The sequence below is a fragment of the Mesorhizobium sp. M0227 genome (assembly GCF_040321855.1).
Classification (GTDB): Bacteria; Pseudomonadota; Alphaproteobacteria; order Rhizobiales; family Rhizobiaceae; genus Mesorhizobium.
Genome location: NZ_JAMYSJ010000002.1, coordinates 281614 through 335829, shown reverse-complemented (window position 1 = coordinate 335829; position 54216 = coordinate 281614). Strand labels below are relative to the sequence as shown.

The 54216-nt window shown below is 63.6% G+C and carries 58 protein-coding genes (2 of these 58 cut by a window edge); 35 read left to right on the top strand and 23 right to left on the bottom strand.

What is annotated here, in order from left to right; translation table 11 throughout:
• From NKJ00_RS05200 to NKJ00_RS05180, 5 genes are all read left to right on the top strand, one after another.
• Window positions 1-516, top strand: the 3' end of a protein-coding gene (locus NKJ00_RS05200) for an ABC transporter substrate-binding protein (RefSeq protein ID WP_352610972.1). The gene continues 789 nt to the left of window position 1, outside the view; only the last 516 of its 1305 coding nucleotides appear in the window; the start codon falls outside the window, past its left edge; it ends in the stop codon at window positions 514-516.
• Between the two features lie 215 nt (window positions 517-731).
• Window positions 732-1613, top strand: coding sequence for a branched-chain amino acid ABC transporter permease (locus tag NKJ00_RS05195; protein ID WP_128304206.1), 882 nt, complete (start codon window positions 732-734; stop codon window positions 1611-1613).
• On the top strand, window positions 1610-2572 hold the full coding sequence (locus NKJ00_RS05190; protein WP_128304205.1) for a branched-chain amino acid ABC transporter permease: 963 nt from the start codon (window positions 1610-1612) through the stop codon (window positions 2570-2572). Before NKJ00_RS05195 ends, NKJ00_RS05190 begins: the two co-directional genes overlap by 4 nt.
• Window positions 2569-3294 (top strand): ABC transporter ATP-binding protein, encoded by a 726-nt coding sequence (locus NKJ00_RS05185; RefSeq protein WP_128304204.1) that lies wholly within the window; start codon window positions 2569-2571, stop codon window positions 3292-3294. The genes NKJ00_RS05190 and NKJ00_RS05185 overlap by 4 nt, the downstream gene beginning before the upstream one ends.
• The gene (locus NKJ00_RS05180; RefSeq protein ID WP_128304203.1) at window positions 3291-4025 is read left to right on the top strand and encodes an ABC transporter ATP-binding protein; all 735 of its coding nucleotides are present in this window, start codon (window positions 3291-3293) and stop codon (window positions 4023-4025) included. Before NKJ00_RS05185 ends, NKJ00_RS05180 begins: the two co-directional genes overlap by 4 nt.
• Here the strand turns inward: NKJ00_RS05180 and NKJ00_RS05175 are convergent, their stop codons facing one another.
• A complete protein-coding gene (locus NKJ00_RS05175) occupies window positions 4026-5471 on the bottom strand; it encodes a sodium:proton antiporter (RefSeq protein WP_128304202.1) in 1446 nt (481 codons plus the stop codon).
• 205 nt (window positions 5472-5676) lie between these two features.
• Complete coding sequence (pncA, locus tag NKJ00_RS05170; protein WP_023810735.1) at window positions 5677-6291, bottom strand: bifunctional nicotinamidase/pyrazinamidase; 615 nt, start codon at window positions 6289-6291, stop codon at window positions 5677-5679.
• A 304-nt stretch (window positions 6292-6595) separates the two neighbouring features.
• On the opposite strand from pncA, the gene NKJ00_RS05165 reads away from it, so the two are divergent.
• The 6 genes from NKJ00_RS05165 to NKJ00_RS05140 are packed head-to-tail and all read left to right on the top strand — an operon-like array spanning window position 6596 to window position 13744.
• Window positions 6596-7456, top strand: coding sequence for an FAD binding domain-containing protein (locus NKJ00_RS05165; RefSeq protein ID WP_352629021.1), 861 nt, complete (start codon window positions 6596-6598; stop codon window positions 7454-7456).
• Entirely contained in the window at window positions 7453-10287 is a 2835-nt protein-coding gene (locus NKJ00_RS05160) for a molybdopterin-dependent oxidoreductase (RefSeq protein WP_352553135.1), read from the top strand. Before NKJ00_RS05165 ends, NKJ00_RS05160 begins: the two co-directional genes overlap by 4 nt.
• Window positions 10284-11825, top strand: coding sequence for a 6-hydroxynicotinate reductase (locus NKJ00_RS05155; RefSeq protein WP_352440582.1), 1542 nt, complete (start codon window positions 10284-10286; stop codon window positions 11823-11825). Before NKJ00_RS05160 ends, NKJ00_RS05155 begins: the two co-directional genes overlap by 4 nt.
• Entirely contained in the window at window positions 11825-12709 is an 885-nt protein-coding gene (locus tag NKJ00_RS05150) for a UPF0280 family protein (RefSeq protein ID WP_352553137.1), read from the top strand. The genes NKJ00_RS05155 and NKJ00_RS05150 overlap by 1 nt, the downstream gene beginning before the upstream one ends.
• Window positions 12702-13286, top strand: coding sequence for an amino acid synthesis family protein (locus NKJ00_RS05145; RefSeq protein WP_352629019.1), 585 nt, complete (start codon window positions 12702-12704; stop codon window positions 13284-13286). Before NKJ00_RS05150 ends, NKJ00_RS05145 begins: the two co-directional genes overlap by 8 nt.
• Window positions 13283-13744, top strand: a complete 462-nt coding sequence (locus NKJ00_RS05140; RefSeq protein ID WP_352629017.1) for a MarR family winged helix-turn-helix transcriptional regulator — start codon at window positions 13283-13285, stop codon at window positions 13742-13744. The genes NKJ00_RS05145 and NKJ00_RS05140 overlap by 4 nt, the downstream gene beginning before the upstream one ends.
• Before the next feature lie 40 nt (window positions 13745-13784).
• Here the strand turns inward: NKJ00_RS05140 and NKJ00_RS05135 are convergent, their stop codons facing one another.
• Genes NKJ00_RS05135 through NKJ00_RS05125 form a run of 3 tightly spaced genes read right to left on the bottom strand, consistent with a single transcriptional unit; the run spans window position 13785 to window position 17646 of the window.
• On the bottom strand, window positions 13785-14753 hold the full coding sequence (locus NKJ00_RS05135) for a substrate-binding domain-containing protein (protein WP_023810744.1): 969 nt from the start codon (window positions 14751-14753) through the stop codon (window positions 13785-13787).
• Complete coding sequence (locus NKJ00_RS05130; protein WP_352610963.1) at window positions 14750-16066, bottom strand: ABC transporter permease; 1317 nt, start codon at window positions 16064-16066, stop codon at window positions 14750-14752. The genes NKJ00_RS05135 and NKJ00_RS05130 overlap by 4 nt, the downstream gene beginning before the upstream one ends.
• Window positions 16063-17646, bottom strand: coding sequence for a sugar ABC transporter ATP-binding protein (locus NKJ00_RS05125; protein WP_352629015.1), 1584 nt, complete (start codon window positions 17644-17646; stop codon window positions 16063-16065). Before NKJ00_RS05125 ends, NKJ00_RS05130 begins: the two co-directional genes overlap by 4 nt.
• 221 nt (window positions 17647-17867) lie before the next feature.
• Here NKJ00_RS05125 and NKJ00_RS05120 point away from each other — a divergent pair, with 221 nt between their 5' ends.
• Entirely contained in the window at window positions 17868-18887 is a 1020-nt protein-coding gene (locus NKJ00_RS05120) for a LacI family DNA-binding transcriptional regulator (RefSeq protein WP_023810747.1), read from the top strand.
• 32 nt (window positions 18888-18919) lie between these two features.
• Here NKJ00_RS05120 and NKJ00_RS05115 read toward each other — a convergent pair whose 3' ends face one another.
• The 3 genes from NKJ00_RS05115 to NKJ00_RS05105 all read right to left on the bottom strand — a co-directional run bounded on the left by NKJ00_RS05115 (window position 18920) and on the right by NKJ00_RS05105 (window position 22338).
• Entirely contained in the window at window positions 18920-19921 is a 1002-nt protein-coding gene (locus NKJ00_RS05115) for an LLM class flavin-dependent oxidoreductase (RefSeq protein ID WP_352629013.1), read from the bottom strand.
• A 68-nt stretch (window positions 19922-19989) separates the two neighbouring features.
• On the bottom strand, window positions 19990-21159 hold the full coding sequence (locus NKJ00_RS05110; protein WP_023810749.1) for an AI-2E family transporter: 1170 nt from the start codon (window positions 21157-21159) through the stop codon (window positions 19990-19992).
• A 117-nt stretch (window positions 21160-21276) separates the two neighbouring features.
• Complete coding sequence (locus tag NKJ00_RS05105) at window positions 21277-22338, bottom strand: LLM class flavin-dependent oxidoreductase (protein ID WP_352629010.1); 1062 nt, start codon at window positions 22336-22338, stop codon at window positions 21277-21279.
• A 301-nt stretch (window positions 22339-22639) separates the two neighbouring features.
• On the opposite strand from NKJ00_RS05105, the gene NKJ00_RS05100 reads away from it, so the two are divergent.
• Complete coding sequence (locus NKJ00_RS05100) at window positions 22640-23068, top strand: DUF6481 family protein (protein WP_023761392.1); 429 nt, start codon at window positions 22640-22642, stop codon at window positions 23066-23068.
• A 139-nt stretch (window positions 23069-23207) separates the two neighbouring features.
• On the opposite strand, the gene sugE is transcribed toward NKJ00_RS05100, so the two are convergent.
• Both sugE and NKJ00_RS05090 read right to left on the bottom strand, forming a co-directional pair.
• Window positions 23208-23522 (bottom strand): quaternary ammonium compound efflux SMR transporter SugE, encoded by a 315-nt coding sequence (gene sugE, locus NKJ00_RS05095; protein WP_013528463.1) that lies wholly within the window; start codon window positions 23520-23522, stop codon window positions 23208-23210.
• A 207-nt stretch (window positions 23523-23729) separates the two neighbouring features.
• Complete coding sequence (locus tag NKJ00_RS05090; RefSeq protein WP_013528464.1) at window positions 23730-23855, bottom strand: hypothetical protein; 126 nt, start codon at window positions 23853-23855, stop codon at window positions 23730-23732.
• A gap of 211 nt (window positions 23856-24066) precedes the next feature.
• Here NKJ00_RS05090 and NKJ00_RS05085 point away from each other — a divergent pair, with 211 nt between their 5' ends.
• The 3 genes from NKJ00_RS05085 (at window position 24067) to NKJ00_RS05075 (ending at window position 26452) form a co-directional block, all read left to right on the top strand.
• A complete protein-coding gene (locus tag NKJ00_RS05085) occupies window positions 24067-24876 on the top strand; it encodes a transglutaminase-like domain-containing protein (RefSeq protein ID WP_023810752.1) in 810 nt (269 codons plus the stop codon).
• Window positions 24877-25019: 143 nt separating this feature from the next.
• Window positions 25020-25985, top strand: a complete 966-nt coding sequence (locus NKJ00_RS05080; protein WP_352629008.1) for a cation diffusion facilitator family transporter — start codon at window positions 25020-25022, stop codon at window positions 25983-25985.
• Window positions 25986-26047: 62 nt separating this feature from the next.
• Window positions 26048-26452: a GFA family protein gene (locus tag NKJ00_RS05075; RefSeq protein ID WP_023810754.1), complete on the top strand. Its 405-nt coding sequence runs from the start codon at window positions 26048-26050 to the stop codon at window positions 26450-26452.
• A 20-nt stretch (window positions 26453-26472) separates the two neighbouring features.
• On the opposite strand, the gene NKJ00_RS05070 is transcribed toward NKJ00_RS05075, so the two are convergent.
• The gene (locus NKJ00_RS05070; protein ID WP_128304190.1) at window positions 26473-27744 is read right to left on the bottom strand and encodes a DNA recombination protein RmuC; all 1272 of its coding nucleotides are present in this window, start codon (window positions 27742-27744) and stop codon (window positions 26473-26475) included.
• Between the two features lie 103 nt (window positions 27745-27847).
• Between NKJ00_RS05070 and def the strand changes: the two genes are divergently transcribed.
• The 6 genes from def (at window position 27848) to truA (ending at window position 31569) form a co-directional block, all read left to right on the top strand.
• Entirely contained in the window at window positions 27848-28378 is a 531-nt protein-coding gene (gene def, locus NKJ00_RS05065) for a peptide deformylase (protein ID WP_023810756.1), read from the top strand.
• A gap of 116 nt (window positions 28379-28494) precedes the next feature.
• Window positions 28495-28755 carry a hypothetical protein gene (locus tag NKJ00_RS05060; protein ID WP_023810757.1) on the top strand — a complete coding sequence of 87 codons (261 nt, stop codon included), beginning with the start codon at window positions 28495-28497 and terminating at the stop codon, window positions 28753-28755.
• A gap of 5 nt (window positions 28756-28760) precedes the next feature.
• Window positions 28761-29177, top strand: a complete 417-nt coding sequence (locus NKJ00_RS05055; RefSeq protein ID WP_023810758.1) for a type II toxin-antitoxin system VapC family toxin — start codon at window positions 28761-28763, stop codon at window positions 29175-29177.
• Window positions 29178-29220: 43 nt separating this feature from the next.
• Window positions 29221-30174 (top strand): methionyl-tRNA formyltransferase, encoded by a 954-nt coding sequence (gene fmt, locus NKJ00_RS05050; protein WP_023810759.1) that lies wholly within the window; start codon window positions 29221-29223, stop codon window positions 30172-30174.
• A complete protein-coding gene (locus NKJ00_RS05045; RefSeq protein ID WP_023810760.1) occupies window positions 30171-30677 on the top strand; it encodes a GNAT family N-acetyltransferase in 507 nt (168 codons plus the stop codon). Before fmt ends, NKJ00_RS05045 begins: the two co-directional genes overlap by 4 nt.
• A 121-nt stretch (window positions 30678-30798) precedes the next feature.
• On the top strand, window positions 30799-31569 hold the full coding sequence (gene truA, locus NKJ00_RS05040; RefSeq protein ID WP_023810761.1) for a tRNA pseudouridine(38-40) synthase TruA: 771 nt from the start codon (window positions 30799-30801) through the stop codon (window positions 31567-31569).
• Here truA and NKJ00_RS05035 read toward each other — a convergent pair.
• Both NKJ00_RS05035 and dapE read right to left on the bottom strand, forming a co-directional pair.
• Complete coding sequence (locus NKJ00_RS05035) at window positions 31536-32171, bottom strand: transporter (RefSeq protein ID WP_352440611.1); 636 nt, start codon at window positions 32169-32171, stop codon at window positions 31536-31538. The genes truA and NKJ00_RS05035 overlap by 34 nt on opposite strands.
• A 5-nt stretch (window positions 32172-32176) precedes the next feature.
• Window positions 32177-33370, bottom strand: a complete 1194-nt coding sequence (gene dapE, locus NKJ00_RS05030; protein WP_352440610.1) for a succinyl-diaminopimelate desuccinylase — start codon at window positions 33368-33370, stop codon at window positions 32177-32179.
• A gap of 127 nt (window positions 33371-33497) precedes the next feature.
• Here dapE and NKJ00_RS05025 point away from each other — a divergent pair, with 127 nt between their 5' ends.
• Window positions 33498-34538, top strand: a complete 1041-nt coding sequence (locus NKJ00_RS05025) for a 2-dehydropantoate 2-reductase (RefSeq protein WP_352440609.1) — start codon at window positions 33498-33500, stop codon at window positions 34536-34538.
• On the opposite strand, the gene NKJ00_RS05020 is transcribed toward NKJ00_RS05025, so the two are convergent.
• The 4 genes from NKJ00_RS05020 to dapD all read right to left on the bottom strand — a co-directional run bounded on the left by NKJ00_RS05020 (window position 34441) and on the right by dapD (window position 36887).
• On the bottom strand, window positions 34441-35214 hold the full coding sequence (locus NKJ00_RS05020; RefSeq protein ID WP_352553150.1) for a hypothetical protein: 774 nt from the start codon (window positions 35212-35214) through the stop codon (window positions 34441-34443). The two genes, NKJ00_RS05025 and NKJ00_RS05020, sit on opposite strands and share 98 nt — an antisense overlap.
• 13 nt (window positions 35215-35227) lie before the next feature.
• Complete coding sequence (locus NKJ00_RS05015) at window positions 35228-35605, bottom strand: DUF805 domain-containing protein (protein WP_023810766.1); 378 nt, start codon at window positions 35603-35605, stop codon at window positions 35228-35230.
• Window positions 35598-35960, bottom strand: a complete 363-nt coding sequence (locus tag NKJ00_RS05010; RefSeq protein WP_128304182.1) for a DUF805 domain-containing protein — start codon at window positions 35958-35960, stop codon at window positions 35598-35600. The genes NKJ00_RS05015 and NKJ00_RS05010 overlap by 8 nt, the downstream gene beginning before the upstream one ends.
• A 72-nt stretch (window positions 35961-36032) precedes the next feature.
• On the bottom strand, window positions 36033-36887 hold the full coding sequence (dapD, locus tag NKJ00_RS05005; protein ID WP_023810768.1) for a 2,3,4,5-tetrahydropyridine-2,6-dicarboxylate N-succinyltransferase: 855 nt from the start codon (window positions 36885-36887) through the stop codon (window positions 36033-36035).
• A gap of 226 nt (window positions 36888-37113) precedes the next feature.
• Between dapD and NKJ00_RS05000 the strand changes: the two genes are divergently transcribed.
• Window positions 37114-37959: an LOG family protein gene (locus tag NKJ00_RS05000; protein ID WP_013528481.1), complete on the top strand. Its 846-nt coding sequence runs from the start codon at window positions 37114-37116 to the stop codon at window positions 37957-37959.
• An 81-nt stretch (window positions 37960-38040) separates the two neighbouring features.
• On the opposite strand, the gene NKJ00_RS04995 is transcribed toward NKJ00_RS05000, so the two are convergent.
• Entirely contained in the window at window positions 38041-38766 is a 726-nt protein-coding gene (locus NKJ00_RS04995; RefSeq protein ID WP_127272323.1) for a pyrimidine 5'-nucleotidase, read from the bottom strand.
• A gap of 160 nt (window positions 38767-38926) precedes the next feature.
• Between NKJ00_RS04995 and NKJ00_RS04990 the strand changes: the two genes are divergently transcribed.
• The 3 genes from NKJ00_RS04990 to NKJ00_RS04980 all read left to right on the top strand — a co-directional run bounded on the left by NKJ00_RS04990 (window position 38927) and on the right by NKJ00_RS04980 (window position 41496).
• Window positions 38927-39688, top strand: a complete 762-nt coding sequence (locus tag NKJ00_RS04990) for a GGDEF domain-containing protein (RefSeq protein WP_023810771.1) — start codon at window positions 38927-38929, stop codon at window positions 39686-39688.
• Window positions 39689-39883: 195 nt separating this feature from the next.
• Window positions 39884-40060: a hypothetical protein gene (locus tag NKJ00_RS04985; RefSeq protein WP_023810772.1), complete on the top strand. Its 177-nt coding sequence runs from the start codon at window positions 39884-39886 to the stop codon at window positions 40058-40060.
• On the top strand, window positions 40057-41496 hold the full coding sequence (locus NKJ00_RS04980) for a GMC oxidoreductase (RefSeq protein WP_352610956.1): 1440 nt from the start codon (window positions 40057-40059) through the stop codon (window positions 41494-41496). Before NKJ00_RS04985 ends, NKJ00_RS04980 begins: the two co-directional genes overlap by 4 nt.
• 22 nt (window positions 41497-41518) lie before the next feature.
• On the opposite strand, the gene phhA is transcribed toward NKJ00_RS04980, so the two are convergent.
• A complete protein-coding gene (phhA, locus tag NKJ00_RS04975; RefSeq protein ID WP_352610955.1) occupies window positions 41519-42355 on the bottom strand; it encodes a phenylalanine 4-monooxygenase in 837 nt (278 codons plus the stop codon).
• A 138-nt stretch (window positions 42356-42493) separates the two neighbouring features.
• On the opposite strand from phhA, the gene NKJ00_RS04970 reads away from it, so the two are divergent.
• Together NKJ00_RS04970 and bchE are read left to right on the top strand one after the other, a co-directional pair.
• On the top strand, window positions 42494-42970 hold the full coding sequence (locus NKJ00_RS04970; protein WP_128304179.1) for an Lrp/AsnC family transcriptional regulator: 477 nt from the start codon (window positions 42494-42496) through the stop codon (window positions 42968-42970).
• A 116-nt stretch (window positions 42971-43086) separates the two neighbouring features.
• Complete coding sequence (gene bchE / locus NKJ00_RS04965; RefSeq protein ID WP_352610953.1) at window positions 43087-44655, top strand: magnesium-protoporphyrin IX monomethyl ester anaerobic oxidative cyclase; 1569 nt, start codon at window positions 43087-43089, stop codon at window positions 44653-44655.
• An 8-nt stretch (window positions 44656-44663) separates the two neighbouring features.
• On the opposite strand, the gene argB is transcribed toward bchE, so the two are convergent.
• Window positions 44664-45557, bottom strand: a complete 894-nt coding sequence (gene argB / locus NKJ00_RS04960; RefSeq protein ID WP_013528489.1) for an acetylglutamate kinase — start codon at window positions 45555-45557, stop codon at window positions 44664-44666.
• 159 nt (window positions 45558-45716) lie between these two features.
• Window positions 45717-47216 carry an amidase gene (locus tag NKJ00_RS04955; protein ID WP_352629006.1) on the bottom strand — a complete coding sequence of 500 codons (1500 nt, stop codon included), beginning with the start codon at window positions 47214-47216 and terminating at the stop codon, window positions 45717-45719.
• 152 nt (window positions 47217-47368) lie between these two features.
• Here NKJ00_RS04955 and NKJ00_RS04950 point away from each other — a divergent pair, with 152 nt between their 5' ends.
• From NKJ00_RS04950 to msrB, 4 genes are all read left to right on the top strand, one after another.
• The gene (locus tag NKJ00_RS04950) at window positions 47369-47908 is read left to right on the top strand and encodes a sigma-70 family RNA polymerase sigma factor (protein ID WP_013528490.1); all 540 of its coding nucleotides are present in this window, start codon (window positions 47369-47371) and stop codon (window positions 47906-47908) included.
• On the top strand, window positions 47905-48633 hold the full coding sequence (locus tag NKJ00_RS04945; RefSeq protein ID WP_023810778.1) for an anti-sigma factor: 729 nt from the start codon (window positions 47905-47907) through the stop codon (window positions 48631-48633). The genes NKJ00_RS04950 and NKJ00_RS04945 overlap by 4 nt, the downstream gene beginning before the upstream one ends.
• A 223-nt stretch (window positions 48634-48856) precedes the next feature.
• On the top strand, window positions 48857-49414 hold the full coding sequence (locus NKJ00_RS04940) for a fasciclin domain-containing protein (protein ID WP_352440603.1): 558 nt from the start codon (window positions 48857-48859) through the stop codon (window positions 49412-49414).
• A gap of 210 nt (window positions 49415-49624) precedes the next feature.
• A complete protein-coding gene (gene msrB / locus NKJ00_RS04935; RefSeq protein WP_352553164.1) occupies window positions 49625-50128 on the top strand; it encodes a peptide-methionine (R)-S-oxide reductase MsrB in 504 nt (167 codons plus the stop codon).
• 111 nt (window positions 50129-50239) lie between these two features.
• On the opposite strand, the gene NKJ00_RS04930 is transcribed toward msrB, so the two are convergent.
• Window positions 50240-51835 (bottom strand): DHA2 family efflux MFS transporter permease subunit, encoded by a 1596-nt coding sequence (locus NKJ00_RS04930; RefSeq protein ID WP_023810781.1) that lies wholly within the window; start codon window positions 51833-51835, stop codon window positions 50240-50242.
• A 22-nt stretch (window positions 51836-51857) separates the two neighbouring features.
• Complete coding sequence (locus NKJ00_RS04925; protein ID WP_352629004.1) at window positions 51858-53057, bottom strand: HlyD family secretion protein; 1200 nt, start codon at window positions 53055-53057, stop codon at window positions 51858-51860.
• A 132-nt stretch (window positions 53058-53189) separates the two neighbouring features.
• Between NKJ00_RS04925 and NKJ00_RS04920 the strand changes: the two genes are divergently transcribed.
• Together NKJ00_RS04920 and NKJ00_RS04915 are read left to right on the top strand one after the other, a co-directional pair.
• Window positions 53190-53924 carry a TetR/AcrR family transcriptional regulator gene (locus NKJ00_RS04920; protein WP_352629002.1) on the top strand — a complete coding sequence of 245 codons (735 nt, stop codon included), beginning with the start codon at window positions 53190-53192 and terminating at the stop codon, window positions 53922-53924.
• Between the two features lie 101 nt (window positions 53925-54025).
• The gene (locus tag NKJ00_RS04915) for an IS630 family transposase (protein ID WP_352629000.1) occupies window positions 54026-54216 on the top strand; it runs 758 nt beyond the window's last position. Within the gene, window positions 54026-54216 belong to an annotated coding region that runs on past the window's edge; the region does not span the whole gene.

The following is a 54216-nucleotide window of genomic DNA, read 5'->3' as shown; positions in this document are numbered from 1 at the left end:
TCCAACCGGCCGCAACTGTTCGGCTTCATCGATTCGCTCGAGGCCACCGACATCAACAGCCCCGGCCTCGAATTCCTCGACGGCAGCCATTTCTGGGAAGGCTCGCCGCGCTATGCGCAGGCCGATGATTCCGAGGCGCAAAAGGCCTATCGCACCGCCGTCGGCATCGACGACGATGGTGCGGCCGTCGGCGACCCCAAGGACGTCTCCACCGCAGCCCACATGTTCGGCTGCTGGGAGACGCTCTACGTCGTCAAGAAGGCGATGGAAGATGCCGGCTACAAGGGACCGGAAGACCGCGCCAAGCTGGTCGAGGCGACCGAAGCCCTGACCGAATTCGCCGAAGGTGCCGAGCATCCGCAGGGGCCGAAAACCTTCAACGGCAAGATCCACCAGTGCTTCGGCATCCAGAACATCTCCAAGGTCGAAGGCGGCAAGCTCAAGGTCGTGCACAAGACCAAGATCGAAGACGGGCTTTACGAGGCCGAGGGGGATTACACGACGCAGGCGCTGTGAGGCTTAGCTTCAGCAGCGTGAGCGCCAAGGCACCCCCCTCTGTCCTGCCGGACATCTCCCCCGCATGGGGGGAGATCGGCAGTTCGTGCGGCGGCGCCCATCTGCGAGCGTTGATGGTTGGCGAAACCAGTGAGGACATCCAATCTCCCCCCTTGCGGGGGAGATGTCCGGCAGGACAGAGGGGGGTGCCTCGCGCATCCGCCGGTGCGTAGCCGATGCACTTCGGTCCCCACCTTCTCCTCGCCGCCCTCGAAGGCCTCGTCACATCCGCGGTGCTGGCGCTGACCGCGCTCGGGCTGTCCCTGGTGTTCGGCGTCATGCGGGTGGTCAATGTCGCGCATGGCGAGTTCTTCATGCTGGGCGCGGTGCTCGCCTGGGCGATCACCACGGCCATCGGCGGTCACCCTGTGCTCGGCTTCCTGGCGGCGCTGGTGATTGCGCCGCTGATCGTCGGCGCCATTGCGTTGGTCGCCGAACGGCTGGTGCTGCGCCGGCTCAATTACAATCCGGAAGCCACCATCGTCGCCACCATCGGCATGCTCTACATCATCCAGCAATTGGCGCTGACTTTTTACGGCCCGGAGGCGCGGCCGGTGGAGCCGCCGTTCAGCTACCGCATCCTTTTGCCTTGGTTCGGTTACTCCGGCTACAAACTGTCTGTTATCGCCGCTTCCGCGCTGCTGCTCACCGCGACATGGCTGGTGCTGACGCGCACCAGGATCGGCCTCGTCATGCGCGCCACGCAGTATGACAGCGAAACGGCGCAAGCCTTCGGCATCCCTGTCGGCCGTGTCTATGGCGGCGTCTTCGCGCTTGGGGCCATGCTGGCGGCCATTGCCGCGGTGCTGATCGTGCCGATCAGCCAGGCGCATTATCTGATGGGACAGGATCCGCTGCTGCTCTCCTTTATCGTCGTCATCATCGGCGGCCTCGGCTCGCTGCGCGGCACGGTCGTCGCCGCCGTGCTGATCGGCCTCTCCGACGGCATCATCTCGATGTTCTTCTCGCCGACTTTGGCCAAGATCATCGCAACGCTGCTGGTCGCCATGGTGCTGGTGTTCCGCCCGCAAGGCCTGTTCGGGACGGCATCGCGATGAGCGAAGCTTCGCCGGCAAAAGCCTATGCCCTGCATCTCGGCGTCATCGCGCTGCTCTTCGTGCTGAGCTTCCTGCTGCCGGAGTACTATCACGGACTGCTTGCCCGCATCATGGTGCTGGCGGTCTTTGCCATGGGCTACAACATGCTGTTCGGCTATGTCGGCCTGCTCAGCCTCGGCCACGCCATGTTCTTTGCCGCCGGTCTCTATGGCGCCGGCCTTGCTGTCATCCAGCTTGGCTGGGGCGTACCAGCGGCTTTCCTCAGCGGAATTGCCTGCGGCGCTGTGCTGGCGCTGGTGATCGGCCTGCTGGCGCTCCGCGCCTCGGGCGTCGCCTTCATGATCGTCACCATGATGTTCGCCCAGGTTTTTTATCTCCTCATTCTTTATTTCGCGACGTGGACTGGCGGCGACCAGGGCATGGTCGTCCCGCAGCCGGCGCGGGTGCTTAGCTTCGGCACGACATCGCTCGAACTCACCAATCCAACGGTGCGCTACTTGACAGCGCTCGGGCTGTTTTCGATCGTGCTTCTCGTCAAGTTGGCCATGGTCCGCTCCCGCTATGGCCGCGTGCTGGTCGCCATCCGCGAGAACGAGGAGCGGACGAAGATGCTGGGATACGACACTTTCTCCAACAAGCTCACCGCCGTCGTCATCTCCGGCACCATCTGCGCTGCCTCGGGCGCCGCCTACGCGCTGCTGTTCGGCTATGTCGGATCGAGTTTCGCTTCGGTGCAGTATTCGATCCTGCCGCTGCTGTGGGTGCTGCTGGGGGGTGCTGCCACAACGCTCGGGCCGCTGATCGGCACGCTGTTCATGTATTATGTCATCGATATCACCAGCGGCTACACCTCCGCCTATCTGCTGATAGTCGGCATCGCGCTCATCCTTTTGGTGCTTTTTTTCCCAAAGGGCATTCTGGGCAGCATCCGCCAGCGCTGGCTCGGGTGGCTGCCATGATGCCGCTTTTGACCACCAAGGGCCTGTCGCGCAACTTCGGCGGCCTGCGCGCCGTCGACAATGTCGATTTCGCGCTGATGCCCGGCGAAATCCGCGCCGTGATCGGCCCCAACGGGGCGGGGAAAACCACCTTCGTCAGCCTGGTCAGCGGCCGCATCCAGCCGTCTGCCGGCATGATCGTCTTCGACGGCGCCGACATCACCAATCTGCCTGCCTATGTCAGGGTCCGCAGGGGTATCGCCTACACCTTCCAGCTCACCAGCGTCTATGCCAACCTGTCCGTTTACGCCAACGTCGCGTTGCCCGTGCAGCTGACGCTGCGGCATGGCCATTCCAAGAGCGCGATACAGGCCGCTGTCATGACCGCGCTCGAACGCACCGGCCTGGCCGATCGTGCCCACATGCCGGCCGGCCAATTGTCCTACGGCCATCAGCGCCTGCTGGAAGTGGCGATGGGCCTGGCGCTGAAGCCGCGCCTGCTGATCCTCGACGAACCGACGCAAGGCCTGGCCGACTCTGAGATCGACAATTTCATCACGTTGGTGCGCGAGATCGCCAAAAATGCCACCGTGCTTCTGATCGAGCACAACATGCCCGTGGTCATGCAACTGGCCGACCGCATCACCGTCTTCAACGCCGGCAAGATCCTCGCCGAAGGCACGCCCGAAGCAATCCGCGGGAACGTGGCGGTGCAGGAAGCCTATCTAGGGACCGCCCCATGACCGAGACAAACAAGGCCGAGGCGACGTCTCAAGCACTCACCATCTCGGGGCTCGACTGCTTCTATGGCGAGGTCCAGGTGCTCTATGGCCTCGACCTGGTGCTGAACAAGGGCGAGGTGCTGTGCCTGTTCGGCCGCAACGGCGCCGGCAAGACGACGACGCTCAAAGCCATCATGGGGCTGGTTCCCTCGAGCGCCGGCTCGATCAGGCTCGACGGTCAGGAATTGACTCGGCTACCGGCACATGAAGTGCCCAAGGCCGGCGTCGCCTATGTGCCGCAGGGAAGGCGGCTGTTCGCCGAGATGACGGTGGCGGAAAACATCGAGATCGGCCTGATGGCGCGCGGCAAGGGCAAGGCGACGCGTGAAAATGTGCTCGACCTCTTTCCGCTGCTGCGCCAGCGGCTGCGGCAACGTTCAGGCACACTGTCCGGCGGCGAACAGCAGATGCTGGCGATGGCACGCGCACTCTGCCTCGAACCGCAAGTGCTGCTGCTCGACGAGCCGACGGAGGGCCTGATGCCGTCGATGATCGCCAAGATCCGCGAGACGGTGTCGAAGCTGCGCGACATGGGGGTCTCGACGATCCTGGTCGAACAGCGCGTCGATGCGGTGCTTTCGGTCGCCGACCGCGTTGCCTTCATCGAGAACGGCCGCAATCGCGAGACGGTCGATGTCGAGGAATTGCGTGCCGACCCGTCGGCGGTGCGCCGTTATGTCGGCGTGGGCTGATCAGCCGAAGAACAGAAAACCCGTTACCAAAAATGTCGGGATCAGCACCAGGCCCGACCATGCCATATAGCCGAAAAAGCCCGGCATCTTGACGCCGCGATGCCTGGCGATGGCGTAGACCATGAAGTTCGGCGCATTGCCGATATAGGTGTTGGCACCCATGAACACCGCGCCTGCGGAGATCGCCGCCAAAGTCGAGGCGAATTCCGTCATCAGGTGCCGGGGGTCGCCGCCGGCAAGCTCGAAGAACACCAGATAGGTCGGCGCATTGTCGAGGAAGGATGACAGCGCCCCTGTCAGCCAGAAATAGGCGAGGTCATTGGGCCCTCCCGAGGGCGAAGTGACGAGGGCGACCAACGGCGCCAGCGCGCCCTCATGGCCGGCCCTCAGGATAGCGACGACCGGCACGATGCAGATGAAGATGCCGGCAAACAATTTGGCCACCTCTGATATCGGACCCCAGTTGAAGCCGTTGGCTTCGCGGTATTCCTTGCGCGAAATGGCAAGTGAAACGAGGGCAAGCGCCAGGATGAGAGCGTCGCGCACCAGATTCTGCAGTTCCAGGCTGACCCCGAACACGGAGAAGCTGACGCCCGGCTTCCAGGCCGCCGACAGCAGGATGGCGCCGATCACGCCCGCCAGCAGCGGAAGGTTGGCCAGGCCGCGCAGACGCACCTTGGTATCCGGTGTCGGATCCTTGATCTTCGGCGCGCCAGCCTCGCGCCGGTGCAGGATGATGTCGATGCCCAGGAAGACGGCCAGCACGACGCCGCCGACGAACAGCGTTTCGCGCCAGAGGTTGGCGGTCGTCCAGAAGAAATCGACGCCTCTGAGGAAACCGACGAACAAAGGCGGGTCACCCAAAGGTGTCAGCGAGCCGCCGATGTTGGAGACGAGGAAGATGAAGAAGATGACAACATGGGCGTTGAACGGCCTGTTATCATTGGCGCGGATGATCGGCCGGATCAGGATCATCGAGGCACCGGTCGTGCCGATCACCGAGGCCAGCAGCGCGCCGACCAGCAGCAGGCCGGCATTCACCAGCGGCGTGCCGTGAATGTTGCCGGCAATGAGAATGCCGCCCGAAATGGTGAACAGCGCAAACAGCAGGATGATGAACGACATGTATTCGGTGAGCAACGCATGCAGCACCGCTTCGGTCGCTGTGGGGACACCGAAGGCAACCGCCAGCGGCAGGACCACCAGAGCGCCCCAAAGGGCCGCGATCTTGCCGTAGTGATGCTCCCAGACATGAGGAAACAGCAGCGGACCGGTGGCGATCGACAACAGCAGCCCGGCAAAGGGCAGCGTCCACCACAGCGACATCGAAGCGCCGGGCAGGCCGTGTTCCTCCGCCGCGAAAGCTTGTGCCGGAAACAGCGTAGCGGCAATTATCGCAGCGCATGCAGCCAACAGGGGAATCGGATATGAAAAAGGCCCCCTCATCCGGCCGCTACGCGGCCATCTGCTCCCCGTTGGGGAGAAGAGACGAGCTTCGGCGCCGGCAGCCTCCTCTCCCCTAGGGGAGAGGTCGGATCGCCCCGAATTGCCCTTCGCAATTCGGCTGGCAATCCGGGTGAGGGGGACCTTCACCGAAGGCGACAATCCTGCCTTTAAACATCGGATCTCTACCTGTTGCCCCACGATCCGTTCAATCCGACAAAGGGTCTTCGAGCGTCACGCCGGCGTCGCGCATGCGCTGCAGCATGGCATGGAGCGAGCCGTTGAGATCGATGCCGCGGCAGGCATCGAGCCGCACTATGGTTTTAAAGCCCTGGCTAACGGCGTCCAGCGCCGAGAAGGCAACGCAGAAATCGGTCGCCAGCCCGACCAGGGTCAGCGTGTCGATGCCGCGCTCCCGGAGGTAGCCGGCAAGGCCGGTCTGTGTCGTGCGATCGTTTTCGAAGAAGGCCGAGTAGCTGTCGATATCAGGCCGGAATCCCTTGCGGATGACGAGTTCGGCCTTGGTCCAGGCGAGGCCGGAATGGAAATCGGAGCCCAAGCTGCCCTGGATGCAGTGGTCCGGCCACAGCGTCTGCTGGCCGTACGGCATCTCGATCATGGTGAAGGGATGCGCGCCCGGATGGCTCGAAGCAAAGCTGGAGTGACCGGCGGGATGCCAGTCCTGCGTCAGCACGACATGGTCGGTTCGCCGGATCAGGTCGTTGACCAGCGGCACGATCTCATCGCCGCCAGCAATCGCCAGCGCGCCGCCCGGACAAAAATCGTTCTGCAGGTCGATGACGACAAGCGCTTCGTCGGCCATGGGCTTTCCTCTTCCGTATGCAGGCTCCAGTGGAAAATGCCGCTGACGCGACCGGACGCAGAAACTTGACCAGATGGCCGGCGGCGTCAACCTCTCGCGACATAACAGACCGGACGCAGAAACTTGACCAGATGGCCGGCGGCGTCAACCTCTCGCGACATAACAAATGCGTGCCGGCCGGGTCGCTGCAAACTCCGGCTTTGACAAATCCTGCGGGCTTGATATCATTTGCATACGAATGAATTTCTCGGCTTGAACGCCGGAAATACCGGATTCGGAAAGTTCCTTTTCTGGAAGGCAAAGCGTGATCCGTTACGCGAAACCCACCTCGGTCGACGAAGCGCTCGCTTTGCTTGGCGAGGGCGCCTGGCGCATCCTTGCCGGCGGCACCGATTTCTATCCGGCACAGGGCAGCAAACCCTTCCGCGACAATGTTCTCGACATTAACGGCCTGGGTTCGCTGCGCGGCATTGCCGAGACGAGCGACCATTTCGTCATCGGCGCGCGCACGACCTGGACCGACATCGTCCGCCACCCCTTGCCGCCGGCCTTCGATGCCTTGAAACAGGCGGCGCGCGAGGTCGGCTCGGTGCAGATCCAGAACGTCGCCTCGGTCGCCGGCAATGTCTGCAACGCGTCGCCGGCCGCCGACGGTGTGCCTGCCCTGCTCGTCATCGATGCCGAGGTCGAGCTGCGCTCGGTGGCAGCCACGCGGCACCTGCCGCTGCAGGACTTCATTCTCGGCAACCGCCGAACGGCTCTGCTGCCCGGTGAGATGGTCACGGCCATCCGCGTGCCGAGACCCGCTGCTACGGGCATGTCGGCTTTCGTCAAGCTCGGCGCGCGCCGTTATCTCGTCATTTCCATTGCCATGGTGGCGGCACGTCTGGTCGTCGAAAACGGCCTTGTCCGGCAAGCGGCGGTCGCCGCCGGCTCCTGCTCGGTGGTGGCCAGGCGGCTGGCCGGCGTCGAAGCCGCGTTGTGCGGGCTGCCGGCGGATGGCGGACTTGCCTTTGCGGTCCTGTCCGCGCCGATGAGCGAACTGTCGCCGATCGCCGATGTGCGCGGCAGCGCCGAATACCGGCTCGATGCGGTGCGCGAGATTGTTGCCCGCGCCGTGCTCGCGGCTGTGGGCCGGACGACTTGCGAAGAGGTGGCGGCATGAGCCAAATTCAGCCTGACGCGCGTGAAGCCTTGCCCGATCCGAGCAGTGCCCAGCCAGGCTTCGGCGCTGCGCGCGCCGATATCGTCTTCGAGGTCAACGGCGCCGCCGTCTCGGTCAATGTGCCGCCGCTGCGCCGGCTGTCTCTGGTGCTGCGCGACGAACTGGGGCTGACCGGCACCAAGGTCGGCTGCGATGCCGGCGATTGCGGCGCCTGTACGGTGCTGGTCGACGGCGATCCCGTCTGCGCCTGCCTGATGCCGGCGGCTTCCGCTGCCGGCGCATCGGTGACGACAGTCGAAGGGCTTTCCAACGGCCGGCTGTCGGCGTTGCAGGCCTCTTTCCTCGCCTACGGCGCCGCGCAGTGCGGGATCTGCACGCCCGCCCTGTTGGTTGCGGCGACGGCGTTGCTGGAGAAGAAGGCGAGCCCCACCGAGGTCGAGGTACAGGACGCGCTCGGCGGAATTCTGTGCCGCTGCACCGGCTACCGGAAGATCATTGCCGCAGTGATGGATGCCTCGCTGCAGGCAGCAAGCCTGGATTTCCGCTTGCCCCCATCCGGCCACGCGATCGGCTCCTCGCCGATCCGACTCGACGGCGTGCCGAAGGTCACCGGGGCTGAGAAATTCGGCGGCGATTCCTTCCCCGCCGATGCGCTGGCCGTGCTGGTGGTCCGCTCGCCGCATTATCACGCCAGTTTCGCCTTCGGCGACCTCGACGGCTGGGCGAAACAGCATCCTGGCATCGCCGGGGTCTTCACCGCCGCCGACATTCCGGGAAAAAACTGTTTCGGCGCTATCGGCCCATTCGCCGACCAGCCGGCGCTGGCCGTAGGTTTTACTCGTCTTCGCGGCGAGGCGGTGGCGCTGGTCGCCGGCGAGCGCGAGGCGATCCTCGATCTCGACCTGTCGGATTTTCCTATCCGCTGGAGCGAACTGCCGCATTTTCTGCAACCCACTGAGGCGCAGGCTGAGGGTGCTGCGCTGATCCATGAAAGTCGGCCGGCGAACCTGCTCACCTCCGGCCTGGTCGAACGCGGCGACCCCGAGACGGCGCTTGCCGGCGCTGCGTTCACCGTGTCCGGCGCCATCGACACCTCCTATGTCGAGCACGCCTATATCGAACCGGAAGCCGGCTATGCCTATCTGGACGGCGACACGCTGGTGGTCGTCGCCTGCACCCAGGCGCCTTATATGGACCGCGACGAGACGGCGAAGGTGCTCGGCCTAGCCGTCGACAAGGTGCGCATCGTGCCGACCGCGACCGGCGGCGGTTTCGGCTCCAAACTCGACGTTTCGCTGCAGCCGCTGATCGGCCTTGTGGCGATGAAGACGGGGCGGCCGGCGGCACTCGCCTACACCCGCAACGAATCGATGATGTCGACCACCAAGCGCCATCCGGCCGAGATGAAAGCGACTATCGGCACCGATGCCGATGGCCTCGTCACCGGCATGATCTTTGAGGGCGATTTCAACACCGGCGCCTATGCAAGCTGGGGCCCTACCGTGGCCAACCGCGTGCCGGTGCACGCCTCCGGACCCTACGCGACGCCGAACTACCGCGCCGAAGGCCGCGCCATTCACACGCATGGGCCAATTTCCGGTGCCTTCCGCGGCTTCGGCGTCCCGCAAGCGACGATCATGCAGGAGACGCTCTATGACGAGCTGGCCGGCAAGCTCGGCATGGACCGGCTCGACTTCCGCTTAAGGAACTGCCTTCGGAACGGTTCCGAAACGGTTACCGGGCAGCTTCTGGAGTCCGGCGTCGGCATTGCCGAATGCCTCGAATCGCTGCAGCCGCATTGGGTGCGCGCGACGGCTGATGCGGATGCATTCAACAGTGCCAACAGGGATAGAAAGCGCGGCGTTGGCGTCGCGTCCTGCTGGTATGGCTGCGGCAACACCTCGCTGCCCAACCCGTCGACAATCCGGGTCGGCATCGCGGCCGACGGCGCGGTCATCCTGCACCAGGGCGCCGTCGATATCGGCCAGGGTTCCAACACCGTCATCACCCAGATCTGCGCCGACGCTCTCGGCCTGCCGTTGGAGAAATTCCAACTGAAGAGCGCCGACACAGCCATCACTCCCGACGCCGGCAAGACCTCGGCCTCGCGCCAGACTTTCGTCACCGGCAAGGCAGCCGAAAAGGCCGGCCGCGCCTTGCGCGAAAAGATCCTGCGATTTGCCAATGTTTCCAAAAACGCAGCCCTGCAACTCGACGGCCCCGCGATCGTCATCCGCGAAGGCGAAGCCACGCGCCGCATCGATCTCGCGACATTGGATGTGGATACCGAAGGCTTCGTCTTCCGTGCTGAGGAGACCTACGATCCGCCGACACTGCCGCTCGATGCCAAAGGACAGGGCAAGCCCTATGCCGTTTACGGCTATGGCGCGCAGATCGCCGAACTGGAGGTCGACCTCAAGCTCGGCACGGTGAAGCTGCTGAAAATCACCGCCGCGCACGATGTCGGCAAGGCGATCAACCCGCTGCTGGCCGAGGGCCAGATCGAAGGCGGTATCGCGCAAGGCATCGGCATGGCGCTGATGGAAGAGTACATCCCCGGCCGCACCGAGAATCTGCACGACTATCTCATCCCGACCATTGGCGACGTGCCGCCGATCGAGACCATTCTCATTGAAGTTCCGGACCCGGAAGGACCCTTCGGTGCCAAGGGTTTGGGCGAGCATGTGCTGATCCCGACGGCACCGGCAATCCTCAATGCCATCCGCCACGCCACCGGCGTCCTGGTCACCAAGATACCGGCGACGCCGACGCGTATCCGCGCTGGCATCCGCGAAAAAGATGGCATCCGCGAAAAGGAGGCACGCCGATGAGCGAGCTTGCCGAACGCTTCGAAACCCATGATCCCGGCGAGAAGCTGGTGGCGGAGAAGATCCGCTGCGATGCCTGTCCGGTGATGTGCTACATCGCGGATGGGCGCACGGGCGCCTGCGACCGCTACGGCAATGTCGGCGGCAGGATCGTGCGGATGGACCCGCTGACGATCCTCGACCATGCGGCCGAGACCGGCGCGGCAATCGTGCCGTTCATTGCCGAAGGCGAGGCCTGGGACGGCGAACTGGTCAACACCGGCCGCCGCTTCGTCACGGCAATCGGCGCCGGCACCACCTATCCCGACTACAAGCCGGCCCCGTTCATCGTCAGCCAGGAAGTCGAAGGCGTCGATCTCGTGACCGTGGTCACCGAAGGCATTTTTTCGTATTGCGGCGTCAAGGTGAAGATCGACACCGACCGTCATATCGGACCCGAAACGGCTGTCGTGCGATCGCAAGGCGAAGCGATCGGCCATGTCACGACGGGAGAATATGGCTCGCAGATGCTGTCGCTGGGCGGTGTGCATCACCTGACCGGCGGCTCCAAGGCCGAGGGCCGCGCCACCTGCGACGCTCTGCTCAATCTGTGCAACCGCAAGCCGGTGGAACTGGCCATCGACGGCGGCGCCACCATAACAGTCGAAGCCGGCAAGGCGCCTGTCATCGACGGCAAGCAGGAACACCGCATGCGCGTCGGCTGCGGCTCGGCGACCATAGGCATGTTCGCCACGCAATGGCGCGGCCTGGTCGACGAGGTGGTGGTGGTCGACGACCACATCACCGGCGTCGTTTCCGAGCACCAGGCTGGCAAGGTTCTGGGCTGGCAGGATACGGGCATCAAGATCATTGGTCGCCGTTCGACGCCGGGCCGCTATTTCAAGGTCTCCGAACCCGGTCTCGGCTGGGGCGGCACCAGCATTTCCGACCCACTGTCGATCCTCGGCGAGTGGAACGCCAAGAAAGGCGCGCGGCCGGGTCTGTCGCTGCTGATGGTGTCGACCACCGGCGAGCAGTTCGCCTATTACGAGCTCGATGACGAGCTGAAACCGGTGCAAAAACCTTTCCCCGAACGGCTGCAAAAGTCGGTCGGCCTGATCGAGGACAATTGCGAGCCGGCTTTGTGCACGGTGCTGTTCATCGGCGGTGCCGGCGGTTCGCTGCGGGCCGGCGTCACCGAAAACCCGGTCAATCTCACCCGCTCGGTTCAGGGCCTGAAGACCTATGTGACGGTCGGCGGCGCGCCGGTCTATGTTTGGCCGGGCGGCGGCATCACGCTGATGGTCGATGTCACACGAGTGCCGGAAGGCGCCTTCGGCTATGTGCCGACGCCGGCGCTGGTGGCCCCGATCGAGTTCACGCTGCGCCGCGACGACTATGTCAGGCTCGGCGGCTACGAGGCCGAGATACGCAGCGTCGAGGACATTGTCGCAAAAGGCGGTGAGTACCTGAATCCGCGCCGCGGCACCGGCGCCGAAGCCAACAATCCATGGCCGCCACTCGCGCAGCTACGTCGTGCCGGCCCGAACGGGGCCGGGTGATGCAAGGTCCGCAAGCCCATTGGCTGCAGGACGGCAGGCGGCTGCATCTCAACCACGGGCCGATCGACCTGATCGTCGAGGTTTTTGGTGAGGCGGATGAATGCCGCCGAGCCTATGAACAAGCCGTAGCGCGGTTCCAGACGATCCTGATGGAGCTGGTCGAGGAACTCCCCGAATTGCGGCTGCCGGCGTTTTTCCTGGTGCCGCGCACATTCGCCGGCCCGACGGCGCGCCGCATGGAGGCAGCTGTTATGCCCCTGGCGGAATGCTTCATAACACCGATGGCCGCCGTCGCGGGATCGGTAGCCGACGAAATGCTCGCCGCATTGCTTGAGGGTCGCAAGCTCGATCGCGCCTATGTCAACAACGGTGGCGACTGCGCAATCCATATCGGCAGGGGACAGTCGATGGGATTGGCGGTCGCCGGCACCGGCAACGGCATGGCCGACCGGATCACGATCCGCGCGGAAGATGGCGTTCGTGGCGTTGCCACCAGCGGCTGGCGCGGCCGCTCCTTCTCGCTTGGCATTGCCGACGCCGTCACCGTGCTCGCGCGGACCGGCGCCGAGGCCGATGCGGCGGCGACCCTCATTGCCAACGCAGTGGACCTGCCTGGCAATCCCGCCATCAGACGCATTTCCGCACATGAACTGTCGCCCGACAGCGATCTTGGCTCGCTACTGGTGACCCAACACGTCGGCACGCTTGCACCTGGCGAAGTGGCGCAGGCGCTGGACAATGGCCTTGCCGTCGCCGAAGATTTTCGCCGGCGCGGCCTCATTGCCGGATCGGCGTTGTTTCTTGGCGGTGAGGCCCGCATCAGTGGCTCGGTTGCGCTTGCCGCGCCCAACAAAAGTTCGAGGGAGGAGGTTGCCCATGCCTGAGTTTCCGATCCGCAAGATCGCGGTGCTGACCGAAGAGATTTTTCACGAGGGCGGGCCGGTGGCCAGGGTGCCGCGCCGCCGCGCCGCCGCCATGGCGCTCGTGAAAAACTTGTTCGCCGGGCGCTATGTCGAGGAGCTGCAGAGCGCCATGGACGATCTCAAGCCGCTCGGCCTGCTGCTCGTCGACCGGCTGATCGCGGCGCTCGGCGGCGACGTCAAGCAGATCGACGGCTACGGCAAGGGCGCCATTGTCGGCACGGCGGGTGAGCTGGAACACGGTGCGCTGTGGCATGTGCCCGGCGGCTACGCCATGCGCGAACGGCTCGGCGACGCCAAGGCGATCGTGCCGTCGGCGAAGAAGGTCGGCGCTTTCGGTTCGAAGCTCGACGTCCCGCTCGGCCACATCAACGCCGCCTATGTGCGCAGCCATTTCGACGCCATGGAAGTCGGCATGCCCGATGGTCCGCGCCCCGACGAGATCCTGTTCTGCCTCGCCATGACCTGCGGCCCGCGCATTCACGATCGGATGGGTGGTCTCGCGGCCGATGACATCGAAGCCTGGGATGGCTTGCGGTGAGCGGCGAGGACAATCTGCTCAAGCTGGTCGAGGTCGAGACCTCGGACGACCAGGATTACCTCCTGCAGGAGCAGGTCGGCTTCATCCTGCGCAAGGCGCATCAGCGCCATGTCGCGATCTTTGCCGCGCATATCGGCGACCTGACGCCGCCGCAATTCGCGGCGTTGGCCAAGCTGCGTGACGTCGGCGAGACCTCGCAGAACCAGCTCGGCACGCTGATCGCGATGGATGCGGCGACGGTGAAGGGCGTCATCGACCGGCTGAAGGCGCGCGGCCTGGTCGAGCTTTCCAAGCACGAGGTCGACAAAAGACGGCTTCTGGTCAATCTGACCGCGGCAGGCCGCGATGCGATCGAGCGCCTGATCCCGCTGGCGCGCGAAATCACCCAGGAGACGCTGGCGCCGCTCTCCGCCAAGGAGATCGCCACCTTCATGAAGCTGCTGGTGAAGCTGGCTTAGACCGCCGGGCACCATAAAGGCACCCGGCAGGAAGCTTGGCTCAGAGGCCGTTGTCCTTCAGCACCTGGGCAGCGTTTTCCTTGGTGATCTTCTCGGTCGGCAGAGTGATGGTCTTTTCGACCTTCTCGCCGTTGAGGAACTTGATCGCCTGGCGCAGGCCTTCGGCGCCGGGAGTGACATAGGTGAAGGTCGCCGTCAGCTCGCCCTTGTTGACCATCTGCACGCCTTCATTGGGCAGGCCGTCGATGCCGATGAACTTGATGTCCTTCTCGCGGCCGACATCCTTGGCGGCGAGATAGGCGCCATAGGCCATCGGGTCGTTGTGGCCGTAAACGAGATCGATCTTCTCGTTGCTCTTCAGCGCGTTGGCCATCAGATTGTAGGCCTGGTCCTGCTTCCAGTCGCCCGATTGCTGGTCGAGCAGATATTTGATGCCCGGTTCCTTGTCGGTGAATTCATGGAAACCGTCATGGCGGTCATGCGCCGGCTGGGTGCCCATGCCGCCCCAGATCTCGACGACGTTGCCTGCAGCCTTGCCCTTGCCGCCAAGCAGTTCGACGGCATATTCGCCGGCCGCGCGACCGATCAGCGCGTTGTCGCCGCCGACGAACTGCGTGTAGTCCTTGGTGTCGACATTGCGGTCGAGCACGAAGACCGGGATCTTGGCGTCGATCGCCTGCTGCACGACGCCGGTCAGGCCGGCAGATTCCTTCGGTGACACCAACAGCGCATCGACCTCCTGGCGGATCAGGTTCTCGACATCGGCGACCTGCTTTTCGGTCTTGTCCTCGCCGTCGGTGATGATCAGTTCGACCTCGGGATGCTTGGCGGCTTCGGCCAGGATGTCCTTGTTGAACTGCGCGCGCCAGGGCTCGATGGTCGTCACCTGCGAGAAGCCGATCTTCCACTTCTTGTCCTGGGCGAAGGCATTGCCGGTGGTCAGAAGCGCGGTGGTGGTCAGCAGCGCCGCGGTCAGGGCGGCAAGCTTCAGCATGTCACGTCGTTTCATTTTTTGTTTCCTCCGAGATTGAGAGACGGTGTCTCTTGCGACGGCCGCTTTGCCGCGGCCGTTTCCTTATGCGCCGATTGCCCGCCGGGCAGGCGCAGATAGGCCAGGAGATCACCGGCATTGCGCTCCTGCACGAGCACGGTGCCGATGATGATCATCCCCTTCAGCACCAGCTGAAGGTTCGAATTGATGTTGTGGAGCTGCAGGATGTTGGAGAGCAGGCCGAAGATCAGCACGCCGCAGAACGTGCCGGTGAGACTGCCGCGGCCGCCCATCAGGCTGGTGCCGCCGATGACCACGGCGGCTATGGCATCGAGCTCCAGCCCGGCGCCGGCATCCGGCTTGCCTTGCCGGTACTGCGCGACATAGAGCACGGCGGCGATGCCGGCGAGCAGCCCGGAGACAGCATAGGTAGCGATCTTGACGCGGCCGGCGGCGATGCCGGAGAGGCGCGCCGCCTCCTCGTTGCCGCCGATGGCGTAGACATAGCGGCCGAACGGCGTGAAGCGCAGCACCGCGCCATAGATCAGGATGGCGCCGAGGAAGAACAGGCCCGGCATCGGGATGATGCCGAACACCAGCGAGCGCAGGATCTCGAAATCGGCGGTCGCGTTGGAGCCGGTATAGACCGGCAGCACCGCATTGTTCTGGCCGGCGGTCAGCCGTGCGATGCCGAGCGCCGTCACCATCATCGCCAAGGTGACGATGAAGGGTTGCAGCCGCCCGGCAACGATGATGAAGCCGTTGAGCGCGCCGAACAGCAAGCCGACGCATGGCGCCACCAGCAGCACGCCGAGCACGCCGAATTTCGGCTCGATCTGCGGCAGCAGAAACCACAGCGACAGGCAGCACAGGACCACGCCGACGACGGCGGGCGTGACCACCCCACGAATCCCGTCCAGCCTGATCTCGCGGAGGAGATCGGCGCCGGCGCGGGATTTTGCCAGGTTCTGGAAGATGAAACGGGTGACGACGAAACCGAGGCAAAGCGCCACCAAAGCGACGGTCGGCACGCCCAGCACGACGCCTGGTGTCACGCCTGGAACCGTCAGCAGCATGGCGCAGACCACCGAGCAGATAGCCATCAGCGAGCCGACGGAGAGATCGATGCCGCCGGTGATGATCACAGCCGTCATGCCGGTGGCGATCAGGCCGGTGGTCGACACCTGGCGCAGCACATCGAGCAGATTGCCGTAGGAGAGGAAGATGTTGTTGCCCTTCGAGCTCATCGGCGAGCCGAGCACGCCGATCAGGAAGATGGCGATCAGGCCCCAATAGAGCTTGGTTCGGGACAGGAGTTTCAGGGCAGTCATGCGGCTGGTCTCGATATGGTCCGGCGCGGGGCGGCGAGGCGCATGATGGCCTCCTCACTGGCCGCGTCGCGGGAAAGAATGCCTGTCTGGCGGCCATCGGCCATCACCAGGATGCGGTCGGAGAGGTGCAGCAGCTCCGGCAGTTCGGAGCTGATGACGGCGATGGCGAGGCCGTCGCGCGCCAGCCTGAAGATCAGGTCGTAGATCTCGCGCTTGGCGCCGACATCGATGCCGCGCGTCGGCTCGTCGAGCAGCAGCACCCTTGGCCTGGTTGCCAGCCACTTGCCGATGACGACCTTCTGCTGGTTGCCGCCCGACAACGTACCGGCGGGCTGATCGATGTCCCGGCAGCGGATGCCGAGGGCCTCGACCGCCTGCCGCGCCAGCCCCTGCTCGCCGGCCAGCGAGCGGATGCCGAAGCGGGCCAGCGAGCCGACCAGCGGCAGCGCGACATTGTCCGCGATCGAAGCCTGCAGATGCAACCCTTGCGTCTTGCGATCCTCGGTCACCAGCGCGATGCCCAGCCGCCTTGCATCGCGCGGCGAACGGATATCCATGCGCTGGCCGTCGATACGGATTTCGCCGCCGGTGCGGCCATCGCTCGAACCGAAGATCGCTTCCAGGATCTCGGTGCGGCCCGAACCCAGCAGCCCGCCAATGCCAAGGATTTCTCCAGCGGCAAGATCGAAGCCGACGCCGTCGATCACCGTGCGCCAGCCATGCGCATCGGGCTTCGACAGCGACAGGTTTTCGACCGAAAGCACGGTCATGCCAGTGGTGTTGCGCTCTTCCTGGGAGGAAGCAAGCAGGTTGCGGCCGACCATCGCCGAAATGATCGCATCTTCGTCGAGCCTGGCCATCGGCTCGGTCAGCACATGGCGTCCGTCGCGAAACACGGTGACGCGACCGGCCAGATGCACGACCTCGTCGATGCGGTGCGAGATGTAGACGATGGCGACTCCGCTGTCGGCAAGCTGGCGGATGATGCGGAACAGCCGCTGGCATTCGGCCGGCGACAGCGCCGAGGTCGGCTCGTCCATGATCAGGATGCGCGCCGACATCGACAGCGCCTTGGCGATCTCGACCAGTTGCTGCTCGCCGACACGCAAGGCGCCGACGCGGGCTTGCGGATCGAGTTCGATGCCGAGCCGCTGCAACAAAGCACCCGCCGCGCGGCTGCTTGCCTTGCGGTCGACGATCAGCCCTGCGATCAGCTTCTCGCGGCCGAGGAAGATGTTGTCGGCGACGCTGAGTTCGGGCACCAGGTTGAGTTCCTGATGAATGATGGCGATGCCGGCATCCTCGGCATCGCGCACTCCGGCGAAGCTGACGGGGCGGCCATCGACGCTGACCGTGCCTTCATAGCCGGTATAGACGCCGGAGAGGATTTTCATCAGCGTCGACTTGCCGGCGCCGTTCTCGCCCATCAAGGCATGAACCTCGCCGCGACGCAGCTCAAAGCTGACATCGACAAGCGCGGCGATGCCGCCGAAGCTCTTGGAAATGCGCTTGGCACTCAGAACGGTGTCCGACCGATCAGCCGCACCGTGCTGCGGGGAAAGGGAATTGCTCTCTTGCATGACAATGGCGGCCTCCCTTCCGTCGTCGTCAATTTCCCGCAAACGCTAATCTAAACGTTTCGATCATGTCAAGCCGATATAAGGTGCCGGGCGTTTGATGCAATTCGATTCTTGCTTAAAAGGACAGGATTCCGTACGTATTGGCCAGCAAGGGGTGGCGAAACGTTTCGAAAATGACAGCGTCAGGGCAAAAAAGACACCGCAAATCCACCGCGCCCACCATGCTTCATGTGGCTGAAGCGGCGCGTGTTTCTGTCGCCACCGTTTCGGCGCTGATCAATGGCACGGCGACGGTCAGCCCGGAGCTTAGCCAGCGCATCGAGCAGGCGATCCGCGATATCGGCTACAAGCGCAACGCGATCGCCCGCAGCCTGAAGATGGGCACGACCCGCACCATCGGACTGACCGTGCCGCACATCACCAACCCGTTCTTCACCGATGTCGTCTCGGTCATCCAGCAGGCCTTCGACCGGGCCGGCTATGCCGTCATGCTGTGCTGCACGGACGAGGATTTGAACACCCAGGACGACCAGATCAGGCTGCTGCTCGACCGCATGGTCGACGGGCTGATCGTGGCGCGCGTCGGCGACGGCGCGATCCTCAAGCGGATCGTCGACGACGCCAACGTGCCGGTCGTGCTGCTCGATCGTATCTGCAAAGGCGTCGACACCGATGCCGTGGTGCTGGACAACCAGCGCGCGGTGTTCGACGCCATCACCTATCTGATCAATCTCGGCCACCGGCGCATCGGTTACATCACCGGCACCTCGGACATCTCGCCGATGCATGACCGCATGGCGGGATATCGCGAGGCGCTTCACGCCGCCGGCCTGCCGATCGCCGAAGAACTGATCCGCTTCGGCAATTTCCATGAGATCGACGGCTATAACGAAACCATGCAGATGCTTTCCTCGCATGATCGGCCAAGTGCTATCTTCTCGGCCAACAACCCGATGGTGATCGGCACCATGAAGGCGATCCGCGACATCGGCCTGTCCTGCCCGGAAGACATTTCGGTCGCTTGCTTCGACGACTTTCCATGGTCCGACGTGTTCCAGCCGCAGTTGACCACGGTGGCCCAGCCGGTGCAGGCGATCGGAGAACAGGCGGCCAATCTGCTTCTCGACCGTCTTGCCGGCAACAGGGACGCGCCGCCGCGCAAGCTTTTGCTCAAGGGCCGGCTGATGATCCGCAATTCATGCCGTCCGCTCGGCGCGATTGCGCAGAGCGTGAGCGCGTAGCCTTCCCCCGGCGTAAGTCGTACCAGGATTTGTCAGGCCGCCTGCGACAGGGATTTGTGCGCCTCGGCCAGGATCTCGAACGATCGCACCCGCGCCGCATGATCAAAAATCTGCGCGGTGACCATCAGTTCGTCGGCGCCGGTGCGGCGCACGAAGGCATCGATGCCTTGCCGCACCGTTTCCGGGGAGCCTACGACGGCGCAGGACAATGCCTGGCCGAGCATTGTCTTTGCCATGGGATCGAGATCGCGGTCATAGTTCTCGACAGGTGGCGGCAGCCGGCCGGCCCGGCCGGTGCGCAGATTGACGAAAGCCTGTTGCAGCGAGGTGAACAACAAACGGGCCTCCGCATCGGTGGGCGCGGCGAAGACATTGAGGCCAAGCATGACATGCGGCTTGTCGAGCTGCTCGGACGGCTGGAAGCGCGAGCGGTAGACATCCAGCGCGTGATCCAGCTCCGCCGGCGCGAAATGCGAAGCGAAGGCGTAGGGCAGGCCGAGCATGGCGGCGAGCTGCGCGCCGTAGAGGCTGGAGCCAAGAATCCAGACCGGCACGTCCTCGCCTTCGCCGGGCACGGCGCGGATACGCTGGCCTTCCTCAGCCGGCTGGAAATAGCCCATCAGCTCGACGACATCCTGAGGAAAATTGTCGACCCCGGCCTCGAGATTGCGGCGCAAGGCACGGGCGGTGCCCATGTCGGTGCCGGGCGCCCGGCCGATGCCGAGATCGATGCGGCCCGGATGCAAGGCGGCCAGCGTGCCGAACTGCTCGGCAATCACAAGCGGCGAATGGTTGGGCAGCATGATACCGCCGGCGCCGACGCGAATGGTCTTGGTGCCGCCGGCGACATGGGCAATGACGACGGCTGTGGCCGCGCTGGCGATACCCGGCATGTTGTGATGCTCGGCCAGCCAGAAACGCTTGTAGCCCAGGCGCTCGGCATGGCGGGCAAGATCGAGCGAGTTGGCCAGCGACTGCGAGGCATCGCTGCCTTCGACGATCGGCGACAGGTCGAGAACGGAAAGAGCGGTCATGGGTGGGATCCTGTGTCAGGACCGCATGTAGGAAGCATCCGGCGGCGCCGCAAATTCAAAAATATTGATCAGCCTTTGACAGCTTCGGGGTCGGCGATGTCGTCCTCCTCGACGACAACCGCGTGCTGCGCGGAGAGAAAGTTGCCGACATGGCTAAGCCCGTCGAAATGATCGCAGAATACCTTGATGACGACCAGCAGCGGCACCGCCATCAGGGCGCCGACGAAGCCCCACAGCCATGACCAGAAGGCGATGGCGATCAAGATCGCCACGGCGTTGATCTCCAGGCGCCGGCCGACCACCATCGGCGTCACGAACTGGCCTTCGACGATGTCGCACAAGATCACGAAGGCCGGCGCCAGAAGCGCGTAGAAGATGGTATCGAAGCTGATCAACGCCATGACCGTGACAAGCGCAATGGTGATCAGCGCTCCGACATAGGGCAAGAAGTTGAGCAACGCCGCGGCGGCTCCCCAGACCAGCGGATTGGGCATGCCAAGCGCCCACAGACCGAGAGCGATGACTGTGCCAAGGCCGGCATTGATGATGGTGACGGTGAGCAGATAGTGCGAGATTTCGCGCTCGACGTCATAGACGACGCGCAGCGCCCGTTTCTTTTCGCTGAGGCGGGCGAAGGACTGGATGATCTTTTCATAAAACATCGTGCCGGAGGCGAGCAGGAACAGCGACAGCACGAAGATGATGGTCAGGCCTGTTCCCGCCGACAGGATGTTGCTGGCGGCCGCCGACAGGATGCCGGACTGCGCCACCGCCACCCTCTGAATGCCCGGCTCCTGCGAAGTCTGGGTCAGCTGTTCGATCTGATGCGAAATCTGCATGATCTTCTCGAGCGGGCGGCGCAATTGTGCCAGCCGTTCGGCAAGTTGCTGGCCTATCGAAGAGGTGTTGTTGATGAGGTCGATGATCGGTCCGCTGAGCAGGTAGCCTACGCTGGCAAAGATGCAGATCGACACCAGCACCAGAAGGGTCGCCGAAATCACTTCGGAGATGCCGTGCCTGCGCAGGAGCCTAACGATCGGCGTCAGCGTCAGCGCCAGCAGGAAAGCCAGAATGACCGGCATGAAGAAAGCGCGAGCGAAGTAGAGTGCATAGATGGCCATGAACAGGAAAATGCCGACGAGCAGCGAACGCATCAGATGCGTGTCGGCGCGGGCCGCAACGCGCGAATCCGATTCGTCGGCGACGGCGTGAGCCAAGGCAGCGGGTTCGGTTTTCATGCTCACCCTCGAGCCGGCGCCCTCGGCGATCGGCTATTGCCTGCATGAACGCAGAGTTATGGGCGCAGGTTCCATGAGCCGGCTTCCGGAATGAGGCCGCTCGCACCGGACTCCGGGTCAGGCGACCGGCGCTGCCGGTGCCGGCTCAGCCTTGGCTGTTTCCTTGCGTACGATTGGCGCCACCCTGGTGCCGTAGAGTTCGATCGCCTTCATGATCTTGGCATGCGGCATGGTGCCGATCGCCATCTGCAGCAGGAAGCGGTCGTTTTTGAAGATCTTGTGCTGGGCGACGATCTTCTCAGCCACTTGCTCGGGGCCGCCGACGAACAAGGCCCCGTTCGGGCCGCGCGACTGGTCGAAATGCGCTTGGGATGTCGGACCCCAGCCGCGCTCGCGGCCGATGCGGTTCATCACCTCCGCCTGCGGGCCGTAAAAATCGTCGGCCGCCTGCTCGGTCGTCTCGGCGATGAAGCCGTGCACGTTGATGCTGGTGGCGAGGCCCGCCAGATCACTACCGGCGCGCTTGGCGGCTTCGCGGTAGAGATCGAACAGCGGCGCGAAACGCGCCGGCTCGCCGCCAATGATGGCGAGCGCCAGCGGCAGGCCGAGCGCGCCAGCGCGGGCGGCAGACTGCGGCGTGCCGCCAATGGCGATCCAGACCGGCAGCCTGTCCTGGAAGGGCCGGGGATAAACGCCGCGATCGTTGATCGGCGCGCGCAGATTGCCCGACCAGGTGACCTTCACGCTGTCGCGGATGGCAAGCAGCAGATCGAGCTTTTCGGCGAACAGCTCGTCATAACCCTCGAGGTTGTAACCGAACAGCGGGAAGGATTCGATGAACGAGCCGCGCCCGGCCATGATCTCGGCGCGGCCGCCCGACAGAAGATCGAGCGTGGCGAATTGCTGGAAAACGCGCACCGGGTCGTCGGAGGACAGAACGGTGACCGCGCTGGTCAGCTTGATGCGCTTCGAACGCTCGGCCGCCGCGGCCAAGGCCACGACCGGTGCGGAGGCGGCATAGTCGGGCCGGTGATGCTCGCCGAGGCCGAAGACGTCGAGGCCGACCTGGTCGGCCAGTTCGACCTCCTCGATCAGGTTGCGCAGCCGCTCATGCGGGCCGATTGCGCCGGGGCCCGGCTGCGGGCTGACGTCGGCGAAGGTGTAGAGACCGAGTTCCATCTAATGTCATCCTGATGTTGGAATTTGCCGCTAGACGTAGCCATCCGCCAACCTCGCTGCCAGAGGGGCGACGGTGAACAGTGCATGTCGTTTTCGACTCTATCTCTTCGTCGCAATTCCCAAGGGAAAGCGCTGCGCGCTTTTCCCGGGAAAACCGCTTCACACTTCTCCTGGAATTGCTCCAAAGGCGTCTCCCGGCTGCAACAGCCGACAATTTCATGGCTGCCATGCCGTTTTGGCGCTTGAACTCTCGGTTTTCGCGCGTATGTAAGCGTCGCGAATTGACTTCAGGGAAGTGGACTTGGCTATCTACAGGGAAAAAGACGTTTTCGAGCGGCGCAACGCCGCAAACGAGGCAAAGAAGGCGCTCCTCGAGCGCTTCAAGGCAAAGCCGGCGGCGGATGATCCCGCAGTGCTGGCGCGGCAGGCTGAACGCAAGGCTATCCTTGCGGCTCGCGAAATCCGCGAGGCCGAAAAGGCCCGGCTGAAGCAGGAGAAGCTGGCACGCGAAGCGGTTGAGAAGGCCGAGCGCGAGGCAGCAGCCGAAGCGGCACGTATCGCCGCCGAGGAAGCTGCACAGGCTGAGGCCAAGATTCGGGAATCCGAAGAGAACGAGCGCATCGCCCGTTTTCTGGCCGATGAAGCCGAGCGCAAGGCCAAGCGTGACGCGCGTTATGCGGCACGCAAGCAGCGCACCGGCAGGACGCCGCCGGGCTTCTCGGCCCGCTAGCCTCCAGGCTACGAAGCAATCGGCTTCGAGAATCAGGGTCGCCTCGCAGCGGCCCTGATTGTGTTTGTCCCATGCATGTCGCCCATAAGTGGTCCCGGTTTTGGGAGGACGACATGCATAAAACAAGAAGCGCTATCGGTCAGGCGGCGAACTTCAATCCCATGATGCCGCAGACAATGAGCGCAATGCAGGCCAGCCTGATCGCGGTGGCTGGTTCGCCGAGCAGCCAGATGCCGAGCAGTGCCGTACCGACGGTGCCGATGCCGGTCCACACCGCATAGGCGGTGCCGACGGGCAGCGCCTTCAGCGCCAGGCCGAGCAGAGTTAGGCTGACGACCATCGAGGCAACGGTCAGCACGGTGGGCACGAGCTTCGAGAAGCCATCGGTGTATTTGAGGCCGATTGCCCAGCCGATCTCGAACAGGCCGGCAAAAAAGAGAAGAATCCAAGACATCGACAACGCTCCATCAGAGCATCGGACCGAAAAGTGATTTTCGGAGTCCGACGATCAATCAAACAATGGCGGGTCGTCCCGTCCGGATTTTGGGGAAGCGCGAGGTCGCCCCCGCCACGCCAATATAGGAATTTCGAGCGCTCGATCAACAACGACCGGCAACAGCGCTGCCGGTCGCAATCCCATTTCGAAGCAAATCGGCCGGACTTACTTGTCCTTGAGCTTCATCGCCTTCACCGGCGGCGCCTTCAGGGCCGGAGCCGGGGCGGGCTTCTTGGCGTCCTTCTTCGGCTTGCGGGCTTCCTTGCCTGCCTTCATCGCACCTTTAGCCATGATTCGTTCCTCCTGATGTGGGAAGCGAAGTGAAACAAGAGAACCGCCGGACTGCAAGGGGTTAGCGACTGCTGCCGCCGTCAGCGGCTCGCTTTCAACCGGTTTCTAATTCGCTCGTAAACCATGGCGGTCCATGCCATGGTTGTCTTCGCACTGCAGCATCAACCCGTGCCTCCGCCCGGTGATCGTCAGGCAGGCCGTCAGGACGACAATGCGAATTCACATCGGCTGCGAGATGAGCTTCGACTTTCCGCAGGAAACGCCGCTCATCGCAATGCTGAATGTCCACTATTCGCGTGCCTCCGATCTCGAGCGGCCGGATTTCCTGATCTCCAACCCGCCGGTGCCGATCGAAAGCTATCGCGACAGTTTCGGCAACTGGTGCAACCGGTTCGTTGCGCCGCCCGGGCGTTTCACCTTCGGCACCGACGCGGTGATCCGCGATCCCGGCACTTTCGAGATGGGCGACCTGATGGCCTGGCAGCACGAGGTGCGCGATCTGCCGGCGGACACGCTGCTGTTTCTGCTGCCCAGCCGTTTTTGCGAAAGCGACCTTCTGGCTGATGAAGCGTGGCGGCTGTTCGGCAACACGCCGCTGGGCATTCCGCGCGTGCAGGCGGTCTGCGACTTCGTCCACAATCACATCGTCTTCAACTACGGCAATGCTCGGCCGACACGCACCGCCGCGGAAGCCTATCGCGAACAGAGCGGCGTGTGCCGCGACTATGCGCATCTCGCGGTCACCTTCTGCCGGGCACTCAACATCCCGACGCGCTATTGCACCGGCTACATCAGCGACATCGGTATGCCGAAACCATGGGCGAGCATGGATTTCTGCGCCTGGATGGAAGTCTATCTCGGCGGCCGCTGGCATGTCTTCGACCCGCGCAACAATGCACCGCGCATCGGCCGCATCCTGATCGCCTCCGGCCGCGACGCCGCCGACGTTCCGTTGACCCATATATTCGGGCCGGGAACGCTTGCCGGCTTCAAGGTGTGGACCAGCGAGATCATCGAGTAGTCGTTCTGCCTACCAGTCTCTAACGACAAACCTCTTTAACGACCGCCGTTTTTGAACGAGCCAGCGGTTCACACGTTGTGGTGGCTGTGGAGCTTCTTCCATCTGACCATTAGACTGGGTGTGCATCGAATGGGGACAGCACCATGGCCGGGCACGGCGGCTCAAAAAAGGTGATCTACGCGGCGCTCGCCGGCAATTTCGCCATCGCGCTGACCAAGTTCGCCGCCGCCGCCTTTACCGGCAGTTCGGCGATGCTGTCGGAGGGCGTGCATTCGCTGGTCGATACCGGCAATGGCGGCCTGCTGCTCTACGGCATGCACCGTGCCGCCCGCCCGGCCGACCGGACGCATCCCCTCGGTCACGGCCGGGAACTCTACTTCTGGAGCTTCATCGTCGCGCTCCTCGTCTTCGCGCTGGGCGCCGGCGTGTCGTTCTACGAAGGCGTGATCCATATGATGGCGCCGGAGCCGGTCGCCAACGGCAAGGTCAACTACATCGTTCTTGGCCTGTCCTTTCTGTTCGAGGGCAGCTCCTGGCTGGTCGCGCTGAGGGAGTTCCGCAAGCAGAAGGGTAAGCAAGGCTGGCTGCGGGCGGTGCAATCGAGCAAGGATCCGAGCGTCTACACCGTGCTGTTCGAGGACAGCGCAGCACTTCTCGGCCTGATCGTCGCGTTCGCCGGCATCCTGGCGGCGGAAGTTCTGGAGATGCCGGAACTCGACGGCGCCGCCTCCATCGGCATTGGGCTGATCCTGGGCGCGACGGCAATCTTCCTGGCCCGCGAAAGCAAGGGCCTGCTGATCGGCGAGCCGGCCTCGCTCGAGGTGCAGATGAAGGTGCTGACGATCGCCCAGCAGGATCCGGCGGTGCAGCGGGCGAACGGCGTGCTGACCGTCCATATGGGGCCGGCAGAGATCGTCGCCGGGCTCAGCATCGAGTTCGAGGACCATTTGACGGCGCCCGAGATCGAAGCTTGCGTCGAGCGCCTGGAGGCGCAGCTGAAGAAGGAGATGCCGGAGATCACACGGCTGTTCGTCAAGCCGCAGACGTCAGGCACCTGGGAGCAGCGGCGCAGGCTGATCGAGAACGCATCCGATCCGGCTCTGGACTAGCGCTGCGCCATTGCCTCACGGTCTTCCCCCGCTAGGATTAAAGGGACTTTGGAGGAGCGAAGATGAAAATCGACGGCGGCTGCCATTGTGGCGCCATCACCTACGAGGCGGAGGTCGACCCGGAGAACACCGGAATCTGCCACTGCACCGATTGCCAACAACTGACCGGAACGGCTTTTCGCGTGACCGTGGGCGCGCCGGAAGGCCACTACCGGATCACCAAGGGTGCGCCAAAGGTCTATATCAAGACAGGATCGAGCGGCGACAAGCGCGCGCAGGGCTTTTGCGGCGAGTGCGGCTCGCATCTCTACGCGACATCGGTTGGCGACGGGCCGAAGGTTTATGGCATCCGGGTCGGCACGGCGCGGCAACGTGAACAGCTGGTCCCGAGACGGCAAAGCTGGCACCGCTCGGCGCTGCCCTGGTTGCCGGAATTCCCAGGTATGACGACCAAGGAAGAGCAGTAGGGCGGATCCGGCGCTGCTGCTCAGTCGTCGCCTTCGACGACCCTCAGCCTGAGCTGCCCGGTTTTCGAATCGGCAACGCGCGCGCCAGTATCGACTTTCGCGGCGGGAGCCCGTGACGCTGCGTCCGCGGCGGCATCGCCGTCGGGCTGCGCGCCGAACTCCAGCGCTTCGATCTTCTGGCCGCGCTTGGTGACCTTCGACGTCGAAACCAGGATGTCGTCGATGTCCTTGGCCGACTGGCCGAAATGGACCTGCAGCTTGCGCACCCGCTCATCGACACGCGCGACATCCTCCATCAGCCGAATGACCTCGCCCTGGATCAGATGCGCCTGTTCGCGCATGCGGGCATCCTTGAGGATCGCCTGGATGACCTGGATCGACAGCATCAGCAGCGACGGCGAGACGATGACGATTCGGGCACGGTGCGCCTTATGGACGATCGCCTCGAAATTCTCGTGGATCTCGGCGAACACCGATTCCGACGGCACGAACATGAAGGCCGTGTCCTGCGTCTCGCCCTGGATCAGGTATTTTTCCGAGATATCGCGGACATGGATCTCGATGTCGCGGCGGAAGGCCTGCGAGGCGGCCTTCTGCAGGTCGGCGCCGTCGGCGGCGCGGATGGCATTCCAGGCCTCGAGCGGAAACTTGGCGTCGATGGCCAGCGACGGCGCGCCGTTCGGCATCTTCACCAGGCAGTCGGGACGGCTGCCGTTCGACAGCGTCGCCTGGAATTCATAGGCGCCATGCGGCAGGCCGTCGGCAACGATCGCCTCCATGCGCGACTGGCCGAAAGCACCGCGCGTCTGCTTGTTGGAGAGGATCGCCTGCAGCTGCACGACCTGGCCGGCGAGCGATTGGATGTTGCCCTGCGCGACATCGATGATAGCCAGCCGCTCCTGCAACTTGGCCAGGCTCTCATGCGTGGATTTCGTCTGCTCGGTCATGGTCTGGCCGAGCCGGCCGGTCATGGCGTCCAGGCGCTGGCCGATCGATTGCGTCAGCTCCGCCTGCCGTGCGCCGAACACTTCCGCAATGGCGCCCATGCGACCCTGCATTTCGGCCTGGCTTTGCAGAATTCCGGCCATCCGCGCCTCGGCATCGCGGGCATGATCGGCGGCTTCCGCAGCCGCCACGGCGCGCGCCTTCGCCGACCGCCACAGCGCAACGACTAGCGCCACGAACAGGGCCAGAAACAGCAAAGCGCCGAAGGCCAGCGCATGGCCGAGCGTGATGGTTGTGGCGCCAAGCCGGGCGACAGGCTCCGAAAGGATGGTGCTCAAATCATTCATGTGGACAGCATAGACGATTCGCCGCGATAGCACAGATCAAAACGTGAACGAGCCTCATGCCAACCGGTTGACGCTTTTCGCTGGAGGTCTTACGTGGAACGCCATGCCGATCAAGCCGCTCATCATCCTTCCCGACCCCATCCTGCGCCAGGTTTCCCAACCGGTGGAGCGTGTCGACGCGCCCCTGCGCAAATTAGCCGACGACATGCTGGCGACCATGTATGACGCACCGGGCATCGGTCTGGCGGCAATCCAGATCGGCGAGCCGCTGCGCTTGCTGGTGATCGATCTCGCCAAGGAAGACGAGACGCCGGCGCCGCATGTCTTCATCAATCCGGAAATCCTGGAGAGCGCCGATGCGCGCTCCGTCTACGAGGAAGGCTGCCTGTCGATCCCGGATTATTACGCCGAGGTCGAACGCCCGGCCGCCGTACGGGTCAAGTATCTCGACCGCGACGGCAAGCTGCAGGAGATGGAGGCCGAGGGCCTGATGGCCACCTGCCTGCAGCATGAGATCGACCACCTCAATGGCGTCCTGTTCATCGACCACATCTCGAAGCTGAAGCGCGACATGGTGGTGAAGAAATTCAAGAAGCTCGCCAAGGACAAAGCGCCGGGCAAGCTGGTGGGATAGGGCATGCTCTGTCGGAGCACGGCCCCTCCGATCAGCCTCGGCGGTTCAGCTTCACGAACCTTCGATTGAAAATACCGACTTGCTGTGATATCAGTGATATCACGTAGGAGGTGTCTATGGGTGACATGCTGATCCGTGGGATCAATCCGGAATTGAAACGGCGTCTCGAGGAAAGTGCGCGGCTGAACAGGCGCAGCCTTTCGGAGGAAGCGGTCGTCTTGATACAGAAGGGTTTTGCAACACAATTTGCTGGCGCCGAAAAAGTCGGCGATCGCCTCTATTCGCTCGTCGGCGATGATCGTTTCACAAGCGACGAGATTCAGGAAATAGCGAGGTCGCGAAGTGAGGCCGATCGTGGGCCGCCTGATTTCCGTTGACCGAAATGATTATACTGGACACCAACGTCATATCGGACGTGCTATCGCGGCAACGGAGCAAAAACGTTCTCAACTGGTTGAATGGCCAAGAGCCTGCGACCCTTTTCCTCTCCACCATTGTTTTTGCAGAGCTCTATTTCGGAGCCTACCTCGTTCAGGAGGCCATCCGGCGGGATGGTCTTCTCCAAAGCATTTCGAGGATCCGGGGCGAATTTTCGGGTCGGATCCTGGTTTTTGGGGATCTGCCCGCAGAACACTATGGCCGCATTGCCGCGGCAAGACGACTCGCTGGCAGACCTGTCGAAACCAAGGACGCGATGATAGCTGCGATCTGCCAGGTGCACGACGCCACGCTTGCCACCCGCAACGTTCGAGACTTCGACGGACTTGACCTGAAGCTGGTAAACCCGTTTGAAGCCTGAGCTGACTTCCCGGCGCAGGTAGAGAGAAGGTCTCGGAAGAAAAATGCCCCTTCGCGTCATCTTCATGGGCACGCCGGAGTTTTCGGTGCCGACTTTGCGCGCGATCGCCGAGGCTGGCCATGAGATATCAGTCGTCTATACCCAGCCGCCGCGCGCTGCCGGACGGCGCGGGCTGGAGCTGACACCGTCGCCGGTGCAGCGCGAGGCGGAGCGACTGGGCATCGAGGTGCGAGCGCCGGTTTCGCTCAAAGGCGAGGCCGAGCAGACCGCCTTCCGTGCCTTGCGGGCCGACGTCGCTGTGGTCGTCGCCTATGGCTTGCTGCTGCCGAAGGCGGTTTTGGAGGCGACCCGGCTCGGCTGCATCAACGGCCATGCCTCGCTTCTGCCGCGCTGGCGCGGTGCCGCGCCTATCCAGCGCGCCATCATGGCCGGCGACCTGGAAAGCGGCATGATGGTGATGCGCATGGAAGAGGGGCTGGACACCGGCCCGGTCGGGCTGATTGAAAAATGCGCCATCGAACCCGATATGACAGCCGGCGATTTGCATGATCGGTTGATGAGCGTCGGTGCTGCCTTGATGGTGGAAGCGCTGGCGCGGTTGGAAGGGAACACCCTGACATTCACCACACAAGCTGTGGAGGGGGTGACCTACGCCAAGAAAATCGATAAATCCGAGACTCGCGTGGACTGGACTCGCTCAGCAAGTGAGGTCCACAATCATATTCGCGGCCTGTCGCCCTTTCCCGGCGCCTGGTCGGAGATAGGAATTGGCGGCCGCCGGGAGCGGCTGAAACTGCTTCGCTCGACGCTGTCGCAAGGCCTGTCGCTTTGGGAAGAGTTGGGCGAGTCGGGAGGAATTCTCGATGACCGGCTGACGGTCGCCTGCGGGGCAGGCGCGATCAGGCTGGTCGAAGTTCAACGGGCGGGCGGAAAGCCCGCTGCCGCGTCGGAATTCCTGCGCGGGGCCAAGATCGAAAAAGGACTGAAATTCTCATGAGCATGATGTCGATACGCGCGGCAACGCCGCGGGATCGCGAGGCCATCCGCCTCGTCGAGGAACACGCTTTCGGCCAGCAGGCGGAGGCCGGTCTGGTCGACGCGCTGGTGACTGGCGGCAACGCTGTTGCCGAACTGGTGGCGGAAGAGGACGGCCAGGTGGTCGGCCACATCCTGTTTTCGCGGCTGTTCGTCCAGAATGGCGGCAAGACCTTCGCCGCCGTGGCGCTCGCGCCGCTGGCGGTGGAGCCCTCGTTCCATGGCAGCGGCATCGGCGGCGCGCTGATCCGCGAGGCGCATATCCGCCTCAGGGATGCCGGCGAAACGCTGGCCGTGGTGCTCGGCGACCCCACCTATTACGGGCGTTTCGGATATAGCCACACGCGTGCCGAGAACTTCGAGAGCGAATACCAGGGCGAAGCGCTGCAGGCGCTGGCTTGGGGCGACGCGCCTGACGCCGGCAGGCTGGTATACGCCTCCGCCTTCACCGCTCTCGCCGCCTAGAACAGTCCACCGTTTCATGGAAACGGCGAACTGCTCTACCTCTTTGTTTGAACGCAATTCCGAACGGAAAACCGTTTCACACTTTTCCTGGAATTGCCCGAGGCGAGAGCTCTAGTCGCAAATGCCGCGTTTTCGCCTCGACATCGAATATGATGGCAGCCTGTTTGCCGGCTGGCAGCACCAGGCGGATCAGCCTTCGGTGCAACAGGCGATCGAGCGGGCGATCGAAAAATTCTGCGGCGAAGCGATCAGGCTGCGCGCCGCCGGCCGCACCGATGCCGGCGTGCATGCGACAGCGCAGGTGGCGCATGTCGATCTCGTCAAGGCGTGGCCGGGCGACAAGGTGCGCGATGCCGTCAACGCCCATCTGCAGGCGGCCGGGGCGCGCATCGCCATCTTGAAAGCGACGGTCGTTTCCGACAGCTTCGACGCCCGCTTCTCGGCCATCGGCCGCCACTATCTCTACCGCATCCTAAACCGCCGTGCCCCGGCCGCGCTCGACAAGGGCAAGGTGTGGTGGGTGCCGAAGCGGCTCGACGCCGGCGCCATGCACGAAGCGGCGAAAGTCCTGCTCGGACGGCATGACTTCACCACCTTCCGCTCGACCCAGTGCCAGGCCAACAGCCCGATCAGGACGCTGGAACGGCTCGATGTGAGCCGACAGGGCGACATAGTCGAGGTCAGGGCTTCGGCGCGCTCGTTCCTGCACAACCAGGTGCGTTCGATGGTCGGCTCACTGAAGCGCGTCGGCGACGGCGGCTGGAGCGCGGCCGACCTGAAAACGGCGCTCGAGGCGCACGACCGCGCCGCCTGCGGCCAGGTGGCGCCGCCCGACGGGCTGTTTCTCACCGGTGTCGATTATCCAGTCGAGACGAGCCCGGACAGGCTCTGAACTCCGACATCGTCCGGCACGGTGATGCCGAGCAGCGTCTGCAGGCCGAACAGCACCAGCAGCGAGGCGATGAACATGCCGACGAAAACGGCGGTGCCGACCGATGCGCCCCTGCCGATCGTGGCGTTGGTCATGCGCCAGGTCAGCACCATCGACAGGGCAAACAGGAACAGCGACACAAGGCTCGCAGCCTGGCTTGCGGACGACAGGAAAAGCCGGATCAGCGCCGAGGGCAGCATCAGCCAGGCGGTGATGGCCGAAGCCCAGTTGCTGGCGACGACGTAGTGGACGAAGCGGCCGCCGATGCCGGCGCGCGGCGCGATCAAAGCGAGCGCAACCAGCGGCAGCACCCAGGAGCCGATGTCGACCGTCGCCAGGCGCACCAGCATGCTGAAGCGCCCCGCGAAGGCGTCGGGATCGCCGATTTCGTTGGCGATGCCGACCCAGCCGACGATCAGCGCCGGTGCTGCAACGACAATGGCGAAGAAGGAATTCCAGAAGCCGTCGGCCGATAGGTCGAGCAGGCGCAGGCCGTCGACCTTGCCGAGCATCAATCGCCAGGCGCCCGTCAGCGAAGCTTGGGTTTCGTCCGCCGAAAGCATGCCGTTCAGCCCTGTCCGAACCAGTCTTCTATGAAGCGCTGGTAAATTTGCGTCAGCGTTTCGAGATCGGCAATGGCGACGCGCTCGTCGACCATGTGCATTGTCTTGCCGACCAGCCCGAACTCGACCACCGGACAATAGTCCTTGATGAAACGCGCGTCGGACGTTCCACCGGAGGTGGACAGCGTCGGCTCCTTGCCGACCGCCGACTTGATCGAGCCGCGCAGCGTTTCGATAAGCCTGTCGTCGCGCGTCAGAAAGACATGGCTAGGCCGGTCGCGCCAGACGAGCTCGTAGTCGACCGGCGTCTTCTTGCCCTGCCGGTACTTCTTGCGCCTGGCCGCCTGGTCGAGCCGGTTGTGGATCTCGGCCTGCAGGGTCTCGTCCGTCCAGGTGTCGTTGAAGCGGATGTTGAAGGTCGCGGTCGCTTTGGCCGCAATGACATTGGTGGCGGGGTTGCCTACATCGATGGAGGTGATCTCCAGATTGGTCGGCTGGAAATCCCTGGTTCCCTTGTCGAAAACCGGATGCAGCAAGGCGTCGACCAGGCTCATCAGCCCGCGCACCGGATTGTCGGCAAGCAGGGGATAGGCGACATGGCCCTGGCGGCCATTGACGGTGACGGCGCCGGACATCGAGCCGCGGCGGCCGATCTTGATCATGTCGCCGAGAGCGTCCGGATTGGTCGGCTCGCCGACGACAGAGGCATCCCATTTCTCGCCCCGCGAAGCCGCCCATTCGAGCAGCTTCACCGTGCCGTTGATCGCGGGGCCTTCCTCGTCGCCGGTGATCAGCAGCGAGACCGACCCTTTCGGACCGCCATTGGCCTCGACATGGCGCGCCACGGCGGCGATGAAACAGGCAATGCCGCCCTTCATGTCGACGGCGCCGCGGCCATACATCTCGCCATTGGCGATCTCGGCGGCGAAAGGCGGATGCGTCCAGGCGGCTTCGTCGCCGACAGGCACCACGTCGGTGTGTCCGGCGAACATCAGATGCGGGCCATTGCCGGAGCGCCTTGCATAGAGGTTTTCGATATCGGGCGTGCCGTCTTCGGAAAACACCGGCCGATCGACCAGGAAGCCGAGCGGTTTGAGCATCGTCTCCAGCGCGGTCAGCGCGCCGCCCTCAGCGGGCGTCACCGAAGCGCAACGGATAAGGGCGGCGAGGTTTTCGGCGGGATCGGTCGGCAGCGTCATGGCAAAAGCGATAGTCGAAAGCGCAGGGCCTGTCACGGCCAGACATAGGGGCCAGCGTCATGGCTGGCGATACCGCCGATATTATGGTTTTCATGTCTTATAGTTGCGACCCGGCGCGGGCGGCAGGATGGCAGACAAGCACAAACGGATCGTCATAGCCGGTGCCGGCAGCATCGGCTGCTATGCCGGCGGCTGCCTGGCGCTGGCCAACCGAGAGGTCATTCTGCTGGCTCGGCCTCGCATCGAGGCAGCGTTGCGGCAGGGTGGATTGCGGGTCAGCGACCTCCAGGGCCCCGATCGCTCGATCAAGCCCGAGGCGCTTGTCGTCACCGCCGATCCGGCCGTCGCCCTGCCGCCGGCGGACGTGATCCTGGTCACGGTCAAGAGCGGCGCCACCCAGGATATGGCGGACCTCATCAAGGCCCATGCCCGCCCCGATGCCGTGGTGATCAGCCTGCAGAACGGTGTCGGCAATGCCGACAGGCTGCGCGCTGAACTTGCCGGACGTACGGTGCTGGCCGGCATGGTGCCGTTCAATGTGGTGCAGTCGCCGGACAGCGAACTGCCGCTGCGCGTTCACCGCGCCAGCGACGGCACGGTAATGGTCGAGGATGGCGACGCCGGCTTGGCCGACCTGCTTGGAGTCGAAGGGTTTGCGGTCGAAACCCGTGGCGACATGAAGGCTGTGCTGTGGGGCAAGCTGCTGATGAATTTGAACAACGCACTGGTGGCGCTTTCCGGTCTGCCGCTCGCAACCGAACTGGCCGATCGACGCTGGCGGCTGATCCTGGCCAGCCAGATCGACGAGGCACTGAGAGCGATGAGAGCGTCCGGCATCGAGCCGGCGCGGATCGCCGGCCTGCGGCCGGCGCTGCTGCCGAAGGTGCTCAGGCTGCCGGACTGGCTGTTCAAGCTGCTGGCGCGGCGCATGCTGGCGATCGACGCGCAGGCGCGCTCGTCGATGTGGGACGATCTTCAGCGCGGCCGGCCGACGGAGATCGACGACTTGCAAGGCGCCATCTTGCAGCTGGCGGGGAAGGCCGGCACGCCCGTGCCGACGGTTCAGCGGATCACCGCTTTGGTGCGCGCGGCGGAAGCGGAGCGGCTTGGCTCGCCGGGCCTGGCGCCGGAGCAGGTTGTTGCACCGGCCGGCCGTCGATCAACGTGATCTTCTGCCAGATTTTCCGCGACAGGTTTGACGCCAGGTTCTCGATGTCGTTGACGCCGTCGATGACCACGTCGTCATTGACCGACTGTGCGAACAATGCGGCGATCTTGCCCGTGATCGACAGCATTTCAGAGCAATAATCGAGGTAACGGGCCAGGTCGGCGGCATTGGTGATGCGGGCGGGCGAATGCGACGTCGGCTTGAAATCGGCCGACAGCGCCGCCGGATCCTTGGTCAGCTGATGCATGTCGATGACGTGGATCAGCGAGCGCAGGCCATGCAGCTGGCGAAAGACCTGCTTGCGCTTGATGCGCTCCTCGGAGCGGATCAAGGCGAGAAATCCGACAATGGCGAGGATGAACATGTTGAGCGAAGCTTCGATGCCTTGCACCGACTGGACGGCATCACCGGGTTTGGAAATGCGGTCGAATGGCAGGACGGTGCCGACGAAGATGAACATCAATGCGCCGGCAACGACAGCGGCGACGATGAGGCCGCGCAGCCACCAGATCGGCGCTTCCAGGGCCTTGGCGCCCTGTGCCAGATCGCGCGACAGCGAGACCAGTTCGGCGGCAACGCCGCGCAGGCCGGCCTTGGGGAAACGCTCCGCAACACGCGTCTCCAGCCGTTCCGCGGTCTCGATGATCAGCTTCGGATCAAGCGTGCGGTAGCGCATGTCCGATCGGCCCTCAGGATTGTTCCGGCTCGTTGGTGCGCCGGCCATAGCGGTTGGGTCCAGGCTGCCCCGGAAACAGGCACAACACAAGGAAGGCGACGATCGACACTACCGGCACGAACAGGATCAGCGCGGCAATGCCCGGCTTGTCCAAATCGTGCAGCCGCTTCACCGCCAGGGCGATGTTCGACCACAGCGAGGCGATGAAGGCGACGAAGAAGATGAACGACCACATGTTGCTCTCGGCCGAACCTTCCGGCACCAGCGTGAAGCGGTAGAGCGGGAAGGCCTGGATGATGGCGACGAGCAACCCGCCAAGAAAATAGGCCGCGCGACTGACGCGGCCCGAGGTTTTGAAGAAAAGCCAGGTGAGATCTGATCTGTCAGGCAAGCGGGTCCGGTCCATATTGATTGGCGCCCCTGGCGCCTTCGAGAATGCCGCATTCCACCAGAAACCAGATCGGGCCGATGAGCGGCACCAGCATGATCAGGCTCCACCAGCCCGACTTGCCGCGATCATGCCAGCGCTTGGCGTAGACTGCGAGTGCGAAATAGATCGAGGCCAGAGCGATGAGAATGCCGATGATGCCGATCTGGGCGCCACTGGCGGTGGTGATGCGTGTACCGAGAATCGCATCGAGAATAAAGGCAACGATGCCAATGACGATGAAAACGCCAATCGCGGCCCAGAACTTGCCACGGTTTATGCGACCATCAAAACTTGTGAGCAGATCCTTCCAGTCCATGTCACCCCTCCATGTTGAACCAGCGCGACCGATTGTCGCGCCGGCGGAAGGTGCGCTCGCTTTGCGCAAAGATCAATCGCGCAGCAATTCGTTGATCGAGGTCTTGGAGCGGGTCTTGGCGTCGACACGCTTGACGATGACGGCGCAGTAGAGGCTCGGACCTGGCTCGCCGTTAGGAAAGGACTTGCCCGGCATCGTTCCGGCGACGACGACGGAATTCGGCGGCACTTCGCCATAGAAGATCTCGCCGGTGGCGCGGTCGACGATCTTGGTCGACTGGCCGATGAAGACGCCCATGCCGAGCACCGAGCCTTCGCGCACGATGCAACCTTCGACCACTTCCGAACGCGCGCCGATGAAGCAATTGTCCTCGATGATGGTCGGACCGGCCTGCATCGGCTCCAGCACGCCGCCGATGCCGACGCCGCCGGAAAGATGCACGTTCTTGCCGATCTGGGCACAGGAGCCTACCCCGACCCAGGTGTCGATCATGGTGCCGGTATCGACATAGGCGCCGACATTGACGAAGGACGGCATCAGCACGGCGCCCGGCGCGATATAGGCCGAGCGACGCACGATCGACCCCGGCACGGCACGAAAGCCCGACTTTTCGAAATCGACAGCGCCCCAGCCATCGAACTTCGACGGCACCTTGTCCCACCACATCGCTTCGCCGGGACCACCCTTGATGATCTCCATCGGATTGAGCCGGAAGGACAACAGCACGGCCTTCTTCAGCCACTGGTTGACATGCCACTTGCCGTCGGCCTGCCGCTCGGCGACGCGGACGGCGCCGCGGTCGAGCAGGTCGAGCGCCGACTGGATGGCATCGCGCGTTTCGCCGCGCGTCGCAGTCGAAATCGCGTCGCGTTCCTCGAAGGCCTTCTCGATGGTCTTTTCGAGGCTCGCCAGATCGGGCTTCGACATGAATTCGCTCCATTACCAAGCTGTTAAGGGGCTGCGCCTTAACCTGTTTTGAAAGTCGCGCGGACCCCATGCATGCTTCGCATGCTTGGGTCTTTGCATGTAGCAGGTTCTTGTCACAAAACCGCGGGACACTTTTGCGGAACCTGCTTATGTGAAGCCTTGGTGAGGGTCAATCGCGGCTGCGTCATGGGGCGGCGCAAGTTAAGAATTTGGACGGGTAGAGCATATGACACCTATGGAAAAGGCGGGCTGGACGCCACTGCCGCATTCGGACGAGGATCTGGAGCGGTCGAAGAGTGTGCCGGACACGCCGCAGACGCGTGCCGAAACCTACCGGCTCGCCTGGAACGATCCCGACTTCATGACGCGGCGCGAGTTGCGCGCGGTCCGGCTGCAACTCGAACTCCTGAAACCGGAGATGATCCTGGCCGAACGCGGCATCCGTTCGACGGTGATCCTGTTCGGCGGCGCGCGCCTGCCGGAACCCGGCGGCGAGGCCTGGGCGGCCAAGAACGAGACGCAGAAGAAGAACCTCGAGGAAAACAGCAAATACTACGAGGAAGCGCGCAAATTCGCCCGCCTCTGCTCGCAGCAGTCGGCTACCTCCTATTACCGCGAATATGTCGTGGTGACCGGTGGCGGGCCCGGCGTGATGGAAGCGGGAAACCGCGGCGCCGACGATGTCGGCGCGCCGTCGATCGGCCTCAACATCGTCCTGCCGCACGAGCAGGCGCCGAACATCTATGTGACGCCGGAGCTCTGCTTCAACTTCCATTATTTCGCTATCCGCAAGATGCATTTCGTCATGCGCGCCAAGGCGGTCGCGGTGTTTCCGGGCGGCTTCGGCACGATGGACGAATTCTTCGAGACGCTGACCCTGATCCAGACAGGGCGCATGGAGCGGGTGCCGGTGATCCTGTTCGGCAAATCCTTCTGGAAGCGGGCGATCGATCTCGATTTCCTCGCCGAGCAAGGCACGATCAGTCCCGGTGACCAGGACATCATCGACTTCGTCGACACCGCCGATGAAGCCTGGGGGATCATCAGCCGGTTCTACAAATTAGGGGAGTAGGGGAGTGGGGAATTGAAGAACTGACGAATTGAAGAACTGGGGGAATTGATCCGTAGAGACCGTCCTTCATTCTTCAATTCTTCAATTCTTCAATTCCCCTCTTCCTTCCCCCTCCACAATCGCCGTCAGAAACCCCGCCAGATCGTCGGTGACGAAATCGACGTCGTCCTCGTTGGTCGGGTCGCGCTCCCAGATCTCGGCAAAGGTCGGCTCGAAATTGCGCGGCACGATAAGCACCGTGGTCATGCCGAGCGACTTCGGCACCGACAGGTTACGGGCAAGGTCTTCGAACATCACCGCATTGTGGCCGGTGACGGCGTGCAGTTCGGCGAACTTCTCGTAGGTCTGGCGCGCCGGCTTGGGATTGAGCCCGGCGGCGACGATGTCGAAGATGTCGTCGAAATGGTCGAGGATGCCGAGTTGGCGCGCGGTGCGCTCGGCGTGCCTGCGGTCGCCATTGGTGAAGATGAACTTGCGGCCCGGAAGCTGGCGGATGGCGGTGCCGAGAACGGGATCGGGCACCAGCCATGAATAGTCGATGTCGTGGACCTTCTCGAGGAAATCGTCGGGGTCGATGCCATGACGTGTCATCAGGCCGTTCAGCGTCGTGCCATATTCGCGGTAGAGTTCCTTCTGCAACTTGCGCGCATCGTCGCGCGGCAATGCCAACAGTTCGCCGACATAGGCGGTCATCTTGACGTCGATCTGCGAGAACAGATTCGAATGATGCGGATAGAGCGTGTTGTCGAGATCGAAGACCCAGTCGGTGACATGGGCGAAGCGGGCGGGGTCAGGGAGCGTGGTCATAGGCTCCTTATGGCATGAAACGCGCATTCCGAAAGCGACTTTATCCACAACTTCTGCTCGTTGAGGTTGCGTAAATCGCCTCACGATTCAAATTTTAGGCATCTGGGAAAGGTGGCCTTCAGGGCTTGCTGGCAGAGAGGCAGTCTTGTGGGAGCAAGCGATGAACAGCATAATTCTGAGATCCGCCGCCGTTGCTTTCGCCTCAGTCGCGGCCTCTCTCCTGCTGACCCTGATCATCGTTCCGGCCATGGGATTTCCGGTCAACCGCACGATCTGGCTGACCTCCACCCTCTGTCCGCTGGTGCTGGCGTGGGCCGCCAGCGCAAGCACTTTCTGGCAAAGCGACAGGCTGAAAAACGCGCATCGCGATCTCGCCCGCGCTCATGCCCAGCTCGCCGCCGCGCATCGCCGACTGGCGGAAAAGGCGAGCCGCGACGACATGACCGGCATGCTCAACCGGGAAAGTTTCTTTGCCGCGCTTGACGGTTCGCGCCGCAAGTCCGATCGCGGCGCGCTGCTGATCATCGACGCCGACCACTTCAAGACCATCAATGACAATTTTGGCCACCTGACCGGCGATGACGCGCTGCTTTTGATCGCCAGCGCGATCCAGCGCGGCGTGCGCAGCGGCGATGTGCTCGGCCGCATCGGCGGCGAGGAGTTCGGCGCCTTTCTGATCGGCGCCACCGAGCAGGAGGCCAAGCGCGTCGCCGAGCGCATTCGCCGCGAAGTCGAGCTGATCCGCTTCCGGCCCGTCGACGAGCGGACCATCCCGCTCACGGTCAGCATCGGCGGCACCATCTGCGGCGAGGAAGCCAGTGTGTCGGAGCTGATGCGCGCCGCCGACCGGCGCCTCTACCAGGCCAAGCACCAGGGCCGCAATCTGACGATCATCGATACCGGCATTTCCGAGGCGGCGTGATCCGATCTGCCGCAACCGGCCCGTTAAGCAAACTCTAACCCTGTTTGCACTCGGTTGTACCGCTTAGCCGGGTTTTCACTGCTTCACGGCCAGACTTGGCACGATACTGGCTTCCACGGTGATGCATGTGTCGTTCCGGGAATTGCCGTTCTGGGAACGCCCATGCAGTGCCGAAGCCCAGACGAGAAACCAGCCATGAGTTTCATCATCAAAAGAATGTCACGCCGCGCGCTCGTGCAGGCGTTGATCGCATTGCCTGCCCTGTCTTTGTTCCGCAAGCTGCCTGATGCCGATGCCGCCGATCCAGAGCCCGACCCGAACGAGATCGTCGAGGTCAATGGCTGGATCCTGAAGCGGAGCGACCTGGCATGATCTTTGACAGCTACGAGGCGTATCGCGCCGCGAACTTCACTCCAAAAGTCTGCATCCTCGGCTCCGGCCCGGCCGGCACGACGATTGCGCGCAAGCTTGGTGCGGCCGGCATTCCGGTGGTGGTGATGGAGGCCGGTCCGCGCGAATTCAGCGACGAGTCGCAGGACTTCTACCGGGGCAGCACGGTCGGGGATTTCTATTTCGATCTCGACATAACCCGGCTGCGGTTCATGGGGGGCAGTTCCAACCACTGGGCAGGCTGGTGCCGCGTCCTCGACAAGCAGGATTTCGAGCCGAAGGCCTGGGTGCCCGATACGGGCTGGCCGATCCGCCGCACCGACATCGAACCCTATCTGCCGGAAGTGCGCGACATTCTCGACCTTCCGGCCCTCCGGCCCGATATGCCGATCTCGAACGACATTCGCTGGGTGCAGCTGATCAAGAGCCCGGCCGTGCGCTTCGCCGAGAAATTCGGCGATGAACTCGACAAGGCCACGAACATCGCGGTGGTGCTCAACACTTGTGCCACCGAACTTGCCGGCGACGGCAGACGCGTGACTGGCGCCAGACTGTGGTCGAACGGGCAGGATGCCGGCTCCTTCAGCGCCGACTATTTCATCGTCTGCACCGGTGGGCTGGAGAATTCGCGGCTGCTTCTGTGGTCCAACCAGCGCTCGAACGGCGGCGTCGTGCCGAATGCGACGGCGCTTGGCCGCTACTGGATGGAGCATCCGACCTTCGAGGGCGGCAATGCCATCCTGACCGACTACAACGCGTTCGAGGTCGATGCCGTCAACGAGGCCTTCTTCTCGCCGACACTTGCCGCCATGGAGCGGCTGCAGATCATGAATTTTGGCATCCGGCTGATCGAGACGCCGTATCCCGGCGTCAAGAGCCTTATCGCCGACCTCGCCTGCACGGCGCCCGACATGGCCGAGTGGATGTCCTCCAAGCTCAGCCAGAGGCTGCGTTGCGCCGCCCAGCTCTACGTCGCCTGGGAACAGGCGCCGCTGGCATCCAACCAGATCGAGTTGTCGAAGACCGATGTCGACCACGCCGGCGTGCCGCGCATCGAGCTACACTGGAAGAAATCGGAAATGGAGCGCCGCACACTGCTCGAAGGGCTCAGATTGTTCGGCAAGACACTGATCGAGAAGAATCTCGGCCGCGTGCGCATTGCCGATTGGATCAGCAACGGCCAGGACTATCCCACCAACGACGAGACGGCGGGCCATCATCACATGGGCGGCACGCGCATGGGCACCGACGTCACCAAAAGTGTTGTCGACGCCAACTGCAAGATGCACGGCATGGACAATCTCTATGTCGGCGGCTCCTCGGTGTTCTGCACGTCAGGTCAATGCAACCCGACGACGACAATCACCGCGCTGGCCTGCCGGCTCGGCGACCATCTGAGCAAGGTGGTCACCGCCTGACGGCTGCAGGGCAACGTGCTGCCTAGAGCATCGCCGGGTCAAGCGCCGGCTGGTCCTTGCGCCGGGCGACGATCGCCTCGAAATCGGCGGTCTGGAAGGCATCGCGCAAGGCGTCGAAGGACGGCAGCACGAAATAGGCGCGCTGGAACTTGTCGATCTCGTAGCCGGTGCGCATCACCGTTTCCAGGTCGAAGGGCACGTGGTGGGCGTCCTTGCCTTCGACCGCGAACTGCAGCTCGGTAAACGACGACATCAGGCCGGCGCCAAAGGCCTTTAGCGGCTGGCCGGCCTCCTGCATCAGGCCATATTCGGCCGTGTACCAGTAGAGCCGGGAAATCATCTCGTCGCCACCCAGCGCGATGATGTCGCCGGCCTTCTCGCCATACATCTGCATGAAATCGGCGAACACCGGTTGCGACAGCGCCGGCACGTGGCCGAAGAAATCATGGAACATGTCGGGCTCGACAATGTAGTCGAGCTCCTGCCTGGTCCGCAGCCAGTTGGTGACCGGGAAGCGGCGATCGGCGAGAAGATCGAAAAACGGGGCCGCGGGAATGAGCCCCGGCACCGCGACGATCTGCCAACCGGTCAGTTTGCGCAGCTTGGCGCTGACCTCGTCGAAATCGGGAATACGGTCGAGCAGGCCGAGTTTTTCTACGCCGTCGAGATAGGAATGGTGGGCGAGCTTGCGCGTCAACTTGGTCTGGCGGTCGCACAGCGTGCGCCACACCGCCTGCTCTTCTTCGCTGTAATCGTAACCCTGCGACACGGTGAAATCGGCACGGCAGACCGAATAGTCACCGCGCAATCCTTGCGCCGCGCAGTCGCGGGCGTATTCGGCAACGCTCATCGTCGTCATGGTTTTCTCCTCGCAAATCATGAATGGCAGACGTGCCGAAAGGCTACCCGGATTTGCCGAGGGAAATCGGTTTTGATGATGGCTCGAACGGAATATTCGAGATAACATCCACTCACAAAACCCTCTCTCGGAGTGAAAATGCCTCAGTTCGACGATTTCGAGATCAAGATGCTCGATGTCCTGCAGCGCGACGGGCGCAAGCCGGTTTCCGAACTGGCGCAAGAGATCGGCCTGTCGACGACGCCGTGCGCGCGGCGTTTCGAGGCGCTGCAGGATGCCGGCATCATCAAGGGTTTTGCCGCGGTGATCAGCCGCCGCGCGGTCGGGCTGATGGTCGAGGTGTTCATCCAGGTGCGCCTGGTGAGCCACAGCGACGGCTCGCCCGAAAGCTTCATCGCCGCCGTGCAGCGCATGGACGAGGTGTCGTCGTGCTGGACGATGACTGGCGACCATGATTTCCTGCTGCATGTCATGGTGCCGTCGGTCGACGAGCTCAACGCTTTCGTCATGCACCGGCTGATGCGGCTCGACGGCGTGCGCGACGTCCACACGCAGTTGGTGCTGCAGAACATCAAGGGGCCGGGCCATGTGCCGCTCGGGCATCTCCGGAAGTGAGAATGCCTCCTTTCCTCACCCCTTAAGCAAAAGCTGCACGCAAACTGCTGAAACGGGCCAAGCGCGTGTCCACATCGCCGGCCAGCTTGCGCGGACCAACCGCCCAGAGGTCCGCAATGAAAATCGTCCTGATCAATCCACCGCACACCGCCATCGGCAGCCGCGTGCCCGACGACCACCTGCCGCCGCTCGGCCTGCTGGCGCTCGGCGGCCCGCTGATCGATGCCGGCCATGAAGTGCGGCTCGTCGATGCCGAATTCGGGCCGATGCCGCTCGACAGGGTCGTTTGCGATGCACTCGACGATCACCCCGACTTCGTCCTGATCGGCCATTCCGGCTCGACCTCGGCGCATCCGACCGCCTTGCTGATCGCTGAGCAGATCAAGCAGCGCGAACCGGCGACCATCATCATCTATGGCGGCGTTTTCCCCACCTATCATTGGCGCGACATCCTGGCCGCAACGGATACGTTCGACTTCATCGTGCGCGGCGAGGGCGAAGCGACCGTCGTGGCGCTGGTCGAGGCGCTGGAAATGCGCCAGCCACCGGCCAGCGTGGCCGGCATCGCCTATCGCGACGATCTCAGCCGTCCCGTAGCCACGCAGCCGGCCATGACCATCGCAGAACTCGATGCCTACCGCGTCGGCTGGGAGCTGATTGAGCACTCGCGGTACAGTTACTGGGGCGGCAAGCGGGCCGTGGTCATGCAGTTTTCGCGCGGCTGTCCGCATCTGTGCAACTATTGCGGCCAGCGCGGCTTCTGGACCCGCTGGCGGCATCGCGATCCCGTAAAGTTCGCCAAGGAGATCGCCTGGCTGCACCGCGAGCACGGCGTCGAGCTGATCAATCTCGCCGACGAGAATCCGACGGTCTCGAAGAAGGCCTGGCGCGTCTTCCTCGACGCCCTTATCGCCGAGAACGTGCCGGTGCTGATCGTCGGTTCGACCCGCGCCGACGACATCGTGCGCGATGCCGACATCCTGCATCTCTATCGTAAGGCCGGTGTCATCCGCTGGCTGCTCGGCATGGAAAACACCGACGAGCAGACGCTTCAATTGATCCGCAAGGGCGGCAGCACCTCATCCGACCGCGAGGCGATACGGCTGCTGCGCCTGCATGGCATCCTGTCGATGGCGACCTGGGTGGCCGGCTTCGAGGATGAGGGGTTTCGCGACCTGTGGCGCGGCTTCCGGCAGCTCATCGCCTACGACCCGGACCAGATCCAGGCACTGTATGTGACGCCGCATCGCTGGACACCGTTCTTCAGGATCGCGCGGGAGCGCAAGGTGATCCAGCAGGACGCGCGCCTGTGGGACTACAAGCACCAGGTGCTTCACATGACGCGTCTGAAGCCGTGGATGCTGTTCTTCAGCGTCAAGCTGATCGAGCTGGCTGTGCAGTCGCGGCCGAAGGCGCTGGCGCGCATCCTGTTCCACAAGGATCCCGAGCAGCGGCATTCGATGCGCTGGTACACGCAAATGGGCCGCCGCGTCTGGTTCCGCGAGGTCTGGGGCTTTCTGGTCCGCGACATCAGGGTGAAAGACGGCCCGACGCTGGCCGAATTCTGGGGCGCGCCGCAGGACGCCGAGGAGGAATCGATGTCCGTTCGACGCCCGGCCAGAAAGCCGGCCATTCCCCTCATCGGCAATATTGAAGATTCCGAGGCGAAAAAGTTAGCCGGCTGACGAGCCGCTCAGGGCACGATCAGCGTGCCGGCGCCATGTTCGGTGAACAGTTCCAGCAGCACCGCATGCGGCGTCTTGCCGTTGAGGATGACGACGCCTTCGACACCGCGTTCGATCGCTTCGATGCAGGTCTCGACCTTGGGGATCATGCCGCCCGAGACCGTGCCGTCCTTGATCAGCGCCTTGGCCTCGGCCACGGTCAGTTCGTCGATCAGCTTCTTGTTCTTGTCGAGCACACCCGGCACGTCGGTGAGGAACAGCAGGCGCGTCGCCTGGCAGGCGCCGGCAATGGCGCCGGCGAAGGTGTCGGCATTGATGTTGTAGGTGTGGCCGTCGCGTCCTGGCGCCACCGGCGCCAGCACCGGGATCATCTCGGAGCGTGCCAGAAGATCGAGCAAGGTGCGGTCGACCTCGACCGGCTCGCCGACGAAGCCGAGATCGAGCACGCGCTCGATGTTGGAGTCCGGGTCGATCATGGTCTTGCGGGCCTTTTCGGCGAACACCATGTTGCCGTCCTTGCCGCACAGGCCGATCGCCCATTCGCCCTCGGCGTTGATCAGTGCGACGATCTCCTTGTTGATCGAACCGGCCAGCACCATTTCGACGATCTCGACCGTCTTCTGGTCGGTGACGCGCAGGCCGCCCTCGAACTTCGATTCAATGCCCATCTTGGCCAGCATGGCGCCGATCTGCGGGCCGCCGCCATGGACGACGATCGGGTTGACCCCGGACTGCTTGAGCAGCGCGATGTCGCGCGCGAAGGCCTTGCCAAGCTCGATGTCGCCCATGGCATGGCCGCCATATTTCACCACGACCGTCTTGTGCTCGTAGCGCTGCATGTAGGGCAGCGCCCGCGACAACAGGGCTGCCTGCATTTCGGCGGTGGCGGTTATTTCCGTCATCGGCTTGGTTCCCGGCTTTTTATTTTAAGCATGTCGTTGTCGCAAAACCGCTGGACACTTTTGGGCGACATGCATCAGGTAAGGACGGCGGCGTCTTAGCGGGAATTGGCGTCGCCCGCAAATAGCTTTGCAGTCATATTCGAGCGCTTCACGACCTCGTCATTGTGGCGGCACCATCAGCGGCGCCCTGCGGTCCAGCCAACCCGAGATCTTCTCCATCTGCGCGGCGAGCGACAAAAGCGTCTCCTCGTCGCCCGGACGGCCGGCCGCCTGGACGCCGAGCGGCAGGCCGGCGTCAGTGACATGGACCGGCAGCGCGATCGACGGCTGGCCGCTGACATTCTGGATCGCCGGCCAATGGGTGAACCAGAGGCTCTTGTCCATCAGCTGGCCGAAGAACGGCTTCAGCTTCAGCAAGGGCGTCAGATGAAGCTTGTCGAGCAGGTTCTCGATGAGTTCGTCGGCGCCTTTCGGATCCATGGCGCCGCAGGCGAGCGGCGGGTGGGCAATGACCGGCATCAGCACGGCGTCATACCGCGCAGTCTCCGAAATCAGCCGTCGCGAGGCGGCATGCAGCCGCTGCAGGTCGGCATAGGTCTCGCCCGCCGACACCAGTTCGCCGAAGCGGGCGAGCACGCGCGTCGCCCGCTCGATGTCACCGGTAACGGAGCGCCCGACACGCAGCGCTTCGGCGCGCATCGTGCCGGCAACGGCGGAGGCAACCGTCCTGCAGAAATCGGCGAAGAAATCGCGGCCGATAAAGGGCAGGTCGATCTCTTCGACCGTGTGGCCGCCCTCGCGGGCAAGCGCCACCGCCGTGTCGAGCGCCTTGAGCGTCTCGTCCGAGATCGGCAGGCCAAGCGGCGATTTGCGGTACACGGCCAGGCTGAGCTTGCCGGGATCGCGCGCGGCGGCAGCCGCGAACGTGCCTTTCGGCGGCGGCGCGGCATAGGGCGACAGAGGATCGGGGCCGTGGATGAGGTCGAGCAGCAGCGCGCAATCGCGCACCGAACGGGTGAGCGCATGGTCGACGACCATGCCGTACCAGCTTTCGCTCACCAGCGGCGTCAGCGGTGTGCGGCCGCGCGACGTTTTCAGGCCGACAAGCCCGGTGCAGGCGGCAGGCACGCGGATCGAGCCGCCGCCATCGGAGGCATGCGCCACCGGCACGACGCCGGCTGCGACCAAGGCTGCCGAACCGCCCGAAGAGCCGCCGCTGGTATGGCCGGTGTTCCACGGATTGCGGGTGATGCCAAAGGCCCTGGATTCGGTCATCAATCGAAGCCCGTGCTCCGGCGATGTCGAGGTGACGATCGGGATAAGCCCGGCAGCGAGATAGCGGTCGGTCAGCACCGAATTGACATCGGCCAGCCATGCCGGAATGCGGCTGCCGCCATGCGTCGGCACGCCCTTGATGGCGATGCCGAGATCCTTGATGGCGAAGGGAACACCGGCCAGCGGCAGCGAGCGGTCGATGGTCTTGGCGCGGGCCCGGGCGGCATCGTAGAGCGGTTCGGCCGTGGCATTGATGTCGGGACGGGTGGCCTCGGCGCGGGCAATCGCGGTGTCCGTCAGCTCGACGGCCGAAACGTCGCCCTTGCGGACCAGATTGGCGAGGCCCGTGGCATCTTCTTCCCAAAGGATCCGTTCGACCGACATGCGCGCTCCCCCATCACTGAGGGCAAGCTAGCCAGTGGCGATTCCATTGGCAATCGGTGGACGGATCCGGGCCGGCGACACACAAAAGCTTAGGCGTGCACAAGATTATTTCCGCCGTTGCAAATACATCGCAATCGCCTAACTTGCCTGCAATGACGCCGCAGGACATCACCAAGCTGATCGTTCGGACTTCGATGAAGGATCGGGCCGCGTTCGATCTGCTTTACCGGCAGACCAGCGCGAAACTTTTTGGCGTCTGCCTTCGTGTCTTGAACGACCGGGGAGACGCGGAAGAAGCGCTGCAGGAAGTCTTCGTCAAGATATGGACGAAGGCGGATCGTTTTGCGGTCTCCGATCTAAGCCCGATCTCCTGGCTGGTGGCAATCGCGCGCAACCATGCGATCGATCGCATACGAGCGCGACGCAAGCCCGCCGCCGACATCGATGCCGCGCTCGACGTGGCCGATCCGGCGCCGGGGCCTGAAGCGATGGCGGTGGCGGGCGACGAATCCGAACGTATCCACCATTGTCTCGATGAGTTGGAGAAGGACCGGGCAGCCGCCGTCCGGGGCGCCTATCTCAAGGGCGAGAGCTATGCCGAACTGGCGGAGCGCCATGGCGTGCCGCTGAACACGATGCGGACATGGCTGCGCCGCAGCCTGTTGAAACTCAGAGAATGTCTGGAAAGATGACGCTGGCAGAAGACACAGGACCGGAACGTGGAGGCGACGACCTGCTCGCCGCCGAATACGTTCTCGGCGTGCTCGATGCCGACGAACGCCAGATCGTCTCCCGCCGCATCGATGCGGATACGGTTTTCGCTCGTCTTGTCGAGAGTTGGGAGGTCAGTCTCTCACCGCTTGCCGCCGCCTATCGGGAAGTCGAGCCGTCGGTTTCGGTGAAGACCGCTGTCGACCGCCGCCTGTTCGCCAACGCTGCCGCCGTGACCACGCCCGCCGAATCGCGCGGCGGCCTGTGGTCCAGCCTGGCCTTCTGGCGCGGCCTTGCCGCGGCCGCGGCTGCGGCACTGGCGATTTACATCGCCGTGCCAGTCCTCAACCCCCCGGTCGAGCAGCCGCAGGCGCGCCTCGTCGCTTCGCTGGCCGCCGAAGGCAGCGACGTCAGATATCTCGCCGTCTATGATGCCGCGCATCACGAAATCGGCCTGTCGCATGTCTCCGGTGAGCGTGCTTCCGGCAAGGACTTCGAGCTGTGGATGATCGAGGGCAAGAACCCGCCGGTGTCGATGGGCGTCATTCCGGCCGGCGCTACGGCGCACATTGTCGTCTCGCCGGCGGCCCAGCAGAAGCTTGCCCAGGGCGCGGTGCTTGCCGTCAGCCTCGAGCCGTCAGGCGGTTCGCCGACCGGACAGCCGACCGGACCGGTAGTCGCCGCCGGCGACCTGAAGAGCATCTGACCGGCTCCGCGCGCTTGAAAAATCACAAAAGACTATCATAAGTCTATCCCTCACTGAACATGCCCATAGACAGCATGTCGGCCGCGACCGATTGCTTGGGAAATCCGCCGGGCGCGTTAGATAAAATAAAAAATCACGATATTTCTGAAACTCGGGCGATTTTGTCCCGTATCTCCTCGCGTCCCCAAAAATGGGAAGAGAAAAACCCGAGGAGTTCGACATCATGCGTAGATACGTCACCCTTTTGCTCGCCGGTACGATCGCCGTTTCGGCCCTTGCCACCGCCGCCTATGCCGAAAACCCGATGGTTGGCGGCGCCGCGATGTTTGCCGACAAGAACATCGTCGAGAACGCCGTGAACTCGAAGGACCACACCACGCTGGTCGCCGCCGTGAAGGCCGCCGGCCTTGTCGAGACGCTACAGGGCGCCGGTCCGTTCACCGTGTTCGCTCCGACCAACGAGGCCTTCGCAGCCCTTCCGGCCGGGACGGTCGAGACGCTGCTCAAGCCTGAAAACAAGGACAAGCTCACCAAGATCCTGACCTGCCATGTCATCGGTGCCAAGGCGATGGGGGCGGACGTGGCCTCGATGGCCAAGGCTGACGGCGGCACCCACAAGGTCAAGACGGCCGGCGGCTGCGAGCTGTCGCTCAAGGCTGACGGCGGCAAGGTCACCGTCACAGACGAGAACGGCAATGTCGCCAATGTGACGATCGCCGATGTCGAACAGTCCAATGGCGTCATCCACGTCATCGACAAGGTTCTTTTGCCGAAGATGTAACAAGGGGCTTGCTGCCGGCGAACTGGCAGCAAGGGCCCTCCGTCGATTGCACGATCCCGCTCTGTGCTCCGCAATTGACCCGCGCACTCCGCGCCTCCCACATTCGGATGTGGGCGGGCGCGGAGTGTTCGTTCGAGGGGCTTCCGTCACCGGCTTTTGATTTCCGCGCGACGGTATAGTTTGGCAAAAGGACATCAGGAGGAACTGGTCATGAACCGTCGCGACTTTCTTTTGAGCGGTGCCGCCGCCATCGGCGTCGTCGGGATCGCGGCAACGATGCTGCGCATGGGCGATCCGCAGGCAGCACAGGCCGCCGAAAAATTCGAAGTCACCAAGACCGACGCCGAGTGGAAAGCCATCCTGTCGCCTGCCGCCTTCAACGTGCTGCGCAAGGAAGGCACGGAGTATCCCGGCACCAGCCCGCTGCTCAACGAACACCGCAAGGGCATCTTCGCCTGTGCCGGCTGCGACCTGCCGCTCTATTCGTCGGAGACGAAATTCGATTCCGGCACCGGCTGGCCGAGCTTCTGGCAAGAGATCCCCAAGGCTATCGGCACGACCGTGGACCGCTCGCTCGGCATGACGCGCACCGAGGCGCATTGCCGCCGCTGCGGCGGCCATCTCGGCCATGTCTTCGACGACGGTCCGGCGCCGACCGGGCTGCGCCACTGCATCAACGGCGTCGCGCTGACCTTCAAGCCCGCCACAGCCTGACAAATTCCAACTGGATATGAAAAACTCCGGGCTTGCGGGCCCGGAGTTTTTTGCGCGGTCAGAGCTTTTTCAGGCGTGGACTGGAGGAGCTTCCCGAAACAGCTGCCCACGTCAGTGGCCGCCGCCGCCACCTCCGCCCGCCGCGGCCGGCTTGCGGATCAGCATGGTGAACATGCCAAGCGTCGCAAACAGCACCGTCAGCATGAAGAACACATCCATGAAGGACAGCAGCGCCGCCTGCTGCTGGACCATGCCAGACAGCTTGGAGATCGCGGCACTTGTCGCGTCGAGGCCGGGGGTTTGCTCGAAATTGAGCGTCATGTTCTGCAGCTTGGTCTGCGCGGCTTCACTGCCCCATTGCACATGTTCGGAGAGCCTTGCGTAGTGGAAGGCATTGCGGTCGATCAGCACGGTATTGATCAGGGCGAGGCCAACCGCACCGCCAAGGTTGCGGGTGAGGTTGAACAGGCCTGAAGCGTTCTTCAGCCGCTCGGGCGGCAAGGTGCCGAGCGCGATGTTGTTGATCGGCACCATGCACAGCATCATCGAACAGCCGCGCAGGATTTGCGGGATGAGCAGCTCATAGAAATCCCAGTCGGCGGTCAGATGCGTCATCCACCAGGTGCCGGTGGCGAAGCCGAAGAAGCCGATCATCATCATCAGCCGCGGGTCCATCTTATTCGACAGGATGCCCGAGATCGGCGCGGTGAAGAACATGGCCAGGCCGCTGACGAACAGCGCCTCGCCGATCATCATCGAATCGTAGCCACGGATGCGCCCGAGATACACCGGGTAGAGATAGGTCAGGCCGTAAAGGCCGATGCCTATGACGAAGGAGAACAGCGAGCCGAAGGCGAAGTTGATGTTGGTGAAGGCCTTCAGGTCGACGATCGGCTCCTCGGCGGTGAACGCCCGCCAGAAGAACAGCACCGCGCCGATGGTCATGACAATGGCGCAGATGAAGACGCCCTGATCCTGCATCCAGTCATTGTTGGGACCCTCCTCGAGCACATATTCCATGCAGCCCAGGAGAGCCGCCATGCCGGCGAGGCCCCACCAGTCGAACTTGCTGAACAGCTTGAGGTTGGGTTTGTCGAAGTCGATCAGCGTCCAGGCCGCCGCTGTGACCAGGATGCCGGGCACGACATTGACCAGGAACAGCCAGTGCCAGGACATGGCATGGCTGATGTAGCCGCCGACAGTCGGGCCGATGGTCGGCGCCAACGTCGCCACCAGGCCGATCATCGGCGAGACGAAGGCGCGGCGCGAGGGCGGGAAGATGGTGAAGGCAGCGGCGAAGACGCTCGGGATCATGCCGCCGCCGATGAATCCCTGGACGGCGCGGTAGACAATCATCTGGTCGATGTTGGTGGCGGTCGCCGCCAGCGCACTGGCCGCGGTGAAGCCCGCCGCCGAGATCGTGAACAGCACGCGCGTCGACAGCATCCGGCTGAGGAAGCCCGACAGCGGGATCATCACCACTTCGGCGATCAGATAGGCGGTCTGCACCCACGGGATTTCGTCGGAGCTGGCGCTCAGGCCGGCCTGGATTTCCGACAGAGAGGCGGAGACAATCTGGATGTCGAGGATGGCCATGAACATGCCGAACACCATCGCCAGGAAGGCGATGACGCGCCGCGTCGAAATGGTGTCAGGCACAGCCGGCCTCGCCGGCGGCGCTCCTGCTGTCAGGGTTGCGGTTGCCATGGCATTGCTCCCCGGCGGCCGCTCAGTTCGACGCTGCCGCTGATGCCGAACCAGATGGGGCGGTACGGCTGTCGACGGCGACGACGACGCTCAGGCCGGCGCGCAGCTTGCCGCTCTTCAGCGCATCGGCGGGCACATCGATGCGGACCGGAACGCGCTGCACGACCTTGGTGAAGTTGCCGGTGGCGTTTTCGGGCGGCAGCAGCGAGAACACGGCACCCGAAGCCGGCGCCAGCGACGAGACGGTTCCCTCGAAGTCCTGGCCGTCGGTCGCATCGACCGAGATCTTGACCTTCTCGCCGGGCACCAGCCGGGCAAGCTGCGTCTCCTTGAAGTTGGCGACGATGTAGAGCTTGTCCATCGGCACGATGACGGCGAGCTTCTGGCCGGGGCTGACAAGGTCGCCCTGTTCGACAGAGCGGTTGCCGACGATGCCGTCATAAGGCGCCTTGAGCACGGTGAAGGAAAGATCGCGCACCGCCTTGTCATGGCTGAGCTGCAGGGACGCCAGCGTGCTCGCCGATTCCGCGCGTTGCGCCTGCAGCACGCCGATATTGGCCTGCGCGGCGGCGATCTGTGCGTCGGCGCCGACAAGGGCGGCATCGGCCTGCTGGACCGCCGTCTGGGCGTCGTCCAGCTGCGCCTGCGTGCCGACATGCGTCTTGAGCAGCTGCGAGGCGCGCGCCGCGACCTTGGCTGCATTGTCGGCGGCGGCCTGATCGGCGACCTTCTGCGCCTGGGCCTGCTGCAGCGAGGCGCGGGCTGCGTCGGTCTGGGCGTCAATACGGTCGAGCGTCTTGCTCAAGGTGGCGATCTGCGCCTCGGCCTGGGCGACGGCAATCTTGTAATCGCCGTCATCGACGACGAGCAGCGGATCGCCGGCCTTGACCAGCTGGTTCTCGCTGACCTTGACCTGATCGACATAGCCGGAAATCTTGGGCGAGATGAACGCCATGTCCGCCTGGACATAGGCGTCGTCCGTCGAGATCATGAAGCGGCCCGTTGTCCAGTAATCGTAACCGTACCAGGCGCCGGCGCTCAGCAAGGCAACGCCGATGATCGGCAGCAGAAAGGAACGCACCGAGCGCTTCTTCTTGACCGGGGCCTCTGCCGGCGGCGACGAGACGGGCTGGACAGGCATATCCGGCGCTTCCGTCGCCGGCGCAACCTTGGCGTTGGGGAAGGGACGGACTTCGGCTGTGGTCGGCGCGTTCGAGGACATGACATCTCTCTAAAGTTATAATATGATACTGAACCGTTCGGTTCGATCCGGCCGTTGACATAGCGCGTAAAGAGGACCATATCAAGGGCAATCGAACCGCTTGGTTCGAATTATTTTCGAGGTGTGACTTTCATGGCCGAGACCCCGTCCAATGTCGAAAACGAGTCGTGCGACGACCTGTTGGAAAGCTTGCGCCGTGGCCGCCCGGCCGCGGGGCAGGATCCGGTCAAGCGCAGCCAGATCATCGACGGCGCCCGTCGTGTCTTCATCGACAAGGGCTTCGAAGCCGCCTCGATGAACGACATCACCCGCGAGGCCGGTGTCTCCAAGGGTACGATCTACGTCTACTTCGCCAACAAGGAAGAGTTGTTCGAGGCGCTGATCGAGGAAGAGCGCGGCACCATCTTCAAGAACATGTATGACGTGCTGGACAACGCCGACAACCTGCGCGAGACGCTGGTGAAGTTCGGCAAGGTGCTGGCCCTCAAGATCACGTCGGCCAAGGTCATCCAGGCGCAGCGCACGGTGATCGGGGCATCAGACCGGATACCCGATATGGGCGCGCGTTTTTACGAGCGCGGCCCCAAGCGTGGCCACGACAAGGTCGCGGCCTTTCTCAATGCCGCCATCGAGCGCGACCTGCTGCGCATCGACGATGTCGATCTTGCCGCCTATCAGTTCACCGAACTGTGCCTGGCCGGTCTGTTCCGCCAGTGCATCTTCGCCTACCGCACGAAAGCCCCGACCCAGGACGAGATCGATCACATCGTCAGGTCAGGCGTCAGCATGTTCCTCAGGGCATACGGCACCGAAAGGCTTGTGGCGGAAGAAGGCCATCAGACGATTGCTATCGAGGCCAAGCCTTAACCCAGTTCTAGAGCGGTTCACGGCTTGATGGAATCGAAGGGGATTCCCGATTTGTCTGTTTTGTGATTCAAGATGCTGGCTGGAGTGGAGGCCAGCATCTGATGACCCGACCTCTTTCCAATGACCTTCGCGAGCGGGTTGTGGCGGCGGTTTTGAGTGGTGAAAGCCGCCGGTCTGCCGCCAAACGGTTCGGCATTTCGGTTTCGGCCGCGGTAAAGCTGTTGCAGCGCCATGAGACGACCGGCTCGGTGGCACCGGGCAAGATGGGTGGACACCGCAAGAGAGTGCTGGA

Excerpts from the sequence above, each read along its gene's own strand:
- NKJ00_RS05045 (WP_023810760.1), top strand. The coding sequence starts at position 30,171 with ATGAGCATGATGTCGATACGCGCGGCAACGCCGCGGGATCGCGAGGCC.
- NKJ00_RS05120 (WP_023810747.1), top strand. The coding sequence starts at position 17,868 with ATGCTTCATGTGGCTGAAGCGGCGCGTGTTTCTGTCGCCACCGTTTCG.
- argB (WP_013528489.1), bottom strand. The coding sequence starts at position 45,557 with ATGACGGAAATAACCGCCACCGCCGAAATGCAGGCAGCCCTGTTGTCG.
- NKJ00_RS04940 (WP_352440603.1), top strand. The coding sequence starts at position 48,857 with ATGCGTAGATACGTCACCCTTTTGCTCGCCGGTACGATCGCCGTTTCG.
- msrB (WP_352553164.1), top strand. The coding sequence starts at position 49,625 with ATGAACCGTCGCGACTTTCTTTTGAGCGGTGCCGCCGCCATCGGCGTC.
- NKJ00_RS05145 (WP_352629019.1), top strand. The coding sequence starts at position 12,702 with ATGCCTGAGTTTCCGATCCGCAAGATCGCGGTGCTGACCGAAGAGATT.
- NKJ00_RS05085 (WP_023810752.1), top strand. The coding sequence starts at position 24,067 with ATGCGAATTCACATCGGCTGCGAGATGAGCTTCGACTTTCCGCAGGAA.
- NKJ00_RS04955 (WP_352629006.1), bottom strand. The coding sequence starts at position 47,216 with ATGTCGGTCGAACGGATCCTTTGGGAAGAAGATGCCACGGGCCTCGCC.
- NKJ00_RS05160 (WP_352553135.1), top strand. The coding sequence starts at position 7,453 with ATGAGCCAAATTCAGCCTGACGCGCGTGAAGCCTTGCCCGATCCGAGC.
- NKJ00_RS05105 (WP_352629010.1), bottom strand. The coding sequence starts at position 22,338 with ATGGAACTCGGTCTCTACACCTTCGCCGACGTCAGCCCGCAGCCGGGC.
- NKJ00_RS05175 (WP_128304202.1), bottom strand. The coding sequence starts at position 5,471 with ATGAGGGGGCCTTTTTCATATCCGATTCCCCTGTTGGCTGCATGCGCT.
- NKJ00_RS05090 (WP_013528464.1), bottom strand. The coding sequence starts at position 23,855 with ATGGCTAAAGGTGCGATGAAGGCAGGCAAGGAAGCCCGCAAGCCGAAG.
- NKJ00_RS05150 (WP_352553137.1), top strand. The coding sequence starts at position 11,825 with ATGCAAGGTCCGCAAGCCCATTGGCTGCAGGACGGCAGGCGGCTGCAT.
- NKJ00_RS05190 (WP_128304205.1), top strand. The coding sequence starts at position 1,610 with ATGAGCGAAGCTTCGCCGGCAAAAGCCTATGCCCTGCATCTCGGCGTC.
- dapE (WP_352440610.1), bottom strand. The coding sequence starts at position 33,370 with ATGACGCTGCCGACCGATCCCGCCGAAAACCTCGCCGCCCTTATCCGT.
- NKJ00_RS05060 (WP_023810757.1), top strand. The coding sequence starts at position 28,495 with ATGGGTGACATGCTGATCCGTGGGATCAATCCGGAATTGAAACGGCGT.
- NKJ00_RS05110 (WP_023810749.1), bottom strand. The coding sequence starts at position 21,159 with ATGAAAACCGAACCCGCTGCCTTGGCTCACGCCGTCGCCGACGAATCG.
- NKJ00_RS04950 (WP_013528490.1), top strand. The coding sequence starts at position 47,369 with ATGACGCCGCAGGACATCACCAAGCTGATCGTTCGGACTTCGATGAAG.
- NKJ00_RS05125 (WP_352629015.1), bottom strand. The coding sequence starts at position 17,646 with ATGCAAGAGAGCAATTCCCTTTCCCCGCAGCACGGTGCGGCTGATCGG.
- bchE (WP_352610953.1), top strand. The coding sequence starts at position 43,087 with ATGAAAATCGTCCTGATCAATCCACCGCACACCGCCATCGGCAGCCGC.
- NKJ00_RS04995 (WP_127272323.1), bottom strand. The coding sequence starts at position 38,766 with ATGACCACGCTCCCTGACCCCGCCCGCTTCGCCCATGTCACCGACTGG.
- NKJ00_RS04990 (WP_023810771.1), top strand. The coding sequence starts at position 38,927 with ATGAACAGCATAATTCTGAGATCCGCCGCCGTTGCTTTCGCCTCAGTC.
- NKJ00_RS04920 (WP_352629002.1), top strand. The coding sequence starts at position 53,190 with ATGGCCGAGACCCCGTCCAATGTCGAAAACGAGTCGTGCGACGACCTG.
- NKJ00_RS05075 (WP_023810754.1), top strand. The coding sequence starts at position 26,048 with ATGAAAATCGACGGCGGCTGCCATTGTGGCGCCATCACCTACGAGGCG.
- pncA (WP_023810735.1), bottom strand. The coding sequence starts at position 6,291 with ATGGCCGACGAAGCGCTTGTCGTCATCGACCTGCAGAACGATTTTTGT.
- NKJ00_RS05025 (WP_352440609.1), top strand. The coding sequence starts at position 33,498 with ATGGCAGACAAGCACAAACGGATCGTCATAGCCGGTGCCGGCAGCATC.
- NKJ00_RS04930 (WP_023810781.1), bottom strand. The coding sequence starts at position 51,835 with ATGGCAACCGCAACCCTGACAGCAGGAGCGCCGCCGGCGAGGCCGGCT.
- NKJ00_RS04985 (WP_023810772.1), top strand. The coding sequence starts at position 39,884 with ATGAGTTTCATCATCAAAAGAATGTCACGCCGCGCGCTCGTGCAGGCG.
- NKJ00_RS05080 (WP_352629008.1), top strand. The coding sequence starts at position 25,020 with ATGGCCGGGCACGGCGGCTCAAAAAAGGTGATCTACGCGGCGCTCGCC.
- NKJ00_RS05070 (WP_128304190.1), bottom strand. The coding sequence starts at position 27,744 with ATGAATGATTTGAGCACCATCCTTTCGGAGCCTGTCGCCCGGCTTGGC.
- NKJ00_RS05055 (WP_023810758.1), top strand. The coding sequence starts at position 28,761 with ATGATTATACTGGACACCAACGTCATATCGGACGTGCTATCGCGGCAA.
- fmt (WP_023810759.1), top strand. The coding sequence starts at position 29,221 with ATGCCCCTTCGCGTCATCTTCATGGGCACGCCGGAGTTTTCGGTGCCG.
- def (WP_023810756.1), top strand. The coding sequence starts at position 27,848 with ATGCCGATCAAGCCGCTCATCATCCTTCCCGACCCCATCCTGCGCCAG.
- phhA (WP_352610955.1), bottom strand. The coding sequence starts at position 42,355 with ATGACGACGATGAGCGTTGCCGAATACGCCCGCGACTGCGCGGCGCAA.
- NKJ00_RS04925 (WP_352629004.1), bottom strand. The coding sequence starts at position 53,057 with ATGTCCTCGAACGCGCCGACCACAGCCGAAGTCCGTCCCTTCCCCAAC.
- NKJ00_RS05020 (WP_352553150.1), bottom strand. The coding sequence starts at position 35,214 with ATGCGCTACCGCACGCTTGATCCGAAGCTGATCATCGAGACCGCGGAA.
- truA (WP_023810761.1), top strand. The coding sequence starts at position 30,799 with ATGCCGCGTTTTCGCCTCGACATCGAATATGATGGCAGCCTGTTTGCC.
- NKJ00_RS05010 (WP_128304182.1), bottom strand. The coding sequence starts at position 35,960 with ATGGACTGGAAGGATCTGCTCACAAGTTTTGATGGTCGCATAAACCGT.
- NKJ00_RS05195 (WP_128304206.1), top strand. The coding sequence starts at position 732 with ATGCACTTCGGTCCCCACCTTCTCCTCGCCGCCCTCGAAGGCCTCGTC.
- NKJ00_RS04980 (WP_352610956.1), top strand. The coding sequence starts at position 40,057 with ATGATCTTTGACAGCTACGAGGCGTATCGCGCCGCGAACTTCACTCCA.
- NKJ00_RS05115 (WP_352629013.1), bottom strand. The coding sequence starts at position 19,921 with ATGACCGCTCTTTCCGTTCTCGACCTGTCGCCGATCGTCGAAGGCAGC.
- NKJ00_RS04970 (WP_128304179.1), top strand. The coding sequence starts at position 42,494 with ATGCCTCAGTTCGACGATTTCGAGATCAAGATGCTCGATGTCCTGCAG.
- sugE (WP_013528463.1), bottom strand. The coding sequence starts at position 23,522 with ATGTCTTGGATTCTTCTCTTTTTTGCCGGCCTGTTCGAGATCGGCTGG.
- NKJ00_RS05000 (WP_013528481.1), top strand. The coding sequence starts at position 37,114 with ATGACACCTATGGAAAAGGCGGGCTGGACGCCACTGCCGCATTCGGAC.
- NKJ00_RS05135 (WP_023810744.1), bottom strand. The coding sequence starts at position 14,753 with ATGAAACGACGTGACATGCTGAAGCTTGCCGCCCTGACCGCGGCGCTG.
- NKJ00_RS05185 (WP_128304204.1), top strand. The coding sequence starts at position 2,569 with ATGATGCCGCTTTTGACCACCAAGGGCCTGTCGCGCAACTTCGGCGGC.
- dapD (WP_023810768.1), bottom strand. The coding sequence starts at position 36,887 with ATGTCGAAGCCCGATCTGGCGAGCCTCGAAAAGACCATCGAGAAGGCC.
- NKJ00_RS05130 (WP_352610963.1), bottom strand. The coding sequence starts at position 16,066 with ATGACTGCCCTGAAACTCCTGTCCCGAACCAAGCTCTATTGGGGCCTG.
- NKJ00_RS05180 (WP_128304203.1), top strand. The coding sequence starts at position 3,291 with ATGACCGAGACAAACAAGGCCGAGGCGACGTCTCAAGCACTCACCATC.
- NKJ00_RS04945 (WP_023810778.1), top strand. The coding sequence starts at position 47,905 with ATGACGCTGGCAGAAGACACAGGACCGGAACGTGGAGGCGACGACCTG.
- NKJ00_RS05155 (WP_352440582.1), top strand. The coding sequence starts at position 10,284 with ATGAGCGAGCTTGCCGAACGCTTCGAAACCCATGATCCCGGCGAGAAG.
- NKJ00_RS05035 (WP_352440611.1), bottom strand. The coding sequence starts at position 32,171 with ATGCTTTCGGCGGACGAAACCCAAGCTTCGCTGACGGGCGCCTGGCGA.